The 57,671-nt window shown below is 66.5% G+C and carries 46 protein-coding genes (2 of these 46 running past the window's edge); 16 read left to right on the forward strand and 30 right to left on the reverse strand.

Annotation, left to right across the window (positions count from 1 at the left end):
* Window positions 1-1,073, forward strand: the 3' portion of a protein-coding gene (locus J2805_RS17330) for a mycothione reductase (RefSeq protein WP_309978383.1). 352 nt of this gene lie to the left of the window's left edge; only the last 1,073 of its 1,425 coding nucleotides appear in the window; the start codon falls outside the window, past its left edge; its stop codon occupies window positions 1,071-1,073.
* Window positions 1,074-1,149: 76 nt separating this feature from the next.
* Here the strand turns inward: J2805_RS17330 and J2805_RS17335 are convergent, their stop codons facing one another.
* The 9 genes from J2805_RS17335 to J2805_RS17375 all read right to left on the reverse strand — a co-directional run bounded on the left by J2805_RS17335 (window position 1,150) and on the right by J2805_RS17375 (window position 13,064).
* The gene (locus J2805_RS17335; RefSeq protein ID WP_309978385.1) at window positions 1,150-2,175 is read right to left on the reverse strand and encodes a nucleoside hydrolase; all 1,026 of its coding nucleotides are present in this window, start codon (window positions 2,173-2,175) and stop codon (window positions 1,150-1,152) included.
* A 13-nt stretch (window positions 2,176-2,188) separates the two neighbouring features.
* Entirely contained in the window at window positions 2,189-3,166 is a 978-nt protein-coding gene (locus J2805_RS17340; protein WP_309978387.1) for an aldo/keto reductase, read from the reverse strand.
* A 75-nt stretch (window positions 3,167-3,241) separates the two neighbouring features.
* Complete coding sequence (locus J2805_RS17345) at window positions 3,242-3,460, reverse strand: helix-hairpin-helix domain-containing protein (RefSeq protein WP_309978389.1); 219 nt, start codon at window positions 3,458-3,460, stop codon at window positions 3,242-3,244.
* A gap of 34 nt (window positions 3,461-3,494) precedes the next feature.
* Window positions 3,495-4,055: a hypothetical protein gene (locus tag J2805_RS17350; protein WP_309978391.1), complete on the reverse strand. Its 561-nt coding sequence runs from the start codon at window positions 4,053-4,055 to the stop codon at window positions 3,495-3,497.
* Window positions 4,052-4,609 (reverse strand): DUF402 domain-containing protein, encoded by a 558-nt coding sequence (locus J2805_RS17355; RefSeq protein WP_396134405.1) that lies wholly within the window; start codon window positions 4,607-4,609, stop codon window positions 4,052-4,054. Before J2805_RS17355 ends, J2805_RS17350 begins: the two co-directional genes overlap by 4 nt.
* Window positions 4,609-6,582: a 1-deoxy-D-xylulose-5-phosphate synthase gene (gene dxs / locus J2805_RS17360; protein ID WP_309978395.1), complete on the reverse strand. Its 1,974-nt coding sequence runs from the start codon at window positions 6,580-6,582 to the stop codon at window positions 4,609-4,611. Before dxs ends, J2805_RS17355 begins: the two co-directional genes overlap by 1 nt.
* A 149-nt stretch (window positions 6,583-6,731) precedes the next feature.
* Window positions 6,732-9,542 (reverse strand): aconitate hydratase AcnA, encoded by a 2,811-nt coding sequence (acnA, locus tag J2805_RS17365; RefSeq protein WP_309978396.1) that lies wholly within the window; start codon window positions 9,540-9,542, stop codon window positions 6,732-6,734.
* A 154-nt stretch (window positions 9,543-9,696) separates the two neighbouring features.
* The gene (locus tag J2805_RS17370; RefSeq protein WP_309978398.1) at window positions 9,697-11,091 is read right to left on the reverse strand and encodes a class I SAM-dependent RNA methyltransferase; all 1,395 of its coding nucleotides are present in this window, start codon (window positions 11,089-11,091) and stop codon (window positions 9,697-9,699) included.
* Window positions 11,088-13,064 (reverse strand): APC family permease, encoded by a 1,977-nt coding sequence (locus tag J2805_RS17375; RefSeq protein WP_309978400.1) that lies wholly within the window; start codon window positions 13,062-13,064, stop codon window positions 11,088-11,090. The genes J2805_RS17370 and J2805_RS17375 overlap by 4 nt, the downstream gene beginning before the upstream one ends.
* 123 nt (window positions 13,065-13,187) lie before the next feature.
* Between J2805_RS17375 and J2805_RS17380 the strand changes: the two genes are divergently transcribed.
* Entirely contained in the window at window positions 13,188-13,859 is a 672-nt protein-coding gene (locus tag J2805_RS17380; protein WP_309978402.1) for a potassium channel family protein, read from the forward strand.
* A complete protein-coding gene (locus tag J2805_RS17385) occupies window positions 13,860-14,627 on the forward strand; it encodes a potassium channel family protein (protein ID WP_309978404.1) in 768 nt (255 codons plus the stop codon).
* A gap of 65 nt (window positions 14,628-14,692) precedes the next feature.
* On the opposite strand, the gene J2805_RS17390 is transcribed toward J2805_RS17385, so the two are convergent.
* The 4 genes from J2805_RS17390 to dut form a co-directional block, all read right to left on the reverse strand.
* Window positions 14,693-15,475, reverse strand: a complete 783-nt coding sequence (locus tag J2805_RS17390) for a DUF3159 domain-containing protein (protein ID WP_309978406.1) — start codon at window positions 15,473-15,475, stop codon at window positions 14,693-14,695.
* A complete protein-coding gene (locus J2805_RS17395; RefSeq protein WP_309978408.1) occupies window positions 15,472-15,864 on the reverse strand; it encodes a hypothetical protein in 393 nt (130 codons plus the stop codon). Before J2805_RS17395 ends, J2805_RS17390 begins: the two co-directional genes overlap by 4 nt.
* Window positions 15,857-16,582 carry a DUF3710 domain-containing protein gene (locus tag J2805_RS17400; RefSeq protein ID WP_309978411.1) on the reverse strand — a complete coding sequence of 242 codons (726 nt, stop codon included), beginning with the start codon at window positions 16,580-16,582 and terminating at the stop codon, window positions 15,857-15,859. The genes J2805_RS17395 and J2805_RS17400 overlap by 8 nt, the downstream gene beginning before the upstream one ends.
* A gap of 84 nt (window positions 16,583-16,666) precedes the next feature.
* Entirely contained in the window at window positions 16,667-17,197 is a 531-nt protein-coding gene (dut, locus tag J2805_RS17405) for a dUTP diphosphatase (protein ID WP_309978413.1), read from the reverse strand.
* A 107-nt stretch (window positions 17,198-17,304) separates the two neighbouring features.
* On the opposite strand from dut, the gene J2805_RS17410 reads away from it, so the two are divergent.
* Window positions 17,305-17,793: a DUF3093 domain-containing protein gene (locus tag J2805_RS17410; protein WP_309978414.1), complete on the forward strand. Its 489-nt coding sequence runs from the start codon at window positions 17,305-17,307 to the stop codon at window positions 17,791-17,793.
* 64 nt (window positions 17,794-17,857) lie between these two features.
* Here the strand turns inward: J2805_RS17410 and J2805_RS17415 are convergent, their stop codons facing one another.
* Window positions 17,858-18,157 carry a DUF4193 domain-containing protein gene (locus J2805_RS17415; protein WP_309978416.1) on the reverse strand — a complete coding sequence of 100 codons (300 nt, stop codon included), beginning with the start codon at window positions 18,155-18,157 and terminating at the stop codon, window positions 17,858-17,860.
* A 379-nt stretch (window positions 18,158-18,536) separates the two neighbouring features.
* Here J2805_RS17415 and sepH point away from each other — a divergent pair, with 379 nt between their 5' ends.
* Entirely contained in the window at window positions 18,537-19,973 is a 1,437-nt protein-coding gene (sepH, locus tag J2805_RS17420) for a septation protein SepH (protein WP_309978418.1), read from the forward strand.
* 57 nt (window positions 19,974-20,030) lie between these two features.
* On the opposite strand, the gene J2805_RS17425 is transcribed toward sepH, so the two are convergent.
* From J2805_RS17425 to J2805_RS17440, 4 genes are all read right to left on the reverse strand, one after another.
* On the reverse strand, window positions 20,031-20,753 hold the full coding sequence (locus J2805_RS17425; RefSeq protein ID WP_309978420.1) for a thymidine kinase: 723 nt from the start codon (window positions 20,751-20,753) through the stop codon (window positions 20,031-20,033).
* Entirely contained in the window at window positions 20,746-21,984 is a 1,239-nt protein-coding gene (locus tag J2805_RS17430; RefSeq protein WP_309978422.1) for an alkaline phosphatase family protein, read from the reverse strand. The genes J2805_RS17425 and J2805_RS17430 overlap by 8 nt, the downstream gene beginning before the upstream one ends.
* Window position 21,985: 1 nt before the next feature.
* Window positions 21,986-22,726: a DUF5998 family protein gene (locus tag J2805_RS17435; protein ID WP_309978424.1), complete on the reverse strand. Its 741-nt coding sequence runs from the start codon at window positions 22,724-22,726 to the stop codon at window positions 21,986-21,988.
* A 74-nt stretch (window positions 22,727-22,800) separates the two neighbouring features.
* Window positions 22,801-25,506, reverse strand: a complete 2,706-nt coding sequence (locus J2805_RS17440; RefSeq protein ID WP_309978425.1) for a bifunctional acetate--CoA ligase family protein/GNAT family N-acetyltransferase — start codon at window positions 25,504-25,506, stop codon at window positions 22,801-22,803.
* 53 nt (window positions 25,507-25,559) lie between these two features.
* On the opposite strand from J2805_RS17440, the gene J2805_RS17445 reads away from it, so the two are divergent.
* Window positions 25,560-28,058 (forward strand): DNA gyrase/topoisomerase IV subunit A, encoded by a 2,499-nt coding sequence (locus J2805_RS17445; protein WP_309978427.1) that lies wholly within the window; start codon window positions 25,560-25,562, stop codon window positions 28,056-28,058.
* Between the two features lie 9 nt (window positions 28,059-28,067).
* On the forward strand, window positions 28,068-28,586 hold the full coding sequence (locus J2805_RS17450) for a DinB family protein (protein WP_309978429.1): 519 nt from the start codon (window positions 28,068-28,070) through the stop codon (window positions 28,584-28,586).
* Between the two features lie 18 nt (window positions 28,587-28,604).
* Here the strand turns inward: J2805_RS17450 and J2805_RS17455 are convergent, their stop codons facing one another.
* The 4 genes from J2805_RS17455 to J2805_RS17470 are packed head-to-tail and all read right to left on the reverse strand — an operon-like array spanning window position 28,605 to window position 35,873.
* Window positions 28,605-29,654 carry a GNAT family N-acetyltransferase gene (locus tag J2805_RS17455; protein ID WP_309978430.1) on the reverse strand — a complete coding sequence of 350 codons (1,050 nt, stop codon included), beginning with the start codon at window positions 29,652-29,654 and terminating at the stop codon, window positions 28,605-28,607.
* 9 nt (window positions 29,655-29,663) lie between these two features.
* Entirely contained in the window at window positions 29,664-33,212 is a 3,549-nt protein-coding gene (cydD, locus tag J2805_RS17460) for a thiol reductant ABC exporter subunit CydD (protein ID WP_309978432.1), read from the reverse strand.
* A 2-nt stretch (window positions 33,213-33,214) separates the two neighbouring features.
* On the reverse strand, window positions 33,215-34,264 hold the full coding sequence (cydB, locus tag J2805_RS17465) for a cytochrome d ubiquinol oxidase subunit II (protein WP_309978434.1): 1,050 nt from the start codon (window positions 34,262-34,264) through the stop codon (window positions 33,215-33,217).
* 19 nt (window positions 34,265-34,283) lie between these two features.
* Window positions 34,284-35,873 carry a cytochrome ubiquinol oxidase subunit I gene (locus J2805_RS17470; protein WP_309978436.1) on the reverse strand — a complete coding sequence of 530 codons (1,590 nt, stop codon included), beginning with the start codon at window positions 35,871-35,873 and terminating at the stop codon, window positions 34,284-34,286.
* Window positions 35,874-36,147: 274 nt separating this feature from the next.
* On the opposite strand from J2805_RS17470, the gene J2805_RS17475 reads away from it, so the two are divergent.
* Window positions 36,148-36,534, forward strand: a complete 387-nt coding sequence (locus J2805_RS17475) for a BlaI/MecI/CopY family transcriptional regulator (protein WP_309978438.1) — start codon at window positions 36,148-36,150, stop codon at window positions 36,532-36,534.
* Between the two features lie 6 nt (window positions 36,535-36,540).
* Entirely contained in the window at window positions 36,541-37,560 is a 1,020-nt protein-coding gene (locus tag J2805_RS17480) for a M56 family metallopeptidase (RefSeq protein WP_309978439.1), read from the forward strand.
* Between the two features lie 76 nt (window positions 37,561-37,636).
* Here the strand turns inward: J2805_RS17480 and J2805_RS17485 are convergent, their stop codons facing one another.
* Window positions 37,637-39,745 (reverse strand): DNA gyrase/topoisomerase IV subunit B, encoded by a 2,109-nt coding sequence (locus J2805_RS17485; protein ID WP_309978440.1) that lies wholly within the window; start codon window positions 39,743-39,745, stop codon window positions 37,637-37,639.
* A gap of 224 nt (window positions 39,746-39,969) precedes the next feature.
* On the opposite strand from J2805_RS17485, the gene J2805_RS17490 reads away from it, so the two are divergent.
* Window positions 39,970-40,191, forward strand: a complete 222-nt coding sequence (locus J2805_RS17490; protein ID WP_309978441.1) for a DUF7455 domain-containing protein — start codon at window positions 39,970-39,972, stop codon at window positions 40,189-40,191.
* Between the two features lie 215 nt (window positions 40,192-40,406).
* On the opposite strand, the gene J2805_RS17495 is transcribed toward J2805_RS17490, so the two are convergent.
* The 4 genes from J2805_RS17495 to J2805_RS17510 all read right to left on the reverse strand — a co-directional run bounded on the left by J2805_RS17495 (window position 40,407) and on the right by J2805_RS17510 (window position 45,702).
* A complete protein-coding gene (locus J2805_RS17495) occupies window positions 40,407-41,714 on the reverse strand; it encodes an RNA polymerase sigma factor (RefSeq protein ID WP_309978442.1) in 1,308 nt (435 codons plus the stop codon).
* Window positions 41,715-42,032: 318 nt separating this feature from the next.
* Window positions 42,033-43,322, reverse strand: a complete 1,290-nt coding sequence (locus J2805_RS17500) for a DUF4192 family protein (protein WP_309978443.1) — start codon at window positions 43,320-43,322, stop codon at window positions 42,033-42,035.
* A gap of 75 nt (window positions 43,323-43,397) precedes the next feature.
* Window positions 43,398-44,729, reverse strand: coding sequence for an MFS transporter (locus J2805_RS17505; protein WP_309978444.1), 1,332 nt, complete (start codon window positions 44,727-44,729; stop codon window positions 43,398-43,400).
* Between the two features lie 34 nt (window positions 44,730-44,763).
* Window positions 44,764-45,702 carry a proteasome assembly chaperone family protein gene (locus tag J2805_RS17510; RefSeq protein WP_309978445.1) on the reverse strand — a complete coding sequence of 313 codons (939 nt, stop codon included), beginning with the start codon at window positions 45,700-45,702 and terminating at the stop codon, window positions 44,764-44,766.
* Between the two features lie 357 nt (window positions 45,703-46,059).
* Here J2805_RS17510 and J2805_RS17515 point away from each other — a divergent pair, with 357 nt between their 5' ends.
* The 4 genes from J2805_RS17515 to J2805_RS17530 all read left to right on the forward strand — a co-directional run bounded on the left by J2805_RS17515 (window position 46,060) and on the right by J2805_RS17530 (window position 51,623).
* Window positions 46,060-47,586: a leucyl aminopeptidase gene (locus J2805_RS17515; protein ID WP_309978446.1), complete on the forward strand. Its 1,527-nt coding sequence runs from the start codon at window positions 46,060-46,062 to the stop codon at window positions 47,584-47,586.
* A 261-nt stretch (window positions 47,587-47,847) separates the two neighbouring features.
* Window positions 47,848-49,230: a dihydrolipoyl dehydrogenase gene (lpdA, locus tag J2805_RS17520; protein WP_309978449.1), complete on the forward strand. Its 1,383-nt coding sequence runs from the start codon at window positions 47,848-47,850 to the stop codon at window positions 49,228-49,230.
* Between the two features lie 126 nt (window positions 49,231-49,356).
* The gene (sucB, locus tag J2805_RS17525) at window positions 49,357-51,114 is read left to right on the forward strand and encodes a 2-oxoglutarate dehydrogenase, E2 component, dihydrolipoamide succinyltransferase (RefSeq protein WP_309978451.1); all 1,758 of its coding nucleotides are present in this window, start codon (window positions 49,357-49,359) and stop codon (window positions 51,112-51,114) included.
* Between the two features lie 158 nt (window positions 51,115-51,272).
* Window positions 51,273-51,623 (forward strand): hypothetical protein, encoded by a 351-nt coding sequence (locus J2805_RS17530; RefSeq protein WP_307051018.1) that lies wholly within the window; start codon window positions 51,273-51,275, stop codon window positions 51,621-51,623.
* Window positions 51,624-51,775: 152 nt separating this feature from the next.
* Here J2805_RS17530 and J2805_RS17535 read toward each other — a convergent pair whose 3' ends face one another.
* On the reverse strand, window positions 51,776-52,165 hold the full coding sequence (locus tag J2805_RS17535) for a VOC family protein (RefSeq protein ID WP_309978454.1): 390 nt from the start codon (window positions 52,163-52,165) through the stop codon (window positions 51,776-51,778).
* A gap of 132 nt (window positions 52,166-52,297) precedes the next feature.
* On the opposite strand from J2805_RS17535, the gene J2805_RS17540 reads away from it, so the two are divergent.
* Window positions 52,298-52,729 carry an OsmC family protein gene (locus tag J2805_RS17540; RefSeq protein ID WP_309978456.1) on the forward strand — a complete coding sequence of 144 codons (432 nt, stop codon included), beginning with the start codon at window positions 52,298-52,300 and terminating at the stop codon, window positions 52,727-52,729.
* A 165-nt stretch (window positions 52,730-52,894) separates the two neighbouring features.
* On the opposite strand, the gene J2805_RS17545 is transcribed toward J2805_RS17540, so the two are convergent.
* Window positions 52,895-56,464 carry a S41 family peptidase gene (locus J2805_RS17545; RefSeq protein WP_309978458.1) on the reverse strand — a complete coding sequence of 1,190 codons (3,570 nt, stop codon included), beginning with the start codon at window positions 56,462-56,464 and terminating at the stop codon, window positions 52,895-52,897.
* Between the two features lie 73 nt (window positions 56,465-56,537).
* Between J2805_RS17545 and J2805_RS17550 the strand changes: the two genes are divergently transcribed.
* Window positions 56,538-57,440, forward strand: a complete 903-nt coding sequence (locus tag J2805_RS17550) for a TIGR01777 family oxidoreductase (protein ID WP_309978485.1) — start codon at window positions 56,538-56,540, stop codon at window positions 57,438-57,440.
* A 3-nt stretch (window positions 57,441-57,443) separates the two neighbouring features.
* On the opposite strand, the gene J2805_RS17555 is transcribed toward J2805_RS17550, so the two are convergent.
* Window positions 57,444-57,671: the final stretch of a serine/threonine protein kinase gene (locus J2805_RS17555; protein WP_309978460.1), read on the reverse strand. 1,449 nt of this gene lie beyond the right edge of the window; 228 of the gene's 1,677 nt are visible here — the last part of the coding sequence; its start codon lies off the right edge, out of view; its stop codon occupies window positions 57,444-57,446.

Below are 57,671 nucleotides of genomic sequence, written 5' to 3' on the forward strand. Positions count from 1 at the left end.
CGCGGTCATTGCGGACGGAAACCGGAACCGAAATCACCGCAGAGCGGGTGGTGGTGGCCGCCGGATCACGCGCCGTACTGCCCGATGTCCCCGGCATGGACCTCCCCCAGGTTCATACTTCCGACACCGTCATGCGAATCGGGAGCCTGCCGCGCCGGGTGGTGGTTGTTGGCGGCGGCTACATCGCTGCCGAATTTTCCGGCATCTTCCATGGCTTCGGCTCCGAGGTCACCCAGGTCAACCGATCGCAGCGGCTGCTCCGCAGCAACGACGAGGAGATTTCCCGCCGTTTCGCCGAGGCCGCAGCCCGGCGCTGGACACTGAAGCTTGGCTGCTCGCTGCTTTCGGTGGAGGACAACGCGGACGGCAGCGTCACTGCAGTGTTTGACGACGGCGAAGGTAAACAGTTGCGACCGGAGGCGGACATTGTGCTCATGGCCACCGGGCGGGTGCCGAACACGGACCGGATCGGCGCCGATGCTGCGGGATTCGACGTGACCGATGAGGGGACGTTGTCCGTAGACAGCCGCTTGCGCATCCTCTCCGGCGGCAGTCCATTGGAGGGCGTCTACGCACTCGGAGACATCGCGAACCGCTATCAGCTCAAGCACGTAGCTAACCGGGAGGCTCGGGTGGTTTCCCACAACCTCGAGCATCCGACGCGCCTGCGGGGCATTGACTACACCGGTGTGCCGTTCGCGGTCTTCAGCAATCCCCAGGTTGCCTCCGTGGGGCTCACCGAGGAGGAAGCACGGCAGGGGCCCGCTAAGGACACGGACATCGTGGTGGCTGTCCAGGAGTACGGCAGCACGGCCTACGGCTGGGCCATGGAGGACTCCGAAGGGATCGTCAAGCTCATCGCGGAAAAGTCCACCGGCCGCCTGCTCGGGGCCCACATAGTCGGGCATGAGGCCTCCATCCTCATCCAGCCGCTTGTCCAGGCCATCGCCCTGTCAACCCCTGTTCCCACGCTCGCGCGGGGGCCCTATTGGATTCACCCGGCCCTGACGGAGGTGGTGGAGAACGCCCTGCTGGCACTTGAGGTGGACCGTCCCGCTGACGCCCCGCTGTAACGGACGCCCGCGTTGCAGCGGCGGCAAGTTGTTGCGGTGGCCGTTGTTGCCGGAGTACCGGGATCGGCCGGTAACACTAGCCGAGCCGGCGGGCCAGGCTCCCGACCGCGGTCACCAACTCGTCGAAAGCTGCCTCCGGGTGGTTCTCGGAAACGATCCGGGCGTTGAACGGATGCCCCCACAGGGCACGGTAGTCGGCCACGGTGGTCCCCATCAGCAGCGTCGACTCCACCTCGACGTCCACAGTCGCCGGCCGGGTCGAACAGTCCAGGGTTCCGGCCGCCACGCCGGCGGCGAAGTAGTCGTGGACGTGCGCCAGGTATCCCTGGTCATAGTGGCGGTGGAACTCGAAGTAGAACCGCAGTGCATCGGACAGGTGGCGGACCAGCGGATTGCCGGCCGTGCTCCTGACACCTTCGGGCTGCTCCGGCAGCACCAGTTCCGGCGCAGGGCACCGGGCTTCCTCCGCAAGCCGCCGCAGGTGCTCCGGCTTCATCTCCATCCGTTCCGTGGTGTCCAGCGAACAAATGATCGGCAGGCGTTCCAAGGGCAGCCCGCGGTAGGCAGCGTAGACTTCCTTGGCCGCATGGGGATCAACGTGCGTATTCCACTCGGCAGTGGGTGTGGTGTTCCCCTGGTGATAGAAGCTGCCGCCCATGATGACCACTTTGCCCAGCAGTTCGGGCAGCCTCGGTTCCCGCCGGATGGCCAGCGCGAAGTTGGTGAGCGGCGCCGTAATCAAGGCGGTCAGCTCCCCCGGCCTGGCACGGGCCGCCTCCACCCACAGGTCCGCAGCGTGCCGACCGGACACAGTGCCGGCAGGGGCCGGCAGCACGGCATGCCCCAGTCCCTGGGGGCCGTGGGTCTCCGGCGTGGTGACGAGCGGTACGGACAGCGGGCCCTCAGCGCCGACAGCGACGTCGACGTCACGGCGGCCGCACAGCTCCAGGATGGCCAGGGTGTTCCGTGCAACCTGTTGCACGTCGACGTTTCCGGGCGACGCGGTGACCGCAACGAACTCCGTATCCGGCAGCGAGGCCAGGTAGACCAGGGCCAGGGCATCGTCGATCCCTGTGTCAACGTCCAGCAGGTACTTGGTCATCGGCGGCGGCCTCCTAGAAGAGTGCAACCTTGGGCGTGCGGGGGAAGATTTCATCGAGCTGGGCGCGTTCATCGGCTGTGGGCACCCATGCCACGGCGGCGGCGTTCTCGCGGACCTGCTCCGGCCTCGTCGCGCCGGCGATCACGCTGCTGACGGACGGCTGGGCCGCCAGCCAGGAGAAGGCCACCTGGATCTCGCTGAGGTTCCTTTCCGCGGCGAATGCACTGAACTTCTCCAACTGGTCCCAGTCGGCGTCGTGGACGAGGTTGGTGCGGGTGTGGCTGAGGCGGGAGCCTTCGGGCGCCTTGCCGGGCCCGTACTTGCCGGTCAGCAGGCCGTTGGCCAGCGGGAAGTACGGGAGCACGCCCAGGCCGTAGGCTTCGGCGGCGGGGGTGATTTCCAGCTCGGCACGCCGGTCCAGCAGGTTGTAGTGGTTCTGCGTCGAAACGAAGCGGGAGCCGCCGCGGCCGCGGGCCACGAATTCTGCCTCGGCGATCTGCCAGCCGGCCCGGTTGGAGTGTCCGATGTAACGGACTTTACCGCTTGTCACGAGGTCGTCCAGGGCGGCGAGTGTCTCCTCGATGGGCGTCAGCGGGTCGGGGGTGTGGAACTGGTAGAGGTCGATCCAGTCCGTCCGCAGCCGGCGCAACGACGCCTCGGCCGCTTTGACGATGTACCGCCGGGAGCCGCGGGCACCGAAGTCGTTGCCGTTGGCTCCGCGCATGTCCATGCCGAACTTCGTGGCAACGATCGCGTCCTCACGCCGCCCGGCAAGGGCTTTGCCCAGCATGATTTCGCTCAGGCCCGGCTCCCGGCCGTAGGTGTCTGCGACGTCAAAGAATGTAATGCCGGCGTCCAAGGCGGCATGGACGACGGCGTCGGTCCCCTCCTGCGACTCCGTCACCGTATTGGACCGGCCAAGGTTGTTGCAGCCAAGGCCCACAACAGAGACGGTCAATCCGGAATTTCCAAGGCGGCGCTGTTCAGTCATGAATTCAGCCTATAACGGCCACATGGAACGACCGGACGCCGCCGGTTCGTGGCAGCGCCCGGGTCCGGATGTCGGTCAGACGGCGGGGAACTCGAGTCCGTGCTCGTCCATGGCATCCTCAAGCTGGGCCATGGTCTTGACGCCCATTCCGTGCAACTTTGACAGTTCCCGCTTACCGAACTGGACTACCTGTTCCAGGGTTTCCAGTCCGGCGTGGGCCATGGCCCGGCGGGCAGGCGCACCGATTCCGTGGGGAATCGGGGTGTGGCCTGGCTGAACGGATTTTCGCGTCATTACGAATGCCTCCCAGAAAGTCGGTTACCCCCACTTAGAGGGTAAAGCCCGAAGCCGGTTTCGGCGAGTGCTTGAGCTTAAACGCCTCCGGATCTGCGAACGGCGCCGCCCCGATGCTGAGCTTGGTGAAGTCCAGGTCCTCGCCCCGGATGCAGACCTTGATCGCGTTGACGGCCTTGTTGACGTCCGGGCACAGGCAGAAGATGTTGAGTTTGGACTCCCCGAACTCGGACCGTTCCACGGTGCCGAGGCCGCGCCAGGCGAGGTGGCTGATGAGCGCGTCCTTCGCTTTTTCCTCCAGGTAGCGGTCGCGGTCCGTGCCGTCCTTGGTTTTCAGCGCGTACTGGGCAACCACCCAGAACTGGTCTTCCTCGGGGATCTCGGCGTAGCCGTCCTCGGCGCACTGCACGGCGAAAGCATCCATGAGGCCTTCCGCGGCGGCGGCATCGGCAACATCGGTTTCGTCCGTTTTGCTCTGGTGCCCCACCACGCCGTGATTCATCACGAACTGGCTGTAGTCCTCATCGAACCAGGCCTCCCGAAACAGCAGGACCCCTTCGTCGTCGCGTTTGTAGACCCGAATAATTCCGCTCATGCCCGTCCTCTCCTGAACCATTCGGCGTCTGTGCCGTCGAACGGTGCGTGCTGTGCCTTGACGGCCTGATAAAGCTGTTCTGTTTCCTGGAGCATGCGGTCCACGATGTCCCGCGGGTACTCCATGCTCACCTGGTGTTCGGCGAATTCGTCCTCGTCGTCGATATAGACGCCGCGGGTGACTGACCGGATGACGTCCAGGTCCATGTCGATCACGTGGAATTCAAATGTCCCGGGTCTGATGCCGTTCCAGCCGTGGCCCACAGCGAGGTCCACGTACAGCCGGAAATCCCCGGGGTAGGTGTCGTCGTAGAAGGTGGCCACGTAGTCGCCGGTTCGGGGAACGAGCAGCACGGCATCGGATTTGGCGTGGAATGCCGCACCTGGCCGTGAGATGAAGGACCCCTTGGGCTGGAAGACCCACCAGCCGTGCTGGTCCTCGCCAAGGTAGTCGCCGGGGACCACCCAGTGGGCGCCGCCGTTCCACTTCCGGTTCCGTGCCACCACCAGGTCTCCCGGTTTGAGGCTCTCGGGAGGTGTGGCCTCGTCCGGAATCACAGTTTAGGCAGGCTGCCCGTAGTGGGGTGTTCCTGGCCGGGCAGGGGACGCGCGAAAGGTACCTTGGTCCCCAGGACCTGGGCAACGACGTCGTGCGTGATCTGGCGTGCCGTCAGCCCGACCCGTTCCAGCACCTGGGCGCGGGTCCCGTGGTCCAGGAACTCCACCGGCAGACCCACTTCGTTCAGGGCCGTGTCCACACCGGCTGCACGCATTTCCTGGCGGATGCGGGACCCCACACCGCCGGCGCGGACGCCGTCTTCGATGCAGATGACCAGCCGGTGGCGAGCAGCCAGCGCAATGATGGATTTCCGAACCGGCAGCAGCCAGCGGGGGTCCACCACGGTGGAGCTGATCCCCTGGGCACCGAGGCGGTTGGAGACGTCGAGGGCGAGCTCGGACATGGCGCCCACGCTCACGATCAGCACGTCGTTTTCGCTGGAGCCGGAAGGCCGGCGGGCCAGCACGTCCACGCCGTCGCTGAGGCGCTCGAGGGCTTCCACTTCGGCGCCCACATTTCCCTTGGAATACCGGACAACACTGGGGGCGTCCCTGATGGCAACGGCCTCGCGAAGTTCTTCACGGAGCCTTGTGGCGTCGCGGGGGGCCGCCAGGTGGAGGCCCGGCACAATCTGCACCATGGCCATGTCCCACATGCCGTGGTGGCTCGCGCCGTCGGGTCCCGTGACCCCGGCGCGGTCCAGCACGATGGTGACGCCGGCACGGTGCAGGGCAACATCCATCAGCAGCTGGTCGAAGGCACGGTTGAGGAACGTGGCGTAGACGGCTACGACAGGGTGCAGGCCGCCGAAGGCCATGCCGGCGGCGGAGGTCAGCGCGTGCTGCTCGGCAATGCCGACGTCGAAAACCCGTTCCGGGTGCCGGGCCGCGAATTTGTGCAGGCCCACGGGAATGAGCATGGCGCCGGTAATGCCCACGATGTCCTGGCGTTCATCGGCGATGGCGGCGATCTCATCGGCGAAGACCGATGTCCAGGACTGGGCACCGCCGGCTTCGGTGGGCTCTCCGGTTTCCGGGTCGATGATGCCGACGGCGTGGAACTGGTCAGCCTCGTGGGCGCGCGCGGGCGCGTAACCGTGGCCTTTTTCGGTCATTGCGTGCACGATGACCGGACCGGCGTAGTTCTTGGCAGTCGAGAGGGCGTGCTCCATGGCCTGGAGGTTGTGGCCGTCAACAGGACCGATGTACTTCATGCCAAGGTCTTCGAACATGCCCTGGGGCGCCCACCAGTCCTTGATGCCTTTCTTCATGGCATGCAGGCTCCGGTAGGTGAACTGGCCCACCGGTCCGCTGTTTTGGAGCTTCCGCTTCCACCAGTCCAGGGTGCCCTCATAGGCCGGGGCCGCGCGGAAGGAATCAATGGTGGGGCGCAGTGATGCGAGGTAGTCTGCAAAGCCGCCCACGGTGGGGGCATAGGACCGGCCGTTGTCGTTGACGACGATGACCACGCGCCGGCGCTTGTCCGCGGCGATGTTATTGATCGCTTCCCAGGCCATGCCGCCGGTCAGGGCGCCGTCGCCCACCACGGCAATCACGTAGCGGTCGCCGTCGCCGGTCAGCTGCCGGGCGCGGGAGATGCCGTCGGCCCAGGACAGCGAGGAGGAAGCGTGCGAGCTTTCCACGATGTCGTGCTCGGACTCGGCACGGTCCGGGTAGCCGGACATCCCGCCTTCCTGGCGGAGTGTGCTGAAGTCCTGGCGTCCCGTGAGGAGTTTGTGGACATACGACTGGTGCCCGGTATCAAACACGATGCTGTCGCGGGGGGAATCGAAAATCCGGTGTACGGCGATGGTCAGTTCCACAACGCCGAGGTTCGGTCCGAGGTGGCCACCCGTCTGTGACACGTTGCCGATCAGGAAACTCCTGACCTCCGCAGCCAGCTGGGACAGCTGTTCTTCGGTCAACTTGCTCAGGTCCTGCGGATTCCGGATGGTGTCCAAAATTCCCAACGGGGCCTCCTTCGGGTGGTAGACATGCCTTTTAACTCTAACGCCTCGCCGGCAAGGCGGACGCCGGGACCGGCGGGCGCAACGCAAAAGCTCCGGCCCGTCAGTGACAGGCCGGAGCTTTTGGTATGTGCCGCTGTTACCCTCTGCCGCTAGTTAGCGGAGATCTGGCGCAGGACGTACTGCAGGATGCCGCCGTTGCGGTAGTAGTCGGCTTCGCCCGGGGTATCGATGCGGAGGACCGCATCGAAGGACTTGGCGGAGCCGTCTTCAGCTGTGGCGGTGACCTTGAGGGTCCTGGGCGTGGTGCCTTCGTTGAGGGCGGTGACGCCTTCAACCGAGAAGGTCTCCGTGCCGGTCAGCCCCAGGGTGGCGGCGGATTCGCCGGCCGGGAACTGCAGGGGCAGGACGCCCATGCCGATCAGGTTGGAGCGGTGGATACGCTCGTAGCTTTCGGCGATGACGGCCTTGACGCCCAGGAGTGCTGTTCCCTTGGCTGCCCAGTCACGGGACGAACCGGAGCCGTATTCCTTGCCTGCCAGGATCACCAGCGGGGTGCCGGCTGCCTGGTAGTTCTGGGCGGCGTCGTAGACGTAGGCCTGCGGGCCGTCTGCCTGGGTGAAGTCGCGGGTGAAGCCACCCTCAACGCCGTCCAGGATCTGGTTCTTGATGCGGATGTTCGCGAACGTACCGCGGATCATGACCTCGTGGTTGCCACGGCGTGAGCCGTAGGAGTTGAAGTCCTTGCGCTCCACTCCGTTGGCCAGCAGGTACTGGCCGGCCGGGGTGTCCGACTTGAAGGAGCCGGCCGGGGAGATGTGGTCGGTGGTGACCGAATCGCCCAGCTTCAGCAGCACGCGTGCACCGGTGATGTTCTGCACGGGCTCCGGCTGTGCCTTCATGCCGTCGAAGTACGGGGGCTTCCGGACGTACGTGGAGTTCGGATCCCAGGCGAACGTGTCGCCGGCCGGGGTGTCGAGGGCCTTCCAGCGGTCGTCGCCGTCGAAGACGCCCTCGTAGCCGCGGGCGAACATTTCCTTGTCAATGGAGGAATCGATGACCTGCTGGACCTCGACCGGGTTCGGCCAGATGTCCTTCAGGAAGACCTCGTTGCCTGCTTCGTCCTGTCCGAGGGAATCGGTGTCGAAGTCGAAGTCCATGGAACCGGCCAGGGCGTAGGCGATGACCAGCGGCGGGGAAGCCAGGTAGTTCATCTTGACGTCCGGGTTGATCCGGCCTTCGAAGTTGCGGTTACCGGACAGCACGGCGGTGACGGAAAGGTCGTTGGCCTGGATGGCCTCGGAGATTTCGGCGTCGAGCGGGCCGGAGTTGCCGATGCAGGTGGCGCAGCCGTAGCCCACGATGTAGAAGCCGAGCTTCTCCAGGTACGGGGTCAGGCCGGACTTCTCGTAGTAGTCGGTGACTACCTTGGAGCCCGGAGCCACGGAGGTCTTGACCCAGGGCTTGGCCGTAAGACCCTTGTCCACGGCGTTGCGGGCGAGCAGTGCAGCTGCCAGCATCACCGACGGGTTGGAGGTGTTGGTGCAGGACGTGATCGAGGCGATGGAAACCGCTCCGTGGTCCAGCTCGAACTCGCGGCCGTCTTCGGTGACAACGTGCACCGGGTTGGACGGACGGCCCTCTGCTCCGTTCGCTGCGGAGACCACGCGGGCGGTTTCCGTGGTGTGGGAATCAGCGTGCGTGAAAGAGGGCGGATCGGAGGCCGGGAAGGACTCTTCCAGGGACTCGTCGACGCTGCCGTCTTCGATGCTCACGTAGTTGTGGATGTCCTTGCGGAACTGCTCCTTGGCATCCGTGAGCTCGATGCGGTCCTGGGGACGCTTCGGGCCGGAGATGGAGGGAACAACCGTGGACAGGTCCAGCTCGAGGTACTCGGAGAACTTGATCTCCTTGGAAGGATCGTGCCAGAGGCCCTGTTCCTTCGCGTAGGACTCTACGAGGGCCACGTTCTCGTCGGAGCGGCCGGTGAGGCGCAGGTAGTCGAGGGTGACGTCGTCGATCGGGAACATGGCGGCCGTGGAGCCGAACTCCGGGCTCATGTTGCCGATGGTGGCGCGGTTGGCCAGCGGCACTGCCGCCACACCCTCGCCGTAGAATTCCACGAACTTGCCCACAACGCCGTGCTTGCGCAGCTGCTCGGTGATGGTGAGGACGACGTCGGTGGCGGTGGCGCCGGCCGGGATGGAACCGGTCAGCTTGAAACCCACGACGCGCGGGATCAGCATGGAAACGGGCTGGCCCAGCATTGCGGCCTCGGCTTCGATGCCGCCAACGCCCCAGCCCAGCACGCCCAGGCCGTTAACCATGGTGGTGTGCGAGTCGGTGCCCACGCAGGTGTCCGGGTAGGCACGAAGCGCGCCGTCAACTTCACGGGTCATGACCGTGCGGGCCAGGTACTCGATGTTGACCTGGTGCACGATGCCGGTTCCCGGCGGGACGACCTTGAAGTCGTCAAACGCGGTCTGGCCCCAGCGCAGGAACTGGTAGCGCTCACCATTTCGCTGGTATTCGATCTCCATGTTGCGCTCCAGTGCGCCGGAGTTACCGAATGCGTCGATCTGGACCGAGTGGTCGATCACCATCTCGGCGGGTGCCAGCGGGTTGACCCTCTTGGGGTCACCGCCGAGCTCCTTGACGGCCTCACGCATGGTGGCGAGGTCTACAACACAGGGCACGCCAGTGAAGTCCTGCATGATCACGCGCGCCGGCGTGAACTGGATTTCAGTGTCGGGCTGGGCGTTGGGATCCCAGCCGGCCAGTGCTCGGACGTGGTCGGCCGTGATGTTCGCGCCGTCCTCGGTCCTCAACAGGTTTTCAAGCAATACCTTGAGGCTGAACGGAAGGTTTTCTGCACCTTCAACGGAGTTCAACCGGAAAATTTCGTATTCGGTACCGGCTACATTAAGTTTGCCTTTTGAACCGAAGCTGTCCACAATGCTCATCGCAGGACTCCTCTCGCAACAGTTTCATCTTTGTCGCGCGGTAGACCGCTTGCTAGTTAGGCCATCCTAATTAGTGCAAGGTCATACAAAAGAGCATGGGGTCAGCCGGGAATTCGGCGCGCGACGTGGGACTACTACGCCCATCCTAGTCACATCAGGCCGGGGGCGTCAGCAACGCCACTGTCTCCATGTGGTGGGTATGCGGATACAGGTCAAACGCCCGCAGCCCTGCAAGTGACCAGCCGCCCTGCTGGAAGTACCCCAGATCACGGGCGAAGGACGCCGGGTCGCAGGAGACGTAGGCGATGGCCCGCGGACCGGCCGCCATCAGCTGGCTTACCACAGCCTTGCCCGCACCCACCCGGGGCGGGTCGAGCACCAGGGCGTCGAAGTTGCGTGGCTTTTGGCGCAGCACGCGTTCCACCCGTCCCTGCACGATCTCCACCTGGGACGCACCGTGCAGGTTCTTCCGGGCATCCCGGCTGGTTCCGGGGGAACCCTCAACGGACAGCACGGATCCGGTGACGCCGACGGCGTCTGCCAGCGCGGCCGTGAACAGCCCGGCTCCGGCGTACAGGTCCGCCACCACGGCGCCCGGCTCGAGGTACCCGCCGTCGTGCAGGAAGTCCTTGACCGCCCCGACGAGGGTGTCCGGTGCGTCCCGGTGGATCTGCCAGAAGCCATCCCCCGTGACCCGGTATTCGTGGCCAGCTGCCGATTCCTGCACCCAGGTTCGCCCGCGCAGCTGGAGCGCCTCGCCCTTGGCGGGATCAAAGCTGGCCACCGAGACGTCGGCCGGGAGCTGCGCGATGATGGCGCTGAGGCGCTTCGCCCGGGTGCCTGCAGCCGGGGCCAGCAGCACCAGCGGGCGCGATCCGTTGGCGGGAGCGGCCACTTCCACGCGTTCAATGCCTTGGAGGTCGATGTCCCACAGCCGGAGGTCGTTGATGCCGGCCACGGCCAGCGGCATCTCACGGACGGCAATGACCTGGTCGGAACGGTGGGCGTGCATGCCCAGCCTGCCGCCGGACGTCACGGCAAAGCTTGCCCTGGTACGCCAGCCCAGGCCCGGGGTGTCCGCAGTGCCTGCGGCCGCTTCCCCGGCAGCTTCGCCCACCGGTTCAACAATGTTCTCCCGCCCCGCGGGGTCCGCCCACACCGCGGGATGTTCGACGCCGGCGAGCCGCTTCAGCTGTTCGGCCAGGACGGCAGCCTTGAGGCTTCGCTGGTGCTCGAGTGCCACGTGGCCCAGCTCTGCACCGCCCACCGGCGTGTGGCCGTGGGACCACGACCGGAGGGAATCTGCCAGGTGCCAGAAATGGGGCACCCGCTCGGGAGAGGCGTCGAGTACTTCCACGACGTCGGCACGCCAGAACTTCGAGTCCTCGCCGGCGTCCGTTAGGCGGATCCGGACTTTTTCGCCGGGGATGGCGTGGCGGACAAACACCACGCGGCCTTCGTGGCGGGCAACGCAGTGCCCGCCGTGGGCTATGGGTCCGATATCTACCACGAGTTCGGCGTTGGTGCGGGTCTGGGTCTCGGGGTTCATTGGATATCCTGCAGTTTCTTGGCTTCTTCGGACGACTTCAGCTGCCAGGGCACGCTGGCCACCATGACTCCCGGCTCGAAGTGGAGACGGGTCTTGATACGCAGGGCGGTCTGGTTGTGGACCAGTTGTTCCCACCATTTACCCACCACGTACTCGGGGATGTAGACGACGATGAGGTCCCGGGGCGAATCCCGGCGCATGTTCTTCACGTACTCCATGATGGGAGTCACGGTTTCCCGGTACGGGCTGGCGAGGACGGTCAGCGGCACCGGAATTTCCAGTTTTTCCCAGTCGGCAAGCGTATGGGCGGTTTCCTCCGCGTTGATGTCCACCGTGATGGCGTCCAGCCGCGACGGCCGCGACGCGCGGGCGTAGGCCAGCGCCCGGAGTACGGGCTTGCGGACGTGGGACACCAGCAGCACGGCGTGGACCCGGGACGGCAGTGCGCGCGGCGAGGAATCCTCGTCCACGGCAAGTTCCTTGGCTACGTTGTCGTAGTGCGCGCGGATGCTCCACATGATGAGGAACAGCACGAACATCGCCAGCAGCGCGATCCAGGCTCCCTGCTCAAACTTGGTGATCAGCACGATGGTGAGGACCAGGGCGGTCATGCCGAACCCGATCATGTTGATGGTCCGCGACTTGAGCATGCGGCGGCGAACGGTCCTGTCCCGTGCCAGCTTCAGTTCACGGCCCCAGTGCCTGACCATGCCGAGCTGGCTTGCCGTGAACGAGATGAAGACACCCACGATGTACAGCTGGATGAGCCTGGTGACGTCGGCGTTGAACGACAGGATGAGCACCAGGGCACCGGCGGCAAGGGCCAGGACGCCGTTGCTGAACGCCAGCCGGTCACCGCGGGTGCGCAGCTGGCGCGGCAGGTAGCCGTCCTGCGCCAGGATGGATCCGAGGACCGGGAAGCCGTTGAAAGCGGTGTTGGAGGCAAAAACCAGGATGACGCCGGTGGCGGCCACCACTACGTAGAACAACAGCGAGCCGGGGCCGAAGATGGTCTGGGCTATCTGGCTGATGGCCGGGCTCTGGATGTAGCCCTCCGGGAGGGGCAGGCCGTTGACCAGGAATTCGGTGGCCGGGTCCAGCACAATGTGCACCCTGGTGGCATTCGCCAGGTAGATGATGCCGGCAAGCATGGCGGAAGCGATGAGCCCCAGCAGGAGGAGTGTGGTTGCCGCGTTCTTGCTCTTGGGTTTCTGGAAATTGGGGACGCCATTGCTGATGGCTTCCACGCCGGTCAGGGCGGCGGCACCGGAGGAGAATGCCCGGAGCAGCAGGAAGGCTCCGGCCAGCCCCACCAGGCCCTCATCGAACCCGGCCGCCGGCACAATCGTGAAGTCCGCAGACGGAGCCTCGCCGAGCTGGCCGGTCACCGCCTGGAAGATGCCGACGGCCGTCATGCCGAGGATGGACGCCATGAAGATGTACGTGGGGACCGCGAAGACGCTGCCGGCTTCCTTGATCCCCCGCAGGTTCACGAGGGCAAGGATGACCACGCCCACGGTGGCGATGAGCGCCTGCTGGCCATGGAGTGCGGGGACTGCGGTGGTGAGGTAGGTCGCGGCCGATGACATCGAGACGGCGACGGTGAGCACGTAGTCCACCAGGAGGGCAGACGCGACTGTCAGGCCGGCGTGCTTGCCCAGGTTGACGTTGGCGATTTCATAGTCGCCGCCGCCGGACGGGTAGGCGTGCACATTCTGGCGGTAGGACGCCACCACCGTGAGCAAAACCACCATGACGGCGAGGCCAACCCACGGGGAAAACGCCACGGCGCTCACGCCTGCCAGTGCCAGGGTCAGCAGGATTTCATCCGGCGCGTAGGCCACCGAGGACAGTGCGTCTGAGGCGAAGACCGGAAGCGCGATCCGCTTTGGTAGCAGGGTGTGGGCCAGCCGGTCGTTCCGGAAGGGCCTCCCCACCAGCACCCGCTTCACGGCATTCAATATTGTCAGCACTCCACAAAGCTAGTCTGATTCGGACGCGATGTCATGACGGCCTCCGCAGGCTGCCTCCGTGGGGGGCCCGGCGGGCCGGTAGAGTCGTACGCAGCAACGGGACAAGGGACTGAGGAGGCACGGGTGGCGCACTTCGTGATCATGGGTTGTGGACGCGTGGGAGCAACACTGGCGCACACCCTCGAGGACGCAGGCCACTCGGTGGCCATCATCGACCAGGACGACCGCGCCTTCCGCAGGCTCCGCACCGGATTCTCCGGCCGCAAGGTGACGGGAGTCGGGTTCGACCGGGAAACCCTGAAGCAGGCAGGCGTGGGCGAGGCCTATGCCTTCGCCGCGGTGTCCAGCGGGGACAACTCCAACATCCTGGCCACCCGGGTGGCCCGCGAGACCTTCCATGTCCCCCACGTCGTCGCCAGGATCTATGACCCCGGCCGGGCCGAAATCTACCAGCGCCTGGGCATTCCCACGGTTGCTGCGGTGCGATGGAGCGCCGACCAGGTGCTGCGCCGGATCCTGCCCGAGCAGCACCTCGCGGGCGACTTCCGTGAGCCCTCGGGCCGCCTGGTCCTCGCTGAAATCGACGTCGACCCGTCCTGGATCGGCCACGCCGTGTCCGAAATCGAAAAGGTGGCCGGTATCCGCATTGCCTACCTGACCCGGTTCGGCGAGGGAATGCTCCCCGGGGCCGGCACGTCCTACCAGGAGGGCGATACGGTCCATGCCATGCTGCGCGTGGACCGGAGCGCCGAAGTCGGCCACATCCTTGCCAAAGAACCCCCGAAGGAGCAGTAAGTGAAAGTCGTCATCGTCGGGGCAGGCAGCGTGGGTTCCTCGATCGCCCGTGAGCTTCTGGCACACAAGCACGAGATCCTGCTCATCGACCTGAAGCCGGAAGTCATCGGACGCAGCGGGCTCCGCGGCGCGCACTGGCTGGTCGGGGACGCCTGCGAGCTGAGCACGCTCCAGGATGCCAAGCTCGAAGACGCCGAGGTTGTGGTTTCGGCCACGGGAGACGACAAGGTCAACCTGGTGGTGTCGCTGCTGGCGAAGACAGAGTTCGGCGTCGGACGCACGGTCGGACGCGTCAACAACCCCAAGAACGACTGGATGTTCAATGATTCGTGGGGAGTCGACGTCGCCGTCAACACCCCGCAGCTCATGACCGCCCTCGTTGAGGAAGCGGTGGAAATCGGGGACCTCGTCCGGCTGCTCACCCTGCAGACGGGGGTTTCGTCCCTGGTGGAATTCACGGTGCCGCACGACTCCCACGTCATCGGGCTCACCGTGGGAGGCATCGACTGGCCCGAAGACTCCACGCTCGTTGCGATCCTCCGGGACCAGGCTCCCATCACGCCCAGCCGGGACGATGTGATCGACGGCGGTGACGAACTGTTTTTCGTCACCACGATCGCCGCCGAAGACGGTCTCCGGGCCCTGCTGTCCCCCGAACAGCAGCAGGACACCGAATCCAGCCGCACTCCTGGCTCAGACGACGAGCACCCGGATGCCGCCGAACAGCCCGGGCAGCAGGCTCCTGAGGACGACGGCTTCGACGGCTAGTTGTGCTGACCCGGTGTCATCAACCTGCCGGGTCAGTACAGCTAGTGCTCGGGCTGGTTTTGCGGCTAGTGCTGTGAGGGAGGACCGGGCTGCGCCGGCTCATCCGGCTGCGCCGACGATGCCACGGGCTTGGTGATGAGCCATGCGACCCAGATGCCCAGGATGTACAGCGGGGCACCCATGATGAGGCGCGTGGTGGCGAGGCCGGCCAGGCCCTGCTCGCCGAGGAGGTACAGCGGCACCTGGACCAGCAGCCGCAGCGCCAGGACGGCCACGATCACCCACGTGCCAAGGCGGTAGGCCCGGACGCGGACGGGATCCTTGCGCCAGTCCAGGCCCTCGTTCCGGATGAAGCCGAACAGCAGTCCGGCAATGGGCCAACGGAGCGCTATGGAGATGACCATCCCCGCAATATAGGCGGCGTTCGTGAGGAACCCGAGGACATAGAAGTCCTCTGCCTTGCCGGTGGTGTTGGCCAGCCAGGCGGAAATTCCGACTCCGGCGATCCCGGCGAGTGCCTGGGTCAGCGGACGCCGCTGGATAAGCCGTGCCACGGTGAAGACGGCCGCGGCCGCCAGTGCAGCAACCAGCGAGAGCGTCAGCTCCCGGGTGATGGTGAAGGCCACGAGGAACATGAGGCCGGGCACAATGCTCTCGGCGACGCCCTGCACACCGCCTGCGCTCTTGAGAACGTCAATGCTGCCGTCCTTTGTGCGGTGCAGCCCGGCCTTGACCGCGTAGTCTTCGGCGAAGCCGGCCATTGAAGGCGTCTCCGGCGTGGACCGGGGTTTGACCGGTTCGGGCGCGGCAGGCCCGGCTGCGGGATCCGGGTTCTCGGACGGCGTCATTGGTTCTCCTGGCGGGACAGTATTTCGTAGCGGGGGTTGAACATGGTGGGCAGCCCGTCGCGAAAGGTCAGCATGCCTTCCAGGCGAAGCTCGCAGCCGGGGTCCACGCCGGGAACGCGCCGGCGGCCGAGCCACACGACCCGCAGGCGGTCCCGACGGCCCGGTCCCCCCGGTTTCCGCGCCGTCGCCGGTTCCGCGGCGGCCGGGGGCACGCCGCCCTTGCTACCCGGGACATCATGGTCGGTGACGATCGCGGTGAACGAGGCCACCTGTGTGGCCGGAACGTATGTCACGGATTCAATAAAGCCGCGGCACAGCACCCGTCCGCGGTCCGGCAATCCACTGATGGAAAGTTCGGGCTGCGGAAATTCGCTGGCCGGGTCAGCCAATCTGGGTGATCTCCGGTCCGCGCTCGGGCTGCTGGAAATCCGGTGCGCCCTGCGGCGCCTGCGGTGCCGAATCCTTCGGCAGGCGAAGCTGGAGGAGGTCACGCGGCGGCATCGGGCTCTCGCCCCGGACCACCACGATCTGCCGAAACAGGGCTTCAAGGTTGGCGGCGGCGTCGCGGTTGATGGCAGCTTCGCCGCCCAGTACGCCGCGGAGGAACCAGCGGGGACCGTCGACGCCGATGAAGCGGGCTACGCGGTAGCCCCCCGCGCCGTCGCCCGTGCCTGACGGAAGCTTCGCCACCAGCTCGGTGCCGAAGGCGCCGGGGACTTCTTCGACCTGGCCGCCCTGGCTGCCTACGGACTGTCCGATCTGTTCACGGATTTCGTCCCAGAGTCCCTCGCTGCGCGGGGCGGCAAAGGCCTGGAGCTGCAGGCTTGAACCGTCGAGGTCCATGGTGACCGCGACAACCCGCTGCGTGGCTTCCTCAACCTCGAGGCGCAGCTGGAGTCCTTCAGTGGGTGCAATCAGGAGGGCACCGAGGTCTACGTAACCGTTGGTGCTGTCGATCTCCGAGACGTCGAAAGGCCCGGTGGCTTCCCGCCCGGTGCCGGCTTCCCGGTCCGCGCTGTCCGCGGAATCAGGGTCTGCAGTCTCGAGGGTTTCCCCGGGCTCTGCTGCCTGGTCCTTCTTGGCCTTTTTGCCACGCCCAAAAACCATCGGGTTATCTCCTTAGTTGTGATCTGGTCCCGCCGTGCCACCTGGGCAGCGCGGTAAGTCATGCAGCACCGGCAGCGCCTGGGGCTAGGCCTGCGGTACTGCGAATCCGCCGGTGGAACCGAAGCCGCCGTCGCCTCGGACCGAGTCGCTCAATTCCGTAACGGCCACAAACTGCGCGTACTCCACGCGTTGAATAACCATCTGTGCAATTCTATCGCCGCGCCGCAGCTCAATGGTCTTGTCGCGGTCCGTGTTCAGCAAGGTCACGGCGATCTCGCCGCGGTATCCTGCGTCGACCGTTCCCGGGGCGTTGACGACTGTCAGGCCGTGCTTGGTGGCGAGCCCGGAGCGCGGGTGGATGAGGGCCACGTAGCCGTTGGGCAAGGCAATCGAAACCCCGGTGGGTACCAGCCGGCGCTCACCCGGTTCCAGGACCACGTCCTCGCGCGCACGGAGGTCCGCTCCGGCATCGCCGGGGTGGGCGTAGGAGGGGGCTTCGAGGCCGGCGTCGAGCATTTTCAGCTGGACCGCCAGTGTAGGCGATCCGTAGGCGTCGGCGCTGCCTTCAGGGGAGTTAAGCGGCAAAGTACTCACGGCTGCAGTTTCTTCAGTCACAGTCATTCACTCTAACGCCCGTTGCGGCCCCGGGCCTAGCCGCTGCGGGCCGCGGCCGGCTCCGAAGCCAAGGTGAAATACCCCGGAAAAAGTGGAAAGCTGGGCCTATGCCGGAATCTAGTGCAGCTGTGCCTGCCCCCAACAGCACACCCCGCGGAACAACCGTTCTTTACAGCGAGAAACTCCACCCCAACCTGTGGATCTGGCTGGTGGCGGCCGGGCTGTCCGGCGCCGGCATCCTGGTGTTCGCTCCGATCAGCATGGGGGCCGGCGTTACGGCGGCAGTTGTGCTGTTCGTCATCATCGCGGTCCTGCTCATCCTGTCCACCCCGTCCATCACCGTAACCGCGGACACACTCCAGGTTGGGCGGGCCACCATCGAGCGGCGTTACGTCGGAGCGGTGGCGCAGTTCAGCGGCAAGGAGGCCACGGCAGAACGCGGCCCCCGCCTGAACGGACTGGCCTATCTCTGCATCCGCGGCTGGGTGGACCCGGTGGTCCGGATCGAAATCACGGATCCTTCCGATCCCACTCCCTACTGGCTGACGTCCACGCGCCGGCCCGCACAACTGACAGCCGCCCTCACCCACACGTGAGGGCAGCCCGCGGGCAGTTCCCGGACGGCGTCCGCCGGCCCCCTCAGCCTTCGCCAGGTACAGATCAGCCTTCGCAGTCCTTACAGAAGAACAGCCCGTTCTTTTCGCGCGCAATCTGCGAGCGGTGACGGACAAGGAAGCATGACGAGCAGGTGAATTCATCAGCCTGGGCCGGCAGGACGCGGACCTGCAGTTCCTCACCGGACAGGTCAGCACCCGGGAGCTCATAGCCTTCGGCCAGGTCGGATTCGTCTTCATCCACCACTGCCGTTGGCTTGTCCGTGCGCCGCGTCTTCAATTCCTCAATGGAATCTTCGTTCAGGTCCTCTTCTGATTTCCGCGGCGCATCATAGTCTGTCGCCATTATTTCCTGCTCACACTCCGCCTTGTTCGGTTGGATCGCCGGATACTGGTGACCCCGCCTCCCGGGCATTGGCACCCTTCGGCTGTCCCCTGGTCCGGTTCACCGAGGTAAACACTGGATTGCCCGGTTTTGTGCCCGACTTAGGCGCCCATCTTTCCCTAAGCGGACCGTGAAAGCGAGAGTTTTTCCGGCTGATTCCCGGCTGAGGCCCGATTGGCTCCCGGAGGAGGCCCGCGGGAGCGCGGCCGAAGGCGGGCCGGCCGGACAGGATCGCCCGGAAAGTCGCGGAATATCGCGGCGCGCCCTCTCCCCTCCCCGGAAAAACCACTGCCGGGTGGCAGAGTTTCGAATGTCAGTAATGCCAGGGTGGAGGATTTGTATGCAGGATCTACGGCTTGTAGGCGTCCACGACGACGGAGAGCATCTCCTGTTGAGCGGCACCGGTGGCGAGATGTTCCAGCTGCCGATCGACGAAGCTCTCCGGCTCGCGGCCAGCCGCTCTCCGGCAAGGGGTGCCGCTATTGCTGCGCCCGTCGCGATGTCCCCCCGGGATATCCAGGCGCGCATCAGAAGCGGGGCCACGGCCGCCGAGGTTGCCGAGCTCTCCGGCATTCCGCTGGCCAAGGTCCAGCGCTACGAAGGCCCTGTCCTCGCCGAACGCGAGTACGTGGCCCAGCAGGCCCGGAAGATCGAGGTGGCTTCCCCTGCCCCCGGGCATGACGTTTACCGCTCCGCCTTCGGCGACAGCCCGGCCACGCTCGGCGACATGGTGGCGCACCGCCTGACGGCCCACGGCATCGAGTCCTCAACCGTGGAGTGGGACTCCTGGCGGCGCCCGGACGGAACCTGGACAGTGGTAGCCCGCTTCGAGACCAAACCCGGCGGGCACGCCAGCATCGGCGAGGAGCCTCCGGCCATGTGGACCTTCAGTCCCGCCCGGAAGTCGCTGCAGAACGCCAACCGCTGGGCCCAACAGCTGAGCGAGCTCGAGCCGCTGGACGGACCGGTGCCTGCCCGCCGTCTCTCAGCAGTTTCAGACCGCCCCTTCGATTTTGAAACGGATGCCGAGGCGGCTGCCGCCCGGACGGCGTCGGGACAGTCCGGCAAGGATTCCGACGGACTGCTCGATATGCTGCGCTCACGCCGCGGCCAGCGGCTGGGTGTGGACGAAGACGGCGACGACGCACTGGCCATGCTGCTCACCAACGGTGTTCCCGCGGCCCACCCCCGGCCGGCTGAAGTTGCGCCGGAGCCCGAGGCCGACGACAGCGAAACCGGCGCGCACAGCGCCGAGGACGCCGAGGCTCCGGCCGCCAAAGGAGATTCGTTTACCCGGAAACGCGAGGGCCGTGTGTCCATGCTGTCTCGCCTGAGCCTGGCACCGCAGCACACCGAAAATGACGACGACCGGCTGAAACTTCACGACGGCGTCAGCACGGAGACCCGCGAAATCACGATCGTAGCGTCCCCGCTGCGCCCGGTCACGGATCCGGACGAGGCAGCCGCGGCGGATTCCGGCACGGCTGCTGCGGCACCCGACGCCGGCGTGCACAGTGAAACCGCGGCCGGGCCTGAACCCACGCCGGTCCGGGAAACGGCTCCTGTCCGCCAGTCCGGCTGGAACCGCGAATCAGCTCCGAATGTGGGCCTGGATGAGCTGCTTGGCGGCGGGGGCCCCAAGCGTGGCCGGGACGAGGCTCCGTCCGTGACCAGGAGTGACCGGGAGGTTGAGCAGCCCGAACGGCAGCCGTCGAAGCCCAAGCGCTCCAGCGTGCCCAGCTGGGATGAAATAGTCTTCGGCGCCCGCGGCGACTGAAGCGCCCGCGACTGAACTGTCCGCCGCTGCAGCACTGTTAGCCGTTGCAGCAGCGGGTCAGCTGCGGCGGGTTTCCCCTGAGCCGCGCCACAGGCAGGCATCCACCTCGAACGGCAGCAACTGGTCCTGCTGGGCCATGACGTTGGCGCCGTGGGCCGTGACCCGCCGCATAAAATGCCGCCGGCACAGGGTTTCGTACCCCACTACAGGCGTGTGGCCTGCCGCGCCGGCTGCAGTCTGGTCTCCGGCCATATCCACGTCGCCCACCACGACCTGCGCGCCTTCGGTCACCATCACGCCGTCCACCGTGCGGGCGTTATGGGTGGCGCGGCGTCCGCACCAGCACAGCGCTTCCACCTGCAGGACCTGGACACGGTCCGCGAGCTCAATGAGCCGCTGGGATCCCGGGAACAGCCGGGTGCGGAAGTCCGCGCTGATGCCAAACGCAAAGACGTCGACGTCGATCTCATCCACAACGCGGGCCAGCTGCTCCACTTGGGACGGCGAGTAGAACTGGGCTTCATCGCAGATGAGGTAGTCCACGCGGAGGCCGCGGGTCCGGCGCTCGATCACCTCGTCCCAGAAGTCGGTGGTGTCCAGGACCTCCACGCAGTCCGTTTCCAGTCCGAGGCGGCTGGAGATCCGCGCGTCGCCGGCGCGGTCGTTGCGGCTGAAGCGGACACCGCCGCGTCCCCGGGCCCGGTGGTTGTGGTCCATCTGCAGGGCAAGGGTGGATTTGCCGCAGTCCATGGTGCCCGAGAAGAAGACGAGTTCAGCCACGCGCTCCCTTTCTGCCCTGGGCCTGGAAAAACAGCAGCGGAACTTCACGCTCCGCTTTGGTCAGTGAGCCGTGCTGTCCCACCACCTCCAGGGCGGTGGGGCGGACCCGGCGGGTGTCATAGAACGCCAGGGCATCACGGGCAGCGATCATCACGTCCCCGATCCGCAGGCTGACCTCCGGCCGGACTTCGCCGAACAGCCCGGCGGACACGGCCTCTTCCCTGGTGAAGGCCCAGATCCTGTCACCAAACCTCGCCCGCCATGCATCGATCAGCCGGGCACGGTGCTGCTCCCCTGCTCCGGGCTCAAGGTACAGGTGCACCATGCGGGGCTCCCCCGCTGTGTGCCGTACCCCGGCGATCAGGGCAGGCTCCGCGGAGTAGTCGAAACGCTGGGATTCAGGGACGTCGAGCATGCCGTGGTCCGCCGTCAGCAGGACCGTGGTGCCCGGCGGAAGGGCTGCGTTGAGGCGCCCTACGGTGGCGTCCAGTTCCTCTAGCTGGTGTTCCCACTGCGCCGACTGGCAGCCGTAGCGGTGCCCGGCCTTGTCCAGGTCATTGACGTAGAAGTACATGAGGGAGCTTTCCGCGCCAAGCATGGCTTCTGCCGCTGCGGCAGTCCTTGCATGCGGCGTGCTGGCGGCGATAAAGCGGCCGCCCCGCAACGCAGCCTGCGTCATGGGTGACGCGCCGAATTGGGGAAGGCTGATGGTGCTGACGTCCGTGTGGGCGGAGGCCCGCTCGAAGACGGTGGGAAACGGCTGCCACTCACGGGGGTCCACACCGGGGTCCCAGTTGCCCAGCATGTTGACCACTTTGTCCTGTCCGGGGTCCAGGACGTCGTAGCCCACCATGCCGTGCTGACCGGCGGGGAGCCCTGTGCCGAAGCTGGCGAGGGAGGACGCAGTCGTGGAGGGAAAGGCGGAGTCCAGTGCCACCGGGACGGCTCCCTGGCCCTGTTGCATTACCGACCGAAGGAAGGGCGTGTGCGCCGATTTCTGTTTCAGCAGGCTGCGGCCCAGGCCGTCAGCGAGGACAACGCATACCCTCTTGGCCGCCGGCAGGTTCAGCCTGTTTTCAAAACCCTCGATGCCGAGGCTGGCTGCAGCACTCGTGAGGACCTCCGCGATGGACCGCTGGCCGAAGGCGGGCGCCGGGGGCAACGGCGACGGCGCAGGGGTACCTTCGGGAACGGCTATAACTGACTGTTCGGGGTAATTTTCGGGCGTCATCTCAGCGCTGGTGCCCGCGGCTGAGGCGGTTTCCGAACACGCCGGTGCGGGGACGCGGCGCGGCCACGGGGCCGCTGTGCAGTACGGGCGCGGCCGAGCCGGTGTTGACCGCGCGCAACGCCCGGGCGAACAGTTTCGCGTCCTGCACGGCCTGCAGGCCGTCAGCTTCGGCGCTGATGCGCAGCACAATGTCTTCCTGGGCGATGGTGCCGCTGTAGCCGTGGTCAGCTTCGCACTGCGGATCACCGCAGCTGGCCGGACCCATGTCCAGCCGCTGGCCGCCGGACCAGGCAATGGAAAGGGTCAGTTCCCGGACGGGATCGGACGGCTTGTAGTTCTGCGGCTGGGCATACATGTAGCTCAGCACCACGGAGCGGATCTGCGCCACGGGCACGGACTCGGTGGAGATCTGGGCGACGATCTGTTCCCCGGCCTCGTCCAGCTGCTGGTCGTCAACGTGGGCAATGACCAGCATGTCATCCGTCAGCACCAGCACGGTGATGTGCCGGCGGACTTCGGCGCGGTCGAAGTGGGTTTCCAGGTGCACCAGGTGCGCCATGCAGTCGCGGCCGTCGAGGGCATCGTCAACAACATCGGCGACCAGCCGGGGGTAGAAGCCAGCCTGCTGGAGCGCCCCTTCGAGGCTCTGCCCCTGGGCACCGTGGTCGTGTGTGCTGTGGCTGTGGGCGGCCTGGTGACCGGAGCGGGGTGCTTGCGGCTTCGACGTGGGAGGCTGGGTCATTACCCCATTTTCACAGATCGGCTGGGCACTTGCTAACTGTGTGTCCGGCAGCCCGGCCCAGCGGCAGCGGACCGCTAGCTCCGCATTGCCCTGCGAGCGCTGTCGGTCCGCTGGGCCGCGTTCGCGATCCGGACGTCGGCGGACAGGATCGATGCGCCCCCGGGGCCGGCCAGCACAGGGTTGAACTCCACCAGCGCAATTTCGGGGTGGTTGTCCTTCAGCCTGGTCAGCCGCGCGGCAAGGTCCTCCAGTGCCGCCACATCCACGGCCGGCAGCCCTTGGTAGCCGAACAGTTTCCGGGCCGCCCTCGGCGCACGGATGAAGTCGTGCACGTCGGCGCCGGACAGCGGCGGAACCCGGTGGGACCAGTCCTCCAGCAGGTTCACGGCGTCCCCGGCCAGCCCGAAGGACACCACGGGACCCAGCAGCGGGTCCTCAATGGCCCGGAACGTGCAGGCCTGCCCCACCGGTGCCATGGTCTGTACTTCCATGGACGGCGAGCCGTACGGCCTCAGGGCGCGGTGCATCTGGATGATGTTCCGCCGCAGCGAATCAGCGTCCTGGATGTCCAGCCGCACGCCGCCAAGATCCAGCCTGTGGCGCAGCGCGGGGTCCATGGTCTTGAGCACCACCGGCCAGCCCAGTCGGTCCGCTGCCGCCACTGCCTCATCAGGTGTATCGAAGCCTTCAGAGGGAACCACGTGGATGCCGTAATGGGCCAGCAGCTTGGCCGAGGTCGCCGCGTCGAGCTGCACCAGCTGCTCACCCGGGACATCGTGGAGCAGTTCCTCCAGTTCATCCCTGACGCTCTCCTGGTCGCAGCCTTCAGGCTCCACGAACAGGCCCTTGTCGCGGTCCACCCACTCGGCGTACCGCACCACAGCGGCGAGCGCGGCGACGGCAGCGCCCGGGTTGGAGTAGCAGGGCACTGATCCGTTTGCGGATTCGGCACCGACCGCCTCTGCACCGACCATGCCCTCAACGTAGATGGACGGGTCGAGGATCCCGGTGAAGGCGGCGACCACCGGTTTCCCTGCCGCCGCCGAGCACTCCGCCAGGACACCCGCGATTTTCTCTACGGTGAGGCCTCGTGCCGGGAGCAGTGCCACCACGACGGCGTGGACGGAGTCCGAAGCGAGGGTCCGGGCCAGGCTCTCGCGGAGGGCCGGCAGCGCGAGGGACATGCCGGCGTCGAGATCCACATCCGTGACGATCCGTTCAACCCCCAGCCCGTTCGCGGCGGCGGAATCCGCCACCACTTTGCCGAGGGCCCGCGAGTTACTGAACACCGCAATGTCCGCCCCTGTGGGGAGGGGCTGGCCGGAGACGATCTGGGCGACATCCATAAGCTGTTCAATGGTTTCCACCCGGATGACACCTGACTGGCGCATCATGGCGTCGAGTGCACCGGGAGGCGCCTGGGTGGTGCGCACGGCGTGCCCCGGCGGCAGCTGCAGCCCCATGGCGTCCGACTTCGCGACAATGACGGGCTTGGTGCGGGCCAGACGCCGTGCCAGGCGGGAAAACTTGCGCGGGTTGCCGATGGATTCCAGGTAGAGCCCCACGGCGGTGGTGTCGGCGTCGTCTTCCCAGAACTGCATCATGTCGTTGCCGGAAACGTCCGCGCGGTTGCCTGCGGAGAGGAAAGTGGAGAGCCCCAGCCGGCGCCGGCTGGAGGCGGCGTAGAGGGATACTCCGATGGCCGCGGATTGGCTGAACAGGCCCAGGCCGCCGCGGCGCGGCAGGCTCGGTGCCATGGACGCGTTCAATGACACCGCCGGATTGGTATTGACGATGCCGAGGGACGCCGGGCCGATCACGCGCATCCCGTTCGACCGGGCCTGCCGGACCAGCTCGCGCTGCCGTGCCAGCCCGCGTTCGCCGTCGTCGGCGTACCCTGCAGTGGCGACCACAACGCCCTTGACTCCGACGGCCGCGCATTCTGCCACCACCTTGGGGACTTCCTCATACGGAACGGCGATGACGGCCAGGCGGACGGGGTCGGGGACCTCGGCGAGCCGGGCGAAGGACAGCATTCCGGCGAGTTCAAGGGCTTCGGGATTGATGGCGTAGACGGGGCCGGTGAAGCCGCCTTCAATGATGTGTTCGAGCAGCTGGTAACCGACGGTGCCCCATTTGCGGCTGGCACCGATCACGGCCACCGAGGACGGCGCCAGCAGCTCCTGGATGCTGCGTGCCTCCGCACGGTGCTCGCGCGCTTCCATCACTGCCCGGGACTTCTCCGTCGGGTCGATATTGAATTCCAGGCTGACCACGCCGTCGTCGAAATGCCGTTTGACGTCGTACCCGGCGTCGGAGAAGACCATCAGCATCTTGCGGTTTTCCGGGAGCACTTCCGCGCTGAATTTGCGGATGCCGTTTTCGCGGGCGGCGGCGGCCAGGTGCTCCAGCAGGATGGACCCGATGCCGCGGCCCTGGTGGGCGTCGGCTATATTGAAGGCAACTTCGGCTTCTTCGGGATCGGCCAGCCGGTCGTAGCGGCCGATGCCCAGGATTTCCCCGCCGATGGTGATCACCAGCGCCACCCGGTCTTTGTAGTCCACCTCCGTGAAGCGCTTCAGCTCCTTGCTGGAGAGCCGCGCCTTGAAGGCGAAGAACCGCATGTAGATGGACGTCTGCGACTGGCCGGTGTGGAAAGCCTGCACGGCGTCGGAATCCGAGGGGTGGATGGGACGCAAATGAGCCGTCCCGCCGTCCCGCAGAACGACATCGGCTTCCCAATATTCCGGATATACGCCGTCCCCGGGCTGATCCACCATAGGCTTAGCCTAGCTAAAACTCCCCAGTAAACCGTTAAGGATCCACCAGCCCCATGGCCCGCCGCCAAAGTTCCGCCCCGGCAGGGGACGCCGTCCAGGACTACACCGAGAACATCGTTGATATCGACGTCACGTCGGAAATGGAAGGCTCGTTCCTCGAGTACGCATATTCGGTCATCTATTCACGGGCCCTCCCGGACGCCCGTGACGGCCTGAAACCGGTGCAGCGGCGCATCCTCTACATGATGAGCGAGATGGGCCTGCGCCCGGACCGCGGCCACGTGAAGAGCGCCCGTGTGGTGGGCGAAGTCATGGGCAAGCTGCACCCGCACGGCGATACGGCGATCTATGACGCCATGGTCCGCATGGCGCAGGACTTTTCGCTGCGGCTGCCGCTGATCGACGGCCACGGCAACTTCGGCTCGCTCGACGACGGCCCGGCGGCACCGCGGTACACGGAGGCTCGCCTGGCGGCGGCTGCCCTGACGCTGACGGACCACCTGGACGAGGACGTGGTGGACTTCGTCCCCAACTACGACAACCAGCTGACCCAGCCGGATGTGCTCCCCGCCGCGTTTCCCAACCTGCTGGTCAACGGCGCCACCGGCATCGCCGTCGGCATGGCCACCAACATGGCCCCGCACAACCTGGTGGAGGTCATCTCCGCCGCCCGGCACCTGATCGCCAACCCGGACGCCACGCTTGAGGACATCATGCGGTTCGTCCCCGGCCCGGACCTGCCCACGGGCGGGCGGATCGTGGGCCTGGACGGCATCCGCGACGCGTACGCCACCGGCCGCGGCTCGTTCAAGACCCGCGCCAAGGTGGAAGTGGAGCAGCTGTCCGCCCGCCGCACCGGCCTGGTGGTCACCGAACTCCCCTACATGGTGGGCCCGGAAAAGGTGATCGAGAAGATCAAGGACGCCGTCAACGGCAAGAAGCTGACGGGCATCAGCGACATTGTGGACCTCACGGACCGCAAACACGGACTCCGCCTGGTCATCGAGCTGAAGAACGGCTTCAACCCCAACGCCGTGCTCCAGCAGCTCTACCGCTACTCGCCCATGGAAGATTCCTTCGGCATCAACAACGTGACCCTGGTGGACGGGCAGCCGCAGACGCTGGGCCTGGTGCAGCTGCTGTCCGTCTATGTTGACCATCGCATCAACGTGGTGCGGCGCCGCACCGCGTTCCGGCTGGAAAAGAAGAAGGACCGCCTGCACCTCGTGGAAGGCCTCCTGATCGCCATCGTCGACATCGACGAGGTGATCCAGATCATCCGGTCCTCGGACGAGGTGGCCGCCGCCCGGGAACGCCTGATGTCCATCTACGACCTCACCGAAATCCAGGCGAACTACATCCTGGAACTCCGGCTGCGCCAGCTGACCAAGTATTCCCGGATCGAACTCGAAAAAGAGCAGGACCAGCTGAAGCTCGAGATCGCCGAACTGGAAGCCATCCTGGCTTCGGACCAGCGCCTGCGCGAACTGGTCTCCGACGAACTGGCGGAGATCGCCGAAAAGTACGGCACACCCCGCCGGACCGTCCTGCTCGAGTCCGAGGCGGTCTCCCCCACCGTGGCCGCCCTGGCGGCTGCGCCCGGCGGCAAGGGCAAAGCCGCCCCGCTCGCGCTGGAGATCGCCGATGACCCGTGCTGGGCCATCCTGAGCGCCAGCGGCCAGATAGCCCGTACGTCCAACCAGGAGCCCCTCGCCGAGGCCGGACCGCGGTCCAAGCATGACGTCTTCCGGTCCGTGGTCAAAACCTCGGCGCGCGGCGAGATCGCAGCTGTCACGTCCTTGGGCAGGATGCTGCGCCTCCAGGTCATGGACATGCCCGTCCTGCCGCCAATGTCAGGGCTTCCCAACCTGGCCGGCGGAGTGCCCGCCAAGGACTTCATCACGCTCCTGAAGGGCGAAACGCTGGTGGCCTTCGCGCCGCTGGACACGGTCCTGGCGATCGGCACGGCGCAGGGCATCGTCAAACGCGTCCAGCCTGACTATCCCCTCAACCGCGAGGACTGGGAAGTCATTGCCCTCAAGGACAAAGACACCGTGGTGGGCATCGAACCTGCCGGGGCCGACGACGTCGACCTCGTGTTCCTGACCCGGCAGGCCCAGTTGCTGCGCTTCGCCGCCGGCAGCGTCCGCCCGCAGGGCCGCACAGCGGGCGGCATGGCCGGCATCAAGCTCGCCGCCGGGGACCAGGTCCTGTTCTTCGGAACGGTCGCGCCGGGCGACGACGCCGCCGTCGTGGTGACCGTCTCCGGAACCGACGGCGCCCTGCCGGGCACCGCTCCCGGCGCGGGCAAAGTGACGGCGTTCGCCGAGTATCCGGCCAAGGGCCGGGCGACGGCGGGCGTCCGGGCCCACCGCTTCCTCAAGGGAGAAGACACGCTCCTCATCGCCTGGGCCGGACACGGCCCTGCCAAGGCGTCGTCCCTTGCAGGGGTAGCGCGGTCGCTTCCGCAGGAGCACGGCCGCCGGGACGGGTCGGGCATCCCGCTCTCACAGGCAGTGGAAGCGATTGGGCCCAGCCTGAGCTGGGCTTAGACTACGGGAATGCCTATCATCCCCGACGAAAAGGACTGGACCTGGGTGCTCACCCGGCCCTGCCCCGAATGCGGCTTCGACGCGTCAACGGTCACTCCGGCCACGGTTCCCGGGAGCGTGTCCAACATGCTTCCCCGCTGGCGGGCCGCGCTCCGCCGGCCCGATGTGGCGGAACGTCCGGATGACGCCACGTGGTCCGTGCTGGAGTATGCGTCCCATGTCCGTGACGTTTTCAGCCTCTTCGACCTCCGGCTCAACCTCATGCTCAGCGAGGAGAACGCCCGGTTCGAGGACTGGGACCAGGACAAAACCGCGGTGGAGAAGGACTACGCCAACGCCGACCCCGCCGTCGTGAGTGCCGAACTGACGGCCGAGGGCGAACAGGTCGCGGAGTCCTTCGCCGGCGTGCACGAGGACGAGTGGGGCCGCAAAGGCCTCCGGAGCAACGGTTCGGAGTTCACGGTGATGACCCTCGCGCAGTATTTCCTGCACGACGTCGTCCACCACCTTCACGACGTCGACGCCTGAGTTTCGCTGCCGGCCAGGTCAGCTCCGCGCAGGCAGTTCCTTGTCCCAGGCCAGGCTTCTGTTCACGGCGGCGTAGCCCATCTTTTCGTACAGTGCGAGCGCACCGGTGGGATTCTCTGAATCAACGTCCAGGGACGCCCGGTCCATGCCTGCAGCCACGAAACGCCGCATGGCATCAGCGAGCAGTGCCTGGGCGATGCCGCGGCCGCGATACTCAGGGCGCACTCCCAGCAGGTCCGTGTATCCCTCGCTGTAGCCCCGGGACACTGCGCTGTCCGGGTCGTGGGTGGCCAGCTGGTAGCCCGTCACGAGTCCGGAGCTGCGGTCCAGGACCACGGCGCTCAGGTCCGGCCTCGCCTGCGGATCATTGACCGTGAATCCCCAGGACTCCTCATCCCGGGGCTCGCTTCCCCAGTGGTCGCGGAAGGCGGCGTTGTGTGCCAGCCGGACCTCCTCGCTGAGCTCCGGGCGCATGGTCACCAGGTCCAGCCCGTCGGCGAGCCGCACTTCGGGGAGGGGTTCGCCGCCCAGGCGGCGGTGCATCTCGTTGAAGTACCGCACCACCTGGAACCCGGCGTTGCGGAGCAGCTGCTGCTGGTGTTCGTGCTGCTGCTCCATGTGGACGCGCAGCCGCGGCACGGGGCGCTGGCCGTCAGGCCGGTCGCCGGCAGGGCCGCTGTCTTCCCGGAAGCGCTCGACGGTCCGCTCGCTGAGCCAGCCGAGCAGCGCCGTGCCGATCCCCCGGCGCTGCCAGGCCGGGTCGACGCAGCCGAAGCCGTAAGCCTTGTCGCCCTCCCTGTTCTTGGTAAGGCGGGCATAGGCGCGGGGAACGGACTGGCTGTCCAGCACCAGGAGGGTGTGGGTAGCGGGAGGGTTCTTCTTCGACTGCAGGATCTGTTCGAGGTCGGCCACCCGCTCAAACCAGACCGGCTTTTCCACCTCGGCGGTCCGGGCGATCAGGGCAGCCCACGCATCAAGGTCAGGCTCGGCCGCGGCACGCCATTCCAGGCCCGGTTCCGCCAGGGCTTTCCGCCAGGATCCGGGCGCAAGGGCGTCGTCGTTCAGCATGGCAACAGGCTAGCTGCCGGCCCCGCCCCGCGCCAGAACCGGTCCGGTTCCGGTGGCCGGCGCGGCGTCCTCATCACCGAAACCGGAATCTCCGCCCGCACTGCGTGCGCCAGCCACCGGACCGGTAGCCGCGGCGAGGTCCAGCCGGCGGTCGGCTGCGTCTATGTCGTCGGGATTGTGGGTCACGAGCACCACGGTCCGCCCCGCGAGCCCCTTGCGCAGGTCAGCGAGCATTTCCCTGCCCGCCTGGGCGTCGAGGTGCGCGGTGGGCTCGTCCAGCAGGATCACGTCGGCACCGGTCATGAGCGTCCTTGCCACCGCGAGCCGCTGGCGTTCTCCGCCGCTCAGGAACGCGCCGGCGGGCCCGATTCGGGTGTCGAGTCCGGCTGGCAGCCGGGACACCAGCGCAGTGAGTCCGACGGCTGCCAGGACGTAGGCCATTTCCTGTTCGGCGTCGCCGGCCTTGCCCTCGGGCCGGCCGAGGATGAGGTTGCCGCGGATGGTGGAATCGAACAGGTGCGCTTCCTGCGGGCACCACGCAGCCCTTCCGGTCACGGCGGCCCGGCCGGCCGCGGCGGGAAGGAAGCCCAGGAGCACGGAGAGCAATGTGGATTTGCCTGCACCGGACGGGCCGGTGACAGCCAGCCAGGTGCCCGGTCCGGCTGAAGCCGACAGGCCAGAAAAGACGGGCCCGCCGCCGGGCCATGCTGCGCCGGCATTGTCCAGCTCGACACCGGCGGCACCGCCGGGACGGGCAGGGACAGGCTGCAGGCCCTCGTCGCCGCCGGTTTTAGGGCCGCCGTCCGTGAGCACGCCGGACTCCGCAACCCGCCGCAGGACGGAGCGGAGTGCGGGGTACTGGCGGACCGCCGTCGTCATCGCCGCGTACGGTTCCACGAGCGCCAGCAGCAGCAGGACAATAACCGCTGCGATGGCGGGCTCCAAGGTTCCGGCCAGCACCTCGGGAGCCATGAGGACGGCACTGGCCAGGGCCGCAGTTCCGCAGGCTGCGGTGGTGATGGCCTGGCCCAGGCCTTCTGCCCAGGCGGAACGCTGTGAAGCCCTGGTGGCCGCGCGATCCTCGGCACGCAGCTCCTCGAGCACGGTGCCGGCTACGCCATTGGCGTGCAACTCGGCGCGGGCGTCCAGGGCCGCGGAGGTGCGCCGCAGGACCCCGGACCTCAGGTTCTGTTCCGCGGTGGCGGAGCTGCGGTCCCCCCGGAGGGCGGCCGCCGGCGCCACGATCAGGCTCACGACGGCGGCAGCGGCGACGGCCGGCAGCGCGGCAGGAGCCACGAGCCCGGTGGTTATCAGCGCCGCGGTGCCCACGGCGACGGCCGTCAGGGGCGGCAGGACAACGCGTGGCAGCAGGTCCCGGACGGTGTCGACGTCGTCAATCACCGTGCCCAGGACATTGCCGCCCTGAAGGAGCCGGCGGAGCGAGAGTGCCTTCCGGCTCAGCGACTCCCAGAGCCGGCCGCGGAGGCGGGTGAGGGCAGCGAACACGGCGTCGTGCAGCAGGAGCCGTTCCCAGTAGCGCAGCACGGCGCGCCCGATCCCGAAGAACCGCACTCCGACGATGGCGGTCAGCAGGTACAGGATGGGCGGCTGTTCGGCCGCCCTGATGATGAGCCAGCCGGACATCCCTGACAGGGCGACGGCAAAGAGGACGGCGAATGTGCCCACCGCCGCGGCACCGGCGAACCCCCTGGCCACGGGCGAGAGGAGGCCCGCCAGGAGCCGGGAAGTGGCACCGGACGGCCGGTCCGCCAAGCCTGCCGGCCCCGATTTCGGACCGGCGGCGGGGGCGTTCCCGACGCCGGTAGGTACTGCGATCCCGGGAACCGCGGTGACGCCGGAGGCGGCAGGTTTCCCGGAAAGAGCCGTCCCTTCAGATACCGCGGTGATTCCTGGGGCCGACACGGGCACCAGGTGATCTGCGAGCCGGCGGGTCTGCTGGTCGTGGGCCACCAGGATGACAGTGACCTGCCCGCGGAGTGCAGCGATTGACTGCTGCACCAGCGCCGACGAGGCCCCGTCCAGGTGCGCGGTGGGCTCATCGAGCAGGAGCACGGTGGCGCCTGCCCTGATCCGGGCCAGGCCGCGGGCGAGCGCTACGCGCCGCAGTTCGCCAGGGCTCAGTTCGGCCGGGTGCTTTCCGGCAAGGTGCGCTGCGGCAGCTGCGGCCAGGCACTTCCGGGCCGCTTCCGCGCCGCCGGGCAGGGTCTGTCCGGATCGGCCGTTGAGGTGCCCGCCGTTGAGGTGTCCGCCGTTGACGTACAGCAGGACTTCCTCGAGCACGGTGTCAGCCACCATCACCGGGTGTTGCGGAACCCAGGCGAGGCCGTCCCGGTCCAGGCCGGAGATGCGTCCGGTCACCGTAGCTCCGGCGCCGTCGCCGACCGTTCCCGCCAAAACACCAAGGACGGTGCTCTTCCCGGCGCCGCTCGGGCCGTCCAGTGCGGTGATGAGCCCCCGCGGGGCGGTGAACGTCAGCGGCCCGACGGCGGCGGCGGACCTTCCGGCATACGTCACGGTCAGGTCGGTGACACTGACTCCCGCCGCGTCGGCGCCGGACCGGGCTGCTGCCTCCGGAGAGGCGTCGGCCCCCGGCAGCGGGCGCGGCTCGGGCGCGTCGGTGATCTTCGTCGTCTCGGCGAGGGCCACGCGGCCGTCGTCGCTGGCGTGGTGGGCGGTGCCCAGCTCGCGAAGCGGGAGGTAGCAGTCCGGGGCGAGGATCAGGGCAAGAAGGCCGGCTTCGAGGGCCATGTCGCCGTGTACCAGGCGAACGCCGATGAAGACTGCCACCACAGCTACCGAGATGGTGGCGATGAGTTCCAGCGCCAGGGAGGAGAGGAACGCGGTCCGCAGTGTCCCCATGGTTTTGCTGCGGTATTCTTCCGAAATTTCTTCCAGGGCCTTGCGCTGCGCCGTAGCGCGGCCCAGGCCCACCAGGACCGGCAGGCCCTTGGCCAGCTCAAGCATGTGGGCTGACAGCCTGGTCAGGGTTTCCTGGGCGTCCCGGACGTGGTCCTCGGTGTACCGTCCGATCAGCACCATGAACAACGGGACCAGCGGAACAGTCAGGACTAGCACCACGGCGCTGACCCAGTCCGCGAAGAGGATGCGCGCGCCCAGCAGCAGCGGGATGGCCGCGCAGTTCACCAGCGCCGGGAGGAACTGGGTGTAGTAGCTGTCCAGCGCATCCAGGCCGCGGGTCGCCAGCACGGCCAGGCCGCCGTCGGCCGGGCCGGTGCCGCGGGCCCCGTTCCGCAGGGCACGGGCCAGAAGCTCGGACCGGAGTTCCTCTTTGATGCCCAGGGCGGCCCGGCGCGCGGCGATGCCCTGGGACCAGACGGTTACCGATCTCAGGACAACCCCGGCAAGGCCCCAGGGCAGCTGGTCAGGCCAGGATGGGTCGCCGGTGAGCAGGCCCGCCAGCATGGCGGCGACGGCCTGCCCGATCAGGACCAGCGAGAGCGCCTTGAGTGCTGCGAGCAGCCCAAGCCGGTAGACGGCGGAGAGGGTGGCCGGTCCGGCCGGGAACTGTGGGCGCACGGTCAGCCGTTGTTGGTGAAGGCTTTGGCTGCGATGGCGGGCAGGAAGCTGTGCGCGGCCGGGATGTGCGCGGCGCTGACCCGCCGCCGGAACACCCAGTACGTCCAGGCCTGGTAGGCGATCACCAGGGGCAGGCCCACCGCCCCCACCACGCTCATGAGCCCGAGTGTGTAGTCGGAGGAGGAGGCGTTGGAGATGGTGAGGTCAAACGCGGAATCCAGGGTGGAGGGCAGCACTACCGGGAACACTGCTCCGAAGATCGAGGCGCTGCCGAGGACGATGAACGCTCCCATGGCCATAAACGCCCTGCCTTCGGATCCCCGTCGGGCCAGAACCCAGGATGCCGCCGCGGCGCCGACGGCCACAATCACGGCGGCCCAGGTCCAGGGCTTTCCGTCCAGGAACTGGATGACGAGCGCCCACGCGGCAATGGGCAGGAGCAGGACCGGAAGCAGCCGGACAAACCAGCGGCGGGCACGGTGGCGCACGTCGCCGTCGGTCTTCAGCGCCAGGAACGCCAGGGCGTGCACCAGCGAGAATCCCACCACGGCCAGGCCGCCGAGGACGGCGTAACCGCTGAACCACGCCATGGCCCCGCCAACCCTGTCGCCGTTGGCATTCAGCGGCAGCCCGGTGGTGGTCAGTGCCAGTGCGGCGCCCACACCGAAGGCGGCGAAGAAGGAACCCAGTGCTATGGCCCAGTCCCAGCGGGTCCGCCAGGCGTGGTCATCCACCTTGCCGCGGTATTCAAACGCCACGGCCCGGAAGATCAGGGCGACCAGTACCACCAGCAGCGGCAGGTACAGCGCCGAGAACAGGGACGCGTACCAGAGCGGGAAGGCGGCGAAGGTCGCGGCACCGGCCGTGATGAGCCAGACTTCGTTTCCGTCCCAGACCGGACCCACCGTGTTCAGCAGGACCCGGCGTTCAGTGTCGTTGCGGGCGAAGAGCTTCATCAGCATTCCCACGCCGAGGTCGAAGCCTTCAAGGAAGAGGTACCCGGTCCACAGCACCGCGATGGTGATGAACCAGATTGTCGGCAGCAGTTCCATTCTCGAATTCCTCTGCTTCTTAGTAGGCGAATGCCAGGACGTCGTCAGCGGGCTTGGCGGTGCCGGGGCCCTCGGTGTCCTCGTCCTTGTCAACGGGGGCGTGTGCCAGTTCGGGCATCGCGGACCCGACGCCGCCCCTGACGTACTTGACCAGCATCTTTACTTCCACCACGAGCAGGACCGCGTAGACGGCGGTGAGCACGATCAGCGAGGTCAGCAGTTCGCCCGCGGAGACTCCGGGCGAGACGGCTGCCGCGGTGAACATAAACACCTGGTCAATGCCGTTCAGGTCGGGGTTGGGTGCCACCACAAACGGCTGGCGGCCCATTTCGGTGAAGATCCAGCCGGCGGCGTTGGCGCCGAAGGGAGCCAGGATGCCGAAGACGGCAAGGCGCATGAGCCACTTGGACGCGGGGACGGTACCTTTCCTGGTCATCCACAGGGCCAGGAGGGCGGCCAGCGCCGCGATCCCGCCGAAGCCGATCATCATGCGGAAGCCCCAATAGGTCACTTCCATAACGGGGACATACTGGATCTCCTGACCGGCGCGCTCGCCGTAGATCGGGTTGTCCGGGAGATGGGTGCCGTAGTCGGCCTTGTACTGGTCCAGAAGGCTGTTGACGCCCTTGACTTCGGTGGTGAAGTCACCCTTGGCCAGGAAGGACAGGATGCCCGGAACCTCGATCAGGGCCACGATCTCGTCGCAGTTCTTCGAGCCGACATTGCCGACGCTGAGGACCGAGAAGCCGGTGCCGTCGTGGCAGGCCGCCTCAGCGGCGGCCATCTTCATGGGCTGCTGTTCGAACATGAGCTTTCCCTGGAGGTCGCCGGTGAGCGCGGTGCCGGCGAAGGAAACCATGGCCACGACGGCGCCGATCCGGAGGGAACGGATCCACACTTCATGGTCGGTCCGGTCGCGGCCGGGGATGGCTGCTTCCCCCGGGATGACCTTGCCGTCAGGGCCGATGGTGTCGATACCGTCCCTCCGCCTGCGCCAGAGGTGGTACCAGGCGATGCCGAGGAGGAAGCCTCCGGCCACAGCCAGTGCACCCATCAGGGTGTGCGGCACTGCCACGAGGGCTGTGTTGTTGGTGAATACGGCCCAAGCATCGGTCATGACGGGACGGCCGTTGATCATTTCCACGCCGACGGGATGCTGCATCCAGCTGTTGGCCACGATGATGAAGTAGGCGGAGAACACGGAGCCGATCACGGCAATCCAGAGGCAGGCCAGGTGGATGCCTTTCTTGAGCTGTTTCCAGCCGAAGATCCACAGGCCCAGGAACGTCGACTCCACAAAAAAGGCAAGGAGTGCCTCGAGCGCCAGCGGCGCCCCGAACACATCGCCCACGAAGCGGCTGTACTCGCTCCAGGCCATTCCGAACTGGAACTCCTGCACGATGCCGGTGGCGACACCCATGATGAAGTTGATCAGGAACAGCTTCCCCCAGAACTTGGTCATCCGCAGGTATTCCGGCTTGCCGGTGCGGTACCAGACTGTCTGGATGACTGCCACCACCAGGCCCAGCCCGATGGTCAGGGGCACCATCATGAAGTGGTAGACGGTGGTGATACCGAATTGCCAGCGTGCGATTTCCAAAGCGTCCAAGGCAGTCCCTACTTTTGGCTAGGCTCTCAACAGTCCATGTTTTCTACGCAACGTAGAACATCGACTTCTACAGAGTGTAGAACACTTTCGGCGTGCAGTGTAAACAACAGTTCCACTGGCCGGAGCCGGAGGCAAGGGCGCGACGCGCCGAGTGTTCTACCTCATGTAGAAAGAAAGTCCAAAACGAGGTAAATTTAGGACTGAAGTATTCGATCAACGCTCCGCGACGGCCGCTCCGGCCCCGCGGATGGGGACTTTAAGAAGGATGTACGGAATGGCAAGTCTTGGTGAACTGGAACGGGCAGTGATGGATCTGCTCTGGGCAGGCCAGGAAGCGGCCACCGCCAACACGCTCAGGGACCTGCTGGCTCAAACCACCCAGGCCCAGGGCGGCACTGCCGGCCATGAGGGCAAGGACCTTGCCGTGACCACGGTTCTGACCGTGCTGTCACGCCTGGAGAAGAAGGGGCTCGTGGAACGCGAACGCGGCACCCGGCCCCACCGCTACCAGGCGGTCTCCAGCCGCGCGGACCACACAGCGGAACTCATGCATGAAGTGCTGGGCTCTGCGCCCGACCGCGAAGCCGTGCTCGCCCGCTTTATTGGCTCCGTCACCGAAAGTGAAGCCGAAACGCTGCGCAAACTGCTTGGCCACAGCTAACAGCGCATGTTCTGGACCTCATATTTTCTGGCGGTCCTGGCGATAGTCCTGGCGTGGCCGGTGCCTATCCTCCTTTCGCGCGCACAGTGGCCGGCACGGTCACCGTTTACGGCCATGCTGCTGTGGCAGGCGATCGCCCTCGCCGGTGGCCTGTCCATGATCGGCGCCATGCTGGTCTACGGGCTCGAACCGATCGGCGACAACCTGCTGGCCGGGCTGCGCGGACTGGCGGGCATGGTCCTGTTCAACGCCCCCACCACAGCGCTGGGGTTCTGGCACCTTTTTGCGTTGTCGGCAGCGGCCCTCCTGACCGCACACCTCGTCTTCACACTGTTGCTGACCTACTACCGGATCGAACGGCAGCGCCGTCGCCACCGGGAACTCCTGGCCCTCCTGGCATCACCGTCGAATGACGGGCCGGGCACGGTGGTCATCAACCATGACTCCCCCGTGGCCTATTGCCTGCCCGGCGGGGCCCGGTCCGTTACCGTACTGAGCGACGGGCTGATGGCCGCACTGGAGCCGGCGGAACTGCGGGCGGTGCTGATCCACGAAAACGCCCATCTGAGCCAGCGCCACCACCTCCTGTTGTGGGCTTTCGCGGCCTGGCGCCAGGCCCTCCCCTGGCTTCCGACCACACGGCTTGCCCAGGAAGCGGTGAGTTCCCTCATCGAGATGCTGGCTGACGACGTCGCGCTCAGGACCGAGAGCAAAGCCACGCTGATCAAGGCCATCGCCATTGTTGCCAGCGGACCGTCCGGGGCGGCCGGCAGCGGCTCGGTGTTCGACGGCGGTCAGCTCCCCATGGCAGCAGCAGACGGACTCGCTGCAGACGGCATCCCCGACGGCGTCTCCGGCGCGTCCGGCGGCGCGGGCTCGGCCCGGACCACGGCGTCGAGGGTCAGCCGGCTCCTCTCGCCCAAGGAACCCCTCCCGGCCTCGCTGAGGGCACTCGTCCTGGCCGGTTGCCTGCTCCTGCTGGCCCTGCCCACAGCCCTGCTGATTGTCCCGGGGCTGCTCGGCTAGCAGGCTCTTTGGCCGTACACGCGCCGGGGCGGCCCTGGCCGGCCACGGGCGGCCGGCCCCGGACCGGGACCACGGCTCAGGCGTCGATCCGCTCCCGGTCCAGGCTCGCCGCGCCGGCGATGATGAAGTCCTTGCGCGGTGCGACGTCGGACCCCATCAGCAGGTCGAAGGTCTCCTCTGCCTGCTTGGCGTTTTCGATGCCCACTTTGCGCAGTGTACGGTGGCGCGGGTCCATGGTGGTTTCCGCCAGCTGCTCGGCATCCATTTCCCCAAGGCCCTTGTAGCGCTGGATGGGCTCTTTATAGCGTTTGCCCTCCTTGGCCAGCCGGGCCAGCAGCACGTGGAGTTCGGCTTCGGAGTAGGTGTAGATCATTTCGTTGGCCTTCTGCCCCGCGTTGATGACCTCCACGCGGTGCAGCGGAGGAACGGCGGCGAACACCCGGCCCTCATCGATCATGGGGCGCATGTAGCGGAAGAAGAGCGTGAGCAGCAGCGTACGGATGTGTGCTCCGTCCACGTCGGCGTCCGTCATGAGGATCACCTTGCCGTAGCGCGCCGCGGCGATGTCGAAGCTTCGCCCGGACCCCGCGCCCACCACCTGGATGAGCGCGGCACATTCGGCGTTGGACAGCATGTCCCCCACCGAGGCCTTCTGGACGTTGAGGATCTTGCCGCGGATCGGCAGCAGCGCCTGGAAGTCCGAGGAACGCGCCAGCTTGGCCGTGCCCAGTGCGGAGTCGCCCTCCACGATGAACAGTTCCGAGCGGGCCACGTCATCGGTGCGGCAGTCTGCCAGCTTGGTGGGCATGGAGGAGGTCTCCAGCGCGTTCTTCCGGCGCTGCGTTTCCTTGTGCACCCGCGCCGAGATCCGCGACTTCATCTCGCTGACGATTTTTTCCAGCAGCAGTGCGGACTGGGCCTTGTCATTGCGGTTGGCGGAGTTCAGTTTGGCGTTGATCTCCTTTTCCACCACCCGGGCCACAATGGCGCGGACCGCGGACGTGCCGAGGATCTCCTTGGTCTGACCTTCAAACTGCGGCTCAGCCAGGCGCACCGTCAGCACGGCAGTCAGCCCGGCAAAGATGTCGTCCTTCTCGATTTTGTCATTGCCGGCCTTGAGCTTGCGGGCATTGCTTTCCACGGCCTTGCGGAAGGTCTTGACCAGCGCCTGCTCAAAGCCGGACTGGTGCGTGCCGCCTTTGGGAGTGGAAATGATGTTGACGAAGCTGCGGACGGTGCTGTCATAGCCGATGCCCCAGCGCAGGGCCACATCCACTTCGCAGTCGCGCTCCACTTCGGCCAGCTGGCTGTGTCCGCGCTCGTCCAGCACCGGAACGGTCTCCTTGAATTTGCCCGAGCCGTGCAGCCGCCACGTGTCCGTGACTGCCGGGTCCGCCGCGAGGAAGTCCACGAACTCGGAGATGCCGCCGTCGTGGTGGAAGATTTCTTCGTGGCCGCCCAGTTCTCCGGGCGTGCCGGGAAGCTTGCGCTCATCGCGGACGGTGAGTTTCAGGCCCGGCACGAGGAAGGAGGTCTGGCGGGCCCGTGAGGCCAGTTCGTCGTAGGAGAATTTGGCGTCCGGGGTGAAGATCTGGCGGTCAGCCCAGTAGCGGATCCGGGTTCCGGTGACGCCGCGTTTGGCCTTGCCCACGATGTCAAGGACGGAGTCCTCAACGAAGGGCTCGAACGTTGCCGCCGGATCAGATCTGGTTCCCGGATCCTTGAACCTCCCCGGCTCGCCGCGCCGGAAGGACATTTTGTACGTCTTCCCGCCCCGGTCCACTTCCACGTCCAGCCGGGAGGAGAGCGCGTTGACCACGGAAGCCCCGACACCGTGCAGTCCACCGGACGCCGTGTAGGAGCCGCCGCCGAACTTTCCGCCGGCGTGCAGTTTGGTGAAGACCACCTCGACGCCGGTGAGTCCGGTCTTGGGCTCGACGTCCACGGGGATGCCGCGGCCGTCGTCGTGGATTTCCACGGAGTTGTCGGCGTGCAGGATGATCTTGATGTCGTGGCCGTACCCGGCCAATGCCTCGTCGACGGAGTTGTCGATGATCTCCCAGAGGCAGTGCATCAGGCCGCGGGAGTCGGTGGAACCGATGTACATGCCCGGGCGCTTGCGGACGGCCTCCAGGCCTTCCAGTACAGACAGGTGCCGGGCGGTGTACTCAGAACTTGGTGCCACGGGTTGTGAACTCCTTCAGTGACGGAACAGCTAAGGCTTTTTGACGCTCTTCCTAGGTTAGTCGGCCTGCAGCGGGACACCTGCCAGCCACTCCAGCACAGGCTCCCCCTGGCTGCACCCGTTACGGAACGGTGATACGCGGACAGCGAAAGTGATCCATCCTTGTCATGGTTTTGCTACGAATGCTGGTTATATAGATATACAGATCTACTAAGGAGGCCGATATGACAACAGCAGTTGCGGACCGCACGCTCAACGCACTGGACCGGTGCGATCGTTGCGGAGCACAGGCGTATGTCCGGGTTGTTCTTGAGTCCTCCGGCGGGGAGCTGCTCTTCTGCGGCCACCACGCGCGGGCAGTCGAAGCGACGCTCAAGCCGTTGAGCTCCGGCTGGCACGACGAGACAGGCCGGCTTCACGAGAAGGCGCCGGTTCCCGTGGACTAGGCAGCTTTCTGGCATAAACAGGGTTCCTCCGCTTGGAGGGGCCCTGTTTTTCTGCCTCTTGTGCGTGTGCGCTGATTCCGGCCGCGTGTCCAGACAGCCGCGTGTCCAGACAGCGGCGTGTCCAGACGGCCGGTGTCCGGAGACAGGAAAGGCCCCGCCACGGCGGGGCCTTTCCCATGTCTGGATCCGGAGAGGCCGGTGAGGGCCTGCCGTTCCTAGTCCAGGTAGTCGCGCAGGACCTGGGACCGGGACGGGTGCCGCAGCTTGGACATCGTCTTCGATTCGATCTGGCGGATTCGCTCGCGCGTAACTCCGTAGACCTTGCCGATTTCGTCTAAAGTCTTCGGCTGCCCGTCGGTGAGGCCGAACCGCATGGCGACAACGCCGGCTTCGCGCTCGGACAGGGTGTCCAGCACCGAGTGCAGCTGCTCCTGCAGCAGGGTGAAGCTGACGGCGTCGGCGGGAACAACGGCCTCGGAGTCCTCAATGAGGTCACCGAACTCGGAGTCGCCGTCCTCACCAAGGGGAGTGTGCAGCGAGATGGGCTCGCGGCCGTACTTCTGGACTTCAACAACCTTCTCAGGGGTCATGTCCAGTTCGAGGGCCAGCTCTTCAGGCGTAGGTTCGCGACCAAGGTCCTGCAGCATCTGGCGCTGAACGCGCGCCAGCTTGTTGATGACTTCCACCATGTGCACCGGGATACGGATGGTGCGGGCCTGGTCGGCCATGGCACGGGTAATGGCCTGGCGGATCCACCAGGTGGCGTACGTGGAGAACTTGAAGCCCTTGGTGTAGTCGAACTTCTCGACCGCGCGGATGAGGCCCAGGTTGCCTTCCTGGATCAGGTCAAGGAACAGCATGCCGCGACCGGTGTAGCGCTTGGCAAGCGAAACGACGAGACGGAGGTTGGCCTCCAGCAGGTGGTTCTTGGCGCGCTTGCCGTCGTGGATGACGAATTCGAGCTCGCGCTTGAGCTTCGGTTCCATGGAGCCGTCGTCCGCCGCGATCTTCTCCTCGGCGAACAGGCCCGCTTCAATGCGGAGCGCAAGGTCCACTTCCTGCTCTGCGTTCAGCAGGGCAACCTTGCCGATCTGCTTGAGGTAGTCCTTGACGGGGTCGGCCGTCGCGCCGGCCGACATAACCTGCTGGACCGGGGCGTCGTCGTCATCGGCGTCAGAGTATACGAAGCCTGAGCCCGTGGCTGCTGCGCCGGTCTTGCTGGCCGCTTCCTCCTCGGTCAGCTCGGACGGATCGGGAGCTACGTCGTCGAGATCTTCATCCAGCTCAACGTCCTCTGCATCGTCGTCCGACGTGCTGGACTTGCCGGCAGCTTCAGCTGCGGCCTTGGCGCCGGGCTTGGGTCCGCGCTTCTTGGGCTCGGGCTTAGCCGGGCCTCCGTCGGCGGAGGCAGCCTTATTGGCTGCCCGCGTGGCGGCACGCTTGGCGCTCGTCGCCGCCTTCTTCTCCTCAGCGGACAATTCGGCCTGGTCGGCGGGTTCCTTCTTCGCGGAAGACGGGGTCACAGAAAACCTTTCTAGCGGCGGTCTGTGGAATCACCATACGGGCAACACCACTATGACCCTGTCAAGTCCGTGATTCACACCAAGAGCGATCGCGGCCAGCAGAGCCATTAACTAGAACTGCCGGAGCGGCCGTAATGTTCCCGTTTCCGGGCACCATTACATGCACTTGGTTCACGGACCCAACCGGGTCTCGGCAACCATTGTCTCACGATTTTCCCAATCGCAGCCTCAGGGCAGCCCGCCGGCCGGAATGTTTCGGCCGGGCGGCCCGCTTGCAGCCGGGCGCCCAGCCGGCGAAGGCCGGCGGCGACCACAGTCCTATGCGGCGTCCGGTTCGAACTTCTGCCATGCGGCATCACGTCGCCCTGCCCAGCCGCACAGCGTCCCGCGGCTGACCAGTTCCGAGAGGAGTTCCGCCAGCCGATAACCGGGATGCGCGGCGACGGCCCGGGTCAACAGTGCGTGCGCGAACGAACCCCTGCCCCGGCACCACTCGATCCAGCCCCGTCCCGTCAGCGACGCCGCGCAGCCCTCTCCCCCGCCGGCCGCGCCAAGCTGCTGCAACACCACCTCCAAGGTCCGCATCCGGTCCCAGCGGGGTGACGCCGGCGCCAGTCCCAGCAGCACTTCCCCGTACCCGGGAACGGCGTAGGCCGCATCGTCCGGCGGGCAGGCCGGCCGCACCCCGCCAGGCTGCAGTCCTTCACGCGGCGGCCCTTCACGCGGCAGCCCGTCAAGCGGCGCCGGGACTGTCTGCTGGCCGGAGCTGGGATCGAAGATCCCGAACTCCTCGGCGCCCTGTTCCGCTGCCGGCCGGCCTGCCGCACTCATCACCAGCACCGCGTCCCGCCAGTGCGGGACGCACAGGGAAGCACGCAGATACCCGGCCAGCCCGACGGAGACCTGGGCTGCCCCTTCGGTCGCCAGCACCCGCTCCCAAACGTCCAGAATCGTGGCGAATTGGGACCGGCTTCCGCGCAGCGCTGCAAGTTCAGCCGCCCAGCATTGTTCAGATTCCACGACGGACCGATCGGACGGAGCCTCTCCGGGCAGGGCATCGCCTGTCAAAGAAGGATCCTCGCCCACGCTGCTCCCGCGGAACACCATCTCGGCGTTGAGCCGGCTGTCCCGGATCTCATCCACGGAGCGGCCGGGAAACGGACAGCAGGAGGGATCGAAGCAATACGCGTTGCGCCAGAAATCCTCGCCGACGTACCAGGCGTCGCGAACCGGCAGCCCGGACAGCTCCAGCTCGACCTCCAGTGCCGTCAGCAGCCGTGCAAGGGTTCCTTCCTCCGGCACTCCGGGAGTGACAACGCCGGAAGCACAACCCGAACCGGCAAACCACCCTTCATCGCTGAAGAGCACCAGGAGCGTACCGTCGGCGTCGTGGTCTGCTTCCAGGTAGTCCCGGACCGTGCGTGAGAAACGAAGCAACCCCGGGTCAGAGTCGAGCGCCGGCAGGTCAACGCGGAGGGTGGCACCCAGCCTCTTTCCCTGCATGGTCATGGCCACCAGGCTGTTGGCCGGCCAGTAGCCAAGCGAATGCGGAATGAAGCCCAGGATGTCCTCAGGGCCGGTGATTGTCAGTCGTTCTGGAGGTGTCATGCCTCCAGACTGGAACGGTCGGCGGCCTGCCGGCAGAGGGCTGTTCGCTTATGTGGACAACCCGCAGGAAGTGCCCTAGTCGGCGCGGCGGCGTTCCAGGTTGCGGCGGCGCTGCTGCGCGAGCGCTTTGAGCAGGGGCGGCACCACCACGCCCTGGGCGGCCATCTGGCGGCGGACCTTCCGGCGGGTGATGATGATCGCCGCCGCGCCGATCCCGATCAGCACGAACTGGACGCTCAGGGCAATCCGGAACGGGTCGAGGCCGTACAGCTCGCCCCTGGAAAAGCCGCTGGCGTGCAGGACGTCAAGCACGACGCCAACGAGGTAGATGGCCACCAGCGCGGCGATGAACCCGCCTACGTTGACGATTCCCGTGGCGGTTCCGATCCGGTGGGCCGGGTTGAAGGTGCGGGCGAAGTCGAAGCCGATCATGGAGCCCGGCCCGCCGATGGCCAGCACCACCACCAGCCCGGCGAGCATCCACAGCGGCGAGCGGCCCGGCATGAGCAGCACGGCGGCCCACGCAGCCGCGGTCGTGGCGGCAATCAGGAGCACCATGGTGGAGCGCCGCAGCGGATGCCGGGAGACGAACCTGCCGATCAGCGGTCCGGCCGCGATGGCCGCCGCTACGTAGACAGCCATCAGTCCGGAGACCGTGCCGGTATCAAGGCCCTGCGCGGAAATCAGGAACGGGTAGCCCCAGGTCATGGCGAACACCGTGCCGCTGAACTGGATGGTGAAGTGGCTCCACAGCCCCAGCCGGGTGCCGGGTTGCCGCCACGCGCTGGACAGCGATATACCGGTGGCCTTTAGCCCCTGGCCGGGTTCCGGGCGCGGATGTCCGGGCGGCTGGTCCTTAAGGGCCGCCAGCACCAGGACGACGGCGAGCGCGGACATCGCCGCCAGGGTCAGGAACGCCGGGGTCCAACCGGCGGAGTGGAGGATCATCGCGAACGGAACTACGCTGAAGAGCTGACCGAGCTGGCCTGACATGCCTGTCAGCTGGGTGATGAGCGGCACCCTGGCCGGGGCAAACCACAGCGGTATCAGCCGGATCACCGAAATGAACGTCATGGCGTCCCCGGCACCCACCAGCACGCGGCCGAGCACGCCCCCGGGAATGTTGTCCGCGAAGGCCAGCTGAAGCTGGCCGAGGCCCATCAGGACGGCTCCCCCGGCGATCATGGTCCGTGATCCGAGGCGGTCCACGAGGACCCCTACCGGGATCTGCAGGCCAGCGTAGACCAGGAGCTGCAGCACGGTGAAGAAGGAAATCTCCGCTGCGGTGGCGTGGAAGCGTTCCGTCGCCTCCAGGCCCACGACGCCGAAGGAAGTGCGCTGGCTGACCGCCACGAGATACGCAAAGATCCCGATGGTCCAGATGAGCCAGGCGCGGGGTGCAGTCACCTGTCCATTATGCCTGCGGCAGGAAAAATAGGATTTATTGTCCGGGTTCTTTACGGGCCAGGTACGCCTCCACCGCTGCACCGAGAGCGTCAGCGTTGGGAAGTTCATCGTTTTCATCTGCGAGCAGTGAGCGGCGGACGGTCCCTTCTGCCTTCTCGTCATAGCGGGTCTCGAGCCGGGACACTACCTGCTGCACTTCCTCGGACGCCTCGAGCTGTTCGGCGATTTGCCGCCCCACTTCACGGCCGGACTCACGCAGGCGGTCGGTGGGCAGCATCAGCGAGGCGGCAGCCCCGAGGTACTCAAGTCCGGCGACAGCGGCGTTGGGGTATTCGGCCTCGGCGAGGTAGTGCGGGACGTGGATGACATAGCCGGCGATGTTGCGGCCCGCCTCGGTGAGGCGCAACTCAAGGATGTGGCCCACGGCCGCGGGAACCTCGACCGTCGGCTTCCAGACGGATATGCCCTCGATGAGCTCCGGACGGTTGCCGTGGACAGTCACGCCCACCGGCCGCGTGTGGGGTACGGGCATCGGGATGGAGTGGATCCATGTCACCAGGTTCACGTCCAGGTGCTCGACGATCCGGACCACGGCCCGGGCGAACCGTTCCCACTGCAGGTCGGGCTCAAAGCCGGCCAGGAAGAGGAACGGATTCCCCAGCCCGTCCACCAAACGGTAGAGCGCCAGGCTCGGGGCCTGGTAATCCTGGAGGTGGTCTTCCACGAAGGTGACGTGCGGACGGCGCGTGCGGTAGTCAATCAGCTGGTCGGCATCAAAGACGGCGACCACCTCAGATTCAAGGGTGTCCAGCAGCTCGGCGGTAATCTGCTTGACCACGTGACCGGCGTCGGCGAATCCCGTAAAGCCCATCACCAGATTGAGCCCGCGGAGTGACGGGCTGTCGAACAGCTCGGCATTGCTCACGTAGAGAGCGTCGGGGTCCAGCAGGGAGCCGGAAATCCGTTCAAGCACGGCATGTTCCTTTCGAAGTGGCGGCGGAGGCGGGGTGCGTCTGCACCGTAGGGGCAGCAACCCAGTCAGCGGATCCACTGGCACACAGCCAAGGGGATCCGCGCAGATCCGCCGGATATTTTTTACAACGCACGTGCCGCCCGATGCATTCCGCCCCGAACCCTTCCGCAGGACGTGTGTTGCAGGTCTCATGAGATTCAGCGCGGCCGGTGCGGAGAGACTACGATCGGAACTGGCCCTACGGACGGCCTTGCAGACACCGGGTTGCGTCTCAAGCCGACGGCGGCCGGTTCCCATGGCGGGACGCCCAACATGCGTTTCCTGCCGAAAATCACAGAGAATTGAGGACTGATCCTCGTGGTCAAGAATACTGAAATCAAACTTAGCGTCATTGCGCGTGACGTTATGAAGTCGCCCACGGACGCTCTGGTCATTGGAGTGGCGCAGGGACCCGACGGTCCCGTGCTGCTGGACAACCCGCTGACGGCCAAGTCCGCCGAGGCCATCGCGGAGTCCCTGAAGGTTCTTGGCCTTACCGGCGCGGCCGACCAGGTCCACAGGCTCCCCGGCCTTCCCGAAGCCGGCGCCGCCGTCCTGGTGCTGGCCGGGGTCGGCAAGCCGGGCGCCGGACGCAAACTCACTGAAGAGGCGCTGCGCCGCACGGCGGGCTCCGCTGTCCGCCAGCTCGCCGGGCTCACCACAGTCACGCTGGCGCTTCCGACGGCGTCACTCGCCGACGTCGCCGCCATCGCCGAAGGCGCCGCCATGGGTTCCTACTCGTTCACCGAGTACCGCTCCACCGCCAACGGCCGGAAGGATCCGGTGCAGAACGTGGTGATTTCCACCGACTTCGCCGCGCACAAGGACCTGCAGCCCCTGCTGAACCGCGCCGCCCTGATCGGGAAAGCCGTCAACGCCACCCGCACGCTGGTGAACCAGCCGCCGAGCCACCTGTTCCCCGAGTCCTTTGCCGATGCCGCCAAGGAACTCGCCAAGGGTTTGCCGGTCAAGGTGACCGTGTGGGATGAGAAGCGCCTCGAGAAGGAGGGCTTCGGCGGGATCATGGGTGTAGGCAAGGGATCCGCGAGGCAGCCGCGCCTGGTCAAGGTGGAGTACGCGCCGTCCAAGGCCAGCGCCAAGATCGCCCTCGTCGGCAAGGGCATCACCTTTGACACCGGCGGCATCTCCATTAAGCCCGCCCTCGGCATGGGTGACATGAAGAGCGATATGGCGGGCGCCGCCGTCGTTCTTAACACAGTGCTGGCAATCGCAGGACTCGGCCTGCCCGTGAAGGCCACCGCGTGGCTGTGCATTGCAGAGAACATGCCCTCCGGCGCCGCGCAGCGCCCGGCGGACGTCCTCACCATGTTCGGCGGCAAGACCGTCGAGGTCCTTAATACGGATGCCGAAGGCCGCCTGGTCATGGCGGACGGCATCGTGGCCGCCAGCCAGGAGTACCCGGACGCCATCATCGACGTCGCCACCCTGACCGGCGCCCAGCTGATCGCGCTGGGCAACCGGACCGCAGGCGTCATGGGCTCGGACAGCGTCACGGGCCCGCTGAAGGCCGCGGCTGACCGGGCGGGCGAGCTGGTATGGCCGATGCCCCTGCCGGACGAGCTCCGGGCCAGCCTCGATTCCGAGGTGGCGGACCTGGCCAACATCGGTGAGCGCCACGGCGGCATGATGACCGCTGCCGTGTTCCTGCGCGAATTTGTCGGCAAGGGCAAGGACGGCGAGCAGATTCCGTGGGCCCACATCGACATTGCAGGCCCGTCCTTTAACAACGGCAGTCCCTACGGCTACACCCCGAAGCAGGGAACGGGCTGCACTGTCCGCACGCTCGTGGCGTATGTCGAAGACGTCCTGGCGGCTTCGGCCTAACCGGCTCTACGCCGGGGCGGTTAGGCCGTTCGCGGCTTTGTGGCGGGTCATGATCCGTCCGCCACAAAGCCGCGTGACACTCGACACAAGCGCTCCACAAACGCCGTGACAAGGTGGAGCATGGATAAGTGGTTCGCTAAGGTGAACTGCGGTAGTCACAAATGCAAGAGAACCGGCCTGCTGACATAATCACGGCAGAGCAAGTTCCAAGACCAGATGATGCGTACTCTCGTGTCATCGTTCACGCGAGGGAGCGTCTAAGTGGCCGATCAGGCAACTGCGCAAGAATTCGACATCCTGGTACTCGGCGGTGGCAGCGGCGGTTACGCCACGGCCCTCCGCGCTGTTCAGCTTGGCCTCACTGTGGGCCTCGTGGAGAAGGGGAAACTCGGGGGCACCTGCCTGCACAACGGCTGCATCCCCACCAAGGCACTCCTGCACTCCGCTGAGCTCGCAGACCACGCCCGCGACTCCGCGAAGTACGGCGTCAACGTCACTTTGGACAGCATCGACATGAGCGCTGTCAACGCTTACAAAGACGGCATCATCGCCGGCAAGTTCAAGGGCCTGCAGGGCCTGATCAAGTCCAAGGGCATCACCGTCATCGAAGGTGAAGGCAAGCTGCAGGGCACCGACACCGTTGTCGTGAACGGCACCGCCTACAAGGGCAAGAACATCGTCCTCGCCACGGGCTCGTACTCACGTACGCTGCCGGGACTGGAAATCGGCGGCAAGGTCATCACTTCAGACGAAGCACTGACCATGGACTACATCCCCAAGAGCGCGATCATCCTGGGCGGCGGCGTCATCGGCGTCGAGTTCGCCTCGGTCTGGAAGTCCTTCGGCGTCGACGTCACCATCGTTGAAGGCCTGCCTTCGCTCGTCCCGAACGAGGACGCCGCGATCGTCAAGAACTTTGAGCGTGCGTTCAAGAAGCGCGGCATCAAGTTCTCCACCGGAGTCTTCTTCCAGGGCGTTGAGCAGAACAACGACGGCGTCAAGGTCACCCTCGTTGACGGCAAGACCTTCGAAGCCGAGCTGCTCCTCGTGGCCGTCGGCCGCGGACCGGTTACCGCCAACCTTGGCTACGAGGAAGCGGGCATCACCATCGACCGCGGCTTCGTCATCACCAACGAACGCCTTCACACCGGAGTCGGCAACGTCTACGCCGTGGGCGACATCGTCCCGGGTGTCCAGCTGGCGCACCGCGGCTACCAGCAGGGCATTTTCGTGGCCGAGGAAATCGCCGGCCTGAAGCCCGTCATCGTTGAAGACGTCAACATCCCCAAGGTCACCTACTCCGAGCCTGAGATCGCCACGGTGGGCTACACGGAGAAGGGTGCCAAGGAAAAGTTCGGCGACGACCAGGTCGAGACCCAGGAATACAACCTCGCCGGCAACGGCAAGAGCTCCATCCTCGGCACCGGCGGCATCGTCAAGCTTGTCCGCCAGAAGGACGGTCCCGTGGTGGGCGTCCACATGATCGGGTCCCGCATCGGCGAGCAGATCGGTGAAGCACAGCTGATCGTGAACTGGGAGGCTTACCCGGAGGACGTGGCACAGCTGCTGCACGCCCACCCGACCCAGAACGAGGCCCTGGGCGAAGCCCACCTGGCCCTCGCGGGCAAAGCCCTCCACGGCTAATTCTTCCGCCCGCACCACCGCAAGACCACTGAGCTTAGTGCACCCGGCATGATCCGCAGGGTGCACTAAGCTCGAACAAGGCAGCAATCATCCGCACTAAAGATCAATAAGGAGAACGGGGACGACATGTCTGAATCCGTTAACTTGCCCGCCCTCGGTGAGAGTGTCACCGAAGGAACCGTCACCCGCTGGCTCAAGCAGGTAGGTGACCGGGTAGAGGTGGACGAGCCGCTGCTCGAGGTTTCCACCGACAAAGTAGACACCGAAATCCCCTCTCCGATTGCTGGCGTGATTGAGGAAATCCTCGTCGCCGAAGATGAGACCGCCGAAGTCGGCGCCCCTCTCGTCCGCATTGGTGACGGCTCCGGTTCGGCCGGCGCTTCCGAAGAGGCAGCACCCGAGAACGCCCCGGCAGAACAGGCGCCTGCCGAAGAAGCCCCCGCAGCTGAAGAAGCCCCCTCCACCGAGGCTCCCGCACCGGCTGAGGCCCCGGCCGCGGAAGCAGCTCCGGCCGCTTCCGGCGAGGGCCACGAAGTCACCCTGCCGGCCCTCGGCGAATCAGTCACCGAAGGCACCGTAACGCGCTGGCTCAAGGCCGTCGGCGACTCCGTTGAAGTTGACGAGCCCCTCCTCGAGGTATCCACGGACAAGGTGGACACCGAGATCCCGTCGCCGGTTGCCGGCACGCTGCAGGAGATCCGCGTCAACGAGGACGAGACCGCCGAGGTTGGATCCGTTCTTGCCGTTATCGGCTCCGGCGCAGCCGCACCTGCCGCTGCTCCCGCCGCTCCGGCTCCGAAGGAGGAGGCTCCGGCCGCGGAAGCTCCGAAGCAGGAAGCTCCCGCCGCAGCACCCGCCAAGGCCGAAGCACCGGCAGCACCCCAGCAGGCAGCACCGGCTCCGGCACCTGCCGCAGCACCGGCAGCGGCACCCGCCGCAGAAGCCGCATCGGCTGAGTCAGGCTACGTCACTCCCCTGGTGCGCAAGCTCGCCAACCAGCAGGGCGTGGACATCTCCTCCCTGACCGGCACCGGCGTGGGCGGCCGCATCCGCAAGCAGGACGTGCTTGCCGCCGCTGAAGCGAAGGCAGCCCCCGCTCCCGCCGCTGCGGCACCGGCACCGGCACCGGCAGCTTCCAAGCAGGACGCCGCGGCCTCGTCACTGCGCGGCACCGTGCAGAAGGCTCCCCGCATTCGCCAGGTCATTGCCCGCCGCATGCGCGAGTCCTTGGACATCTCCACCCAGTTGACGCAGGTCCACGAAGTGGACATGACCAAGATTGCCAAGCTGCGCCTCAAGGCAAAGAACTCCTTCCAGGCCCAGAACGGCGTGAAGCTGACCTTCCTGCCGTTCATCGCCAAGGCAGTGGCAGAAGCGCTGAAGCAGCACCCGAAGGTGAACGCTGCCTACGACGAAGACAAGCAGGAAATCACCTACCACAATGCCGAGCACCTGGCCATCGCCGTTGACACTGACAAGGGCCTGCTGGTTCCGGTCATCTCCGACGCCGGCAGCCTGAACCTTGCAGGCCTTGCCGGCAAGATCTCCGATGTGGCAAGCCGCACCCGCGACGGCAAGATCGGCCCCGATGAGCTCTCCGGCGGTACGTTCAGCATCACCAACATCGGTTCTGTTGGCGCCCTGTTCGACACCCCGATCATCAACCAGCCGCAGGTCGGCATCCTCGGCACCGGTGCGATCGTCAAGCGTCCCGTCGTGGTCACCGACGAAAACGGCGACGACTCGATCGCCATCCGCTCCATGATGTACCTCTCCCTCACTTACGACCACCGCCTGGTGGACGGCGCCGACGCAGGTCGCTTCCTGCAGACCCTCAAGGCCCGCCTTGAGGCCGGCGCCTTCGAGGCGGACCTGGGACTGTAAGCCCCGGAGGGACAAACAGCTCCAAACAACAGCGGCGGCGCAGGAACCGGTGGACAACCACCAAGTTCCTGCGCCGCCGTCGTTGGTTACCAAATCGTCGCCTTGCCGTCCCGCGGGGCTTACTACGAAGCGTAGAAGCCTCTGGCTAGACTGAGGCCATGGACATCGTTTATAACATCATGGTCTTCCTCCACATCGTCGGCGCAGCGATGATTGTCGGCATCTGGATCGGCAACATGAAAAAGCCCACGGTGCACCCCCGCCAGTTCGACGGGGCCGCCCTGCAGCTCATCACCGGCATTGTGATGATGGGGCTCATCCCTGCACTGGACATGGACGCCAACTACTTCAAGCTCGGCATCAAGTTCGCCATCGCGCTGGCCGTGGCTGTGCTGGCCTTCATCGGCCGCCGCAAGTACAAGAAGGACGAGCCGATCAGCAAGGGCCTGGCCCACAGCGTGGGCGGCCTGGCGCTGCTGAACGTGGCCATCGCCACCCTCTGGCAGTAGCGGTCACGACGCCCGCGGCACTTAACAACGACGGCGACGCTCCCCTGGCGGGGGTGTCGCCGTCGTCGTTCCTGTACGCCTCCTGCGTGTCCGGGTCCCGCGCCAGGTCAGTCGCGGGCAGGTCAGTCGCGGGCAGGTCAGTCGCGGGCAGGTCAGTCGCGGGCGATGCAGAATTCGTTGCCTTCGGGATCATGCATGACGTCCCAGTGGAAGTCGCCGATGTCGTGGCCCTCCACGAACACCGCTCCCAGTGATTCGGCGTGGGCGCGCAGGCCATCCGGATCGGGGCCGTGGACATCAAGGTGGAGCCGACGCCGTCCCGGTGTGGCGTCGGAGACTTCCTGGAAGGCCAGCTGCGGCGCTCCGGCAGACGCGGGCTTGAGCCAGACGAACTGGTCATAGCGCGCCGAAACCGTGGTGCCGAGCAGCGCAGCCCAGAACGCCGCCAACTCTTCGGCGTTGCCTGCGTTGACCATGATGGCGGCGATCCGTGCCTGCGGTGAACTTTCAGCGGGCTGCATCCTGCGGCGGTGGGTTTCCATTGCGCCAGTGTAGACGGTCACAATCCTCTGACAGCGGACAGGCCGTGCGCCGTGGCGCCTGAATCCATAGGATTGATGCGGAAGGTCTGGGCGGAAGCCCGGACCGGATCGAATCTAAGCTGAGGAGTGGATATGGCAGCAACACGCACCGCGCACACCGTATGGAACGGCGACCTGTTCGAGGGGTCCGGCAACACCACGCTGGACAGCTCCGGGCTGGGTACCTACGCCGTCACGTGGAAGGCCCGTACAGAACAGTCGGAAGGTAAGACCAGCCCCGAGGAACTGATCGCCGCAGCGCACTCGGCCTGCTTCTCCATGGCGTTCAGCAACATGCTGGCGCAGGCCGGGCACACCCCGGAAGAGGTGCACACCAAGGCCGATGTGACCTTCAAGCCCGGCACGGGCATCACCGGTAGCCACCTGACGGTCAACGCCAGGATCCCCGGCATTTCCGAAGACGAGTTCCAGAAGATCGCAGCGGAAGCCAAGGTCGGCTGCCCTGTCTCCGGCGCCCTGGCCAGCATCGACATCACCCTGGACGCCACACTCACGGCTTCCTAGCCCGTTTGCGGTGCAACCGCTTCCAAGGGAAGCAGCAGCACCGCACGGCAAAGGCCCCGTTCCCCGCCCTGATCATCAGGTAAGGAAACGGGGCCTTTGTTCGTCCTGGCCGGCGCGTGTGCGGCCGGCCGCGTGCAGACGGCTCCGGGTCCGTCCGGCTCGCGCCTAGCTCCTGTTGCTGCGCGCCGGCAGGGGGCCGGGAAGCAGCCGACGGTAGCCTTCCCGGAGCGGCGGACGGTCCGTGGGAAGTTCCTGGATCATTTCCTTCAGGGCACCGATGCCGTACTCCAACTGGGGGTCCCTTCCCGCGGCGTAGGCATGCGGCGGGAACGTCACTTCGATGTCCGGAGTCACGCCGAAGTTCTCAACATCCCACCCAACTCCCCCGCTGAACCAGGTGGCGTAGCGCGGCTGCGTCACTCCGGTTCCGTCCGCGAGGGAGAAGCGGTTGTCGATGCCCACCACGCCGCCCCAGGTACGAGTGCCGATGACGGGTCCGATACCCCGGAGCTTGGAGACCTGGGTGATGATGTCCCCGTCCGAACCGGCAAACTCGTCGGTCAGAATCACCACGGGCCCGCGCGGCGCGTGGTGGGGGTAGGTCCGGGGCTTTTCCCCGCGGGGCATGCTCCATCCCGTCACCTTGCGGCCGATCAGCTCGGCAACAAGCTGGGATGTGTGGCCGCCGCGGTTGCGCCGGACATCCACGATCAATCCGTCCAGCGCGGTCTCGGTGTCGAGGTCGCGGTGCAGCTGAGCCCAGCCGTTCGCCATCATGTCCGGAATGTGCAGGTAGCCGTAAGTTCCGCCGGACGCTTCACGCACCGTGCGCCGGTTGCCGGCAACCCATTCCTGGTAGCGGAGCCGCTCCTCGTCCTTGACCGGCACCACGGCAATGCGGCGCTGATCGCCTGCTGCATCGCCGTGGGCAGCCCCGTTGCGGAGGGTCAGCTCCACAACCCTGCCCGCCGCACCAACAAGCTGCATGGCCGGCGTCAGTGATTCGGACAGCTCCACGCCGTCGATGGCGAGCAGGATGTCTCCCGCTTTGGCGTCGGCTCCCGGCCGGGTGAGCGGGGATGTGGCGAGCGGGTCCGAGGACTCCCCCGCCAGGATGCGGGTGATTTCCCAGCCTGCTTCGGTGAAAGCCAGGTCCGCGCCCAGGCGGCCCTGTCCATTGCTGCCGTTTTCGGTGACAGCCATCGGACGTACATAGGCATGGGAAGTCCCCAGTTCGCCGTGGAGCTCCCATAACAGGTCCACGAGGTCATCATGCGAACCCAGCCGGTCCACGATGGGGCGGTACCGGCGGTGGACCGACTCCCAGTCCTGTCCGGCCATGTCCTCAGCCCAGAAGAAGTCCCGCTGGAGCCGCCAGGCTTCGTCGAACGCCTGGCCCCACACGCTCAGCGGATGCATCAGCACGCGGATGCGGCTCACATCCACCTTCACCAGCTGGCCGGATTCCTCATCGCCCCTGGCGTCGGCGGGCGCCACCCGGATCTGCTTGTCGTGGAGGTAGACCACTTTCTTGCCGTCGCCGGACACACGGTAGCTGTCCAAGGCGTCCACGATAGTGGCTGCCTTGCGCTTGGCCATGTCAAAACGCACCAGTTCGGGTGCGGCGTCCTTGTCGTCAGTCGTGGCCCGGCCGTCGCCGGTGACACCGGCAAGTGCGTTGTCCAGCCAAAGCAAAGCGCCAGGCGTCGCCTCGAGCGCCGAATAATTGCCCTGCGGCACCGGCACTCCGATCACCCGGTGAGCCAGTCCTTCAGCGTCTACCCGCACGGCAGGCGCGGCGGAACCGTTCTCGCCGGCATCCGAAGCCGTTTCGACGTCCGGTCCGGCCGCAAGGTCCACCGAGGGGCCAAACGGCGACGGGGTGTCGGCTGCGAGCGCCACCAGGTAGGGCTTGATGGGGCTGGGGAAGGACAAATCAAAAGAGTGCCCGTCGTAGACAGGGTCAAAACTCCGGTTCGAGAGGAACGCGATGAATTTGCCGTCAGGCGTGAAGGACGGCGAGGCATCGCGAAAGCGTCCGTCCGTGACGTCCACGATCCGGAGCTCCGGATCGCCCACCCTGACGATCCGAAGCCGGCTGCGTGAGCCGAACGACGTGACCGGCTCGGACCACCCGAGCCAGGCCGAGTCCGGCGACCAGCACAGGCCGTCGATAGTGCCCTCGCCGATGCTGGTGACAAGCTTGATGGTCCCGGTCCGGGTGTCGGCCAGGTAGACATCGCCAAAGGAGGTACCCACAGCAAGCGTGCGGCCGTCCGGGCTGGCCTCCATGGCACTCGCGCGAGTGGACCTGGGGAAATCGATCTTCTTCAGGCGTGCGGCCGCGCCGCCAGGCGCGGTGTGTGCAGCATCTGCACCGGCGCCGCCCGCCACGTCGCCGCGGCCTTCTGCGCCTTGTGGTGCAGCAGTGGAGCCGCCGGACGCGTTTCCGCCCGCAGTGTTTCCGACGTCAGTGTTTCCGGGTTCGCCTGGAGCGGTGTCCGCCGCAAGGTCGTCCCCCGCGGGCGACTCGACGCCCGAACGGTTCATCCCCGCCGCCGGGACCGGCTTGGGCAGCGGCGTATGCGGCTCCTGCACGGCTGCAGGCTGGTGCCGCGCGGCCGGCGCTGCCGGCGTGCTGGCCACGTTCGGAGCGATTTCGCTGATGTACAGGGCCTCCGCGCCGTCGTGATCGGCAACGTAAGCAATGCGGCCCTCGCTGAGCGGCCTCGGCAGGCGGGCGCGGACACCCGGCGCGGCTTCCACAACGCGTGAGGGCCCGTCCTTGTGGCGGAGCCAGTGGATGGTGCCGTGCGCTTCTACTGCGCTGGAGGCGCCCGTGTGGTCGGGAATCACGGCACCAAGGTGGCGGGCGGTCTTAAGGAGTGCCGGCCTCCGCCCCTGGGAGGCAGATCCCAGCGAAATGTTGAGCTTGACGGCGTCGGAGCCAAGGTCCGGAACCAGCCAGAGCTCGCCGGCGGATTCGAACACCACGCGCTTGCCGTCCGTGGCGGCATGGCGCACATAAAAATCTTCGTGATCGGTGTGGCGGCGCAGCCCGGTGCCGTTGGGGAGCACCGAGTACAGGTTTCCGTAGCCTTCATGGTCGGAAAGGAAGGCCACCCGTCCGTCAACCCACATGGGGTCCGCGAGGTTGCCATCCAGTTCCGGCACTAGCCGTTCGAACTCGCCGTTGCCGTCGGCGTCGATCCAGAGCTTTCCGGCGGTTCCGCCACGGTAGCGCTTCCACCAGGCAGGTTCGCGTGAAAGCACACTGGCCACCACTACCGGGCGCTCATCGCCGACCTCAGGGCCGAAGGCCACTGATTCGACCGGTCCGAACGGCAGCTCCTCGGACCAGCCGCCTTCCAGCGGGACGCTGTAGGCATGGGTGTGGCGGCTTTCGGCCTGCCGGAACGCGCTGGTGACAAGTACGTCGCCGGCAGCAGTGAAGCCTTTAACCCGTGTGGAGCTGTGGCCGAAGTACGTCAGCTGCCGGTACCCGCCGCCGTCGACATCCACAGTGACAACTTCCGGTGCCGTCCCCTGCACCACGGTCCACACCAGCCGCTTGCCATCGGGCGTGAAGCGGGGGTTGCGGGCGGGAAGCTGAAGGGAGGACACACGCCAGGCGCGGCCTCCGTCCAGGGGTGCAATCCAGGCGTCGTCCTCGGCCACGAAGGTGACCAGATCGCCGTGCAGATGCGGGAAACGAAAGTAGCTCGAAGAGGTCATCGTTCGATCATAGTCAAAGTCGGCGGGCCGCCCGGGAGGTTCCGCGACTGTGCCGGGCATGGTGAGATGGATCATGCGAATCATCATGGCCGGCGCCTCAGGCCTTATCGGAAGCGACCTGTCCGCCCATCTGCGTTCGGGTGGCCACGAGGTCATCCTGCTGGTGCGCAGGGCACCGGCAACGGCCGACGAACGTCGCTGGGATCCGGCGGCGGGGCTGCTTGATCCCGCCCACCTTGCGGGCGCCGACGCCGTCATCAACCTGGCCGGAGCCGGGATCGGCGACCGCCCCTGGACCCGGCGCCGCATTGATGAGCTGTTCCGTTCACGGTTGGACCCGACGCGCACCCTGGCAACGGCGATGGCGAAGCTGGAGGAGCCGCCGCAGGTCTTCATCAGCCAGTCAGGCTCCAACTACTACGGTGACCGGGGTAATGCCGTGCTGCGCGAGAACTCGCCGAACGGCAGCGGCATCATGGCCAGGATCTGCCACGAGTGGGAAGAAGCCGCACACGGGGCCCCGGCGGGCGTCCGCGTTGTCACGCCCCGGACGGGCGTGGTCCTCAGCAGGTCCGGAGGGGCGCTCGGACGGCTGCTCCCTCTTCTCCGGCTGGGCGTGGGGGGCCCGCTGGGAAACGGCCGGCAGTGCTGGCCCTGGATAACGCTGCCCGATGTGTCCTCCGCGTTCAGCTTCCTGCTGGCGGCCCCGATGGCCGGCCCGGTCAACGTTTGCGCCCCTGAAACGGCGGACGTCAACGCGCTGGTTGCCCGGCTTGCCGAGGCGCTCCACCGGCCCGCCCTCTTCCGCGTACCCGCACCGGTGCTGCGGCTGGTCATGGGGAAACTGGCGGACGAACTCGTCCTGGGAAGCCAGCGAATGGAGCCCGCATTGCTGGCCGAGGCCGGATTTGAGTGGCAGCATCCCTCCCTGGCTGAGGCAGCGGCGTGGGCCACCGGCAGGGACCAGGTCAGATAGCGGCTACGCCGCCGGAAGGATCTCCTGGATCCGCCAGCGCCCGCCGGAACTGATCAGGACCAGGCGGAGCCGCTGCTCCGCACCGGCGGCTCCCTCGGCTACGACATTTCCGCCGGCATCCTTCTCCTGGTATGCGGAGGTTACCGCCGTAATTGCGACGACGGCCCGGGAACCCGAGGCACCAGGCTCGGCCTCCGCACGCGTCAGGCTGGTGCCGAAACCGGCCAGGAC

Origin of the sequence: Arthrobacter oryzae (genome assembly GCF_031454875.1) — a bacterium.
Classification (GTDB): domain Bacteria; phylum Actinomycetota; class Actinomycetes; order Actinomycetales; family Micrococcaceae; genus Arthrobacter; species Arthrobacter oryzae_D.

Coding starts and splice junctions, on each gene's coding strand:
- J2805_RS17490 (WP_309978441.1), top strand. CDS start 39,970: ATGACAACAGCAGTTGCGGACCGCACGCTCAACGCACTGGACCGGTGC.
- J2805_RS17550 (WP_309978485.1), top strand. CDS start 56,538: ATGCGAATCATCATGGCCGGCGCCTCAGGCCTTATCGGAAGCGACCTG.
- J2805_RS17450 (WP_309978429.1), top strand. CDS start 28,068: ATGCCTATCATCCCCGACGAAAAGGACTGGACCTGGGTGCTCACCCGG.
- J2805_RS17445 (WP_309978427.1), top strand. CDS start 25,560: ATGGCCCGCCGCCAAAGTTCCGCCCCGGCAGGGGACGCCGTCCAGGAC.
- J2805_RS17480 (WP_309978439.1), top strand. CDS start 36,541: ATGTTCTGGACCTCATATTTTCTGGCGGTCCTGGCGATAGTCCTGGCG.
- sucB (WP_309978451.1), top strand. CDS start 49,357: ATGTCTGAATCCGTTAACTTGCCCGCCCTCGGTGAGAGTGTCACCGAA.
- J2805_RS17530 (WP_307051018.1), top strand. CDS start 51,273: ATGGACATCGTTTATAACATCATGGTCTTCCTCCACATCGTCGGCGCA.
- J2805_RS17455 (WP_309978430.1), bottom strand. CDS start 29,654: ATGCTGAACGACGACGCCCTTGCGCCCGGATCCTGGCGGAAAGCCCTG.
- J2805_RS17440 (WP_309978425.1), bottom strand. CDS start 25,506: ATGGTGGATCAGCCCGGGGACGGCGTATATCCGGAATATTGGGAAGCC.
- acnA (WP_309978396.1), bottom strand. CDS start 9,542: ATGAGCATTGTGGACAGCTTCGGTTCAAAAGGCAAACTTAATGTAGCC.
- J2805_RS17475 (WP_309978438.1), top strand. CDS start 36,148: ATGGCAAGTCTTGGTGAACTGGAACGGGCAGTGATGGATCTGCTCTGG.
- sepH (WP_309978418.1), top strand. CDS start 18,537: ATGCAGGATCTACGGCTTGTAGGCGTCCACGACGACGGAGAGCATCTC.
- J2805_RS17435 (WP_309978424.1), bottom strand. CDS start 22,726: ATGACCCAGCCTCCCACGTCGAAGCCGCAAGCACCCCGCTCCGGTCAC.
- J2805_RS17335 (WP_309978385.1), bottom strand. CDS start 2,175: ATGACCAAGTACCTGCTGGACGTTGACACAGGGATCGACGATGCCCTG.
- J2805_RS17410 (WP_309978414.1), top strand. CDS start 17,305: ATGCCGGAATCTAGTGCAGCTGTGCCTGCCCCCAACAGCACACCCCGC.
- J2805_RS17415 (WP_309978416.1), bottom strand. CDS start 18,157: ATGGCGACAGACTATGATGCGCCGCGGAAATCAGAAGAGGACCTGAAC.
- J2805_RS17370 (WP_309978398.1), bottom strand. CDS start 11,091: ATGAACCCCGAGACCCAGACCCGCACCAACGCCGAACTCGTGGTAGAT.
- J2805_RS17545 (WP_309978458.1), bottom strand. CDS start 56,464: ATGACCTCTTCGAGCTACTTTCGTTTCCCGCATCTGCACGGCGATCTG.
- J2805_RS17345 (WP_309978389.1), bottom strand. CDS start 3,460: ATGACGCGAAAATCCGTTCAGCCAGGCCACACCCCGATTCCCCACGGA.
- J2805_RS17390 (WP_309978406.1), bottom strand. CDS start 15,475: ATGACGCCGTCCGAGAACCCGGATCCCGCAGCCGGGCCTGCCGCGCCC.
- J2805_RS17340 (WP_309978387.1), bottom strand. CDS start 3,166: ATGACTGAACAGCGCCGCCTTGGAAATTCCGGATTGACCGTCTCTGTT.
- J2805_RS17430 (WP_309978422.1), bottom strand. CDS start 21,984: ATGACGCCCGAAAATTACCCCGAACAGTCAGTTATAGCCGTTCCCGAA.
- J2805_RS17535 (WP_309978454.1), bottom strand. CDS start 52,165: ATGGAAACCCACCGCCGCAGGATGCAGCCCGCTGAAAGTTCACCGCAG.
- cydB (WP_309978434.1), bottom strand. CDS start 34,264: ATGGAACTGCTGCCGACAATCTGGTTCATCACCATCGCGGTGCTGTGG.
- J2805_RS17400 (WP_309978411.1), bottom strand. CDS start 16,582: ATGGTTTTTGGGCGTGGCAAAAAGGCCAAGAAGGACCAGGCAGCAGAG.
- J2805_RS17350 (WP_309978391.1), bottom strand. CDS start 4,055: ATGAGCGGAATTATTCGGGTCTACAAACGCGACGACGAAGGGGTCCTG.
- J2805_RS17500 (WP_309978443.1), bottom strand. CDS start 43,322: ATGACACCTCCAGAACGACTGACAATCACCGGCCCTGAGGACATCCTG.
- J2805_RS17540 (WP_309978456.1), top strand. CDS start 52,298: ATGGCAGCAACACGCACCGCGCACACCGTATGGAACGGCGACCTGTTC.